The organism is Methylobacterium sp. EM32, from assembly GCF_040593685.1.
Classification (GTDB): Bacteria; Pseudomonadota; Alphaproteobacteria; order Rhizobiales; family Beijerinckiaceae; genus Methylobacterium.
Window position 1 is genome coordinate 1 of sequence record NZ_JBEXZS010000045.1, and the last position, 48,874, is coordinate 48,874.

The following is a 48,874-nucleotide window of genomic DNA, read 5'->3' on the forward strand; positions in this document are numbered from 1 at the left end:
CTACATCACCCCCCGCAACCCCTCCCGATACGTCGGATAGGCCAGGTCCACCCCCAGCTCCTCCCGGATCAGCCGGTTCCGCACCCGCTTGTTCTCGCCGTAGAAGCTGCGCGCCATCGGGCTCAGATCGGCCGTGTCGAAATCCACCGCCGGCGGCAGCGGCAGCCCGGCGAGCGCGGCCGCGAAAGCCGTCACGTCCTGGGGCGGCGCCGGCTCGTCGTCGGTGACGTTGTAGATCGCCCCCGGCCGCGGCCGGTCGAGGGAGGCGGCGAGCGTGGTCGCGATGTCGTCGACGTGGATGCGGTTGAACACCTGGCCCGGCTTGACGATGCGCTGCGCCTTGCCCTGGCGCAGCTTCTCGAAGGCGTTGCGGCCCGGCCCGTAGATGCCCGACAGCCGGAACACCTGCACCGCCTTGCCCGTTCGCGCACCGAGCGCCAGCCAGGATTCCTCCGCCGCCACCCGGTCGCGGGTGCGCTGGTGGGTGGGCGCCGGCGGCGTCGCCTCGTCGATCCAGCCGCCGCCCTGGTCGCCGTAGACCCCGATGGTCGAGAGGTAGCCGATCCACCGCGCCGGACCGGCGGCGATCGCGTCCGCGAAGGTCGACAGCACCGGGTCGGCGCCGGAATCCGGCGGGATCGACACCAGGATCGCGTCGGCGCGGCCGAGGTCGTCGGCGATGTGCGGGTCGGTCGCGTCGGGCGAGAACACCCGGAGCGTCACGCCGTCGATGGCGGCGGGCGCCTGGCGGGTCGCCGTGACGTCGGTGAAGCGGGCGCGCTCGCGGGACACGAAATGGCCGGCCGTGTAGCCGAGCCCGAAGACGAACAGGTTCATGCGGCTCAAAAGCCCTGTCTCACGGGGGATGCCGTCTTATGCAGGGCGCTGCCCTGCACCCGCCAGAGGGCTCGCCCTCTGGACGCCCGAGTTTTTCGCAAGATCCCATTCGGCCAGCACGTCGGGATCCTCCTCGTCGGGCGGTGGGGCGGGGGGCAGGCGCCCGAGGCGGGCGAGCGCCCACACCGCCATGCCGCGCACCAGGGGCGACGGATCGTCGAGCAGGCGCGCCGCCTCGCCGGCAAGCGCCTCGTCCCCCGAATTGCCGATGGCGATCAACACGTTGCGCAGGAAACGGTCACGCCCGGTGCGCTTGATCGGCGTGCGGGCGAAGCGCGTGCGGAACTGCGCTTCGTCGAGCCTTGCCAGCTCGGCGAGGGGAGGGGCTGCCAGGTCCTCGCGGGCGCGGAGCCGGGTCTCCCGGGTGGCGGTCGCGAACTTGTTCCACGGGCATACCGCCAGGCAATCGTCGCAGCCGAAGACCCGGTTGCTCATCGGCACCCGGAACTCCGGCGGGATCGGCCCCGCATGCTCGATCGTCAGGTAGGCGAGGCAGCGCCGTGCATCCAGCTGGTAGGGCGCCGGGAAGGCGTTCGTCGGGCAGGCGTCGAGGCAGCGCCGGCAGCGGCCGCAATGGTCGCCCTCAGCTGCGTCCACCGGCAGCTCCACATTCGTATAGATGGCGCCGAGCAGCAGCCAGTTGCCGAAATCCCGCGACAGCAGCACGCTGTGCTTGCCCTGCCAGCCGAGTCCGGCGGCGGCGGCGAGCGGCTTCTCCATCACCGGCGCGGTGTCGACGAAGACCTTGACCTGGCCTCCGGCCTTGGCCGCGAAGGCGCCGCCCAGCTCCTTCAGCTTGCCCTTGATGACGTCGTGGTAGTCGCGCCGCCGCGCGTAGACGGCGATCGACCCGCGGGACGGATCCTGGAGCGCCGCCAGCGGGTCGCCGTCCGGCCCGGCATTGACGCCGAGCATCGCGATGCTGCGCACCTCCGGCCAGAGGCGCGCCGGATCGGCCCGCTCCCCCGTCCGCTCCTCCATCCACGTCATCGTGCCGTGGTGCGAAGCGGCGAGCCAGGCGGCGAGGCGCTCGGGCAGGGCCGGCACCGCGTCGGGCCGGGTGATCGCCAGGGTGTCGAAGCCCAGCACCCGGGCGCGGGTCTCGAGGAAACGGCGGAGGGCTTCGGGTGTGAGCAGGGTTGGGCGCGTCAGAAATCCAGATCCGCGTAATGGTCGGCCGGCGCCATCCCGGCCACCCGGTCGGCGAGCAGGCTGCGGAAGGAGGGGCGCGACTTCACCCGCGCGTACCAGTTCCGCGCCATCTCGTCCTCGTCCCACGGCACGTCGCCGAGATAGTCGACGCAGGACAGGTGCGCCGCGGCAGCGAGGTCGGCATAGGTCAATTGGCTGCCCGCCAGCCAGTTCCGCCGCGAGATCAGGTAGCCGATGTATTTCAGGTGGTAGCGCACGTTGCTGCGCGCCGCCCGGATCGCGTTCATGTCCGGCGGACCGCCGCCGTGCTGCGAGGTCATGAAGCGCTTGTGGATCTTCTCGGTGACGAGGTAGCCGGTCACCTCCTGGTCGAACTTCTGCAGGAACCAGTCGAGGAGGCGGCGCACCTCGACCCGGGCGGCGGGGGATTCCGGCAGCAGCCGCGACCCGCCCAGCCCCAAGCCCCGGGTCTCGTCGAGGTACTCGGCGATGATGCCGCCGCCCGGCACGGCGAGCCCGCCCTCCTCGACCAGCACCGGGGTGGTGCCGGCCGGGTTCATCATCAAGAAGTCCTCCCGGCGCTCCCACGGGCGTTCTTCGACGAGCTGGGGCTCCATGCCCATCTCGGCCATGATGAGGCGCACGAAGCGGGAATGCGGGCAGAACGAGGAATGGTGGAGCGTCGCCATGCGGGGCCGTTTCGCGCTTCGTCTGTTGGCTGGCCTTGAAGGTCGGCTCGCGGTGGGTCGTGTCCGTCAGGATTGGCCCGGACGTGATTAACGTCCGGTCACCGGTTCATAGAAAACTTTCGGCATCCTTAACATGGGTGGTGCGGGCTGGTAACCGAGCCTCAACCCTAATGGTGCGAGGCTCCGCCGAGAGGCTGAGAGCTCCGGCATGCGCTTCACCACAGACTTGCCATAGAGGTGGCGCTGGACCGCCGGCGAGAGCGCGGCTTGAAGCCGGGCCCCGTTCCTTCATCCCCGCCGGACGCGGTCGCGACCGCCCGCGGCGCGACCACGAGAGCAGACGACATGACGACGGCGACATCGAGGGCGGGCGGGCCCGCTCGCGGCATGACTTCCCGGTTAGGCAGGGCTTGCGGACGGGGAGCGCGGTGATGGACGTCGCCAGCATCGGCAAGGCCGTCCTGCTCGCCCTCGTCGAGGGCGCGACCGAGTTCATCCCGGTCTCCTCGACCGGGCACCAGCTCCTCGTCGGCCACTTCATCGGCTTCGAATCGCCCAACAACACCTTCGAGGTGCTGATTCAGCTCGGCGCCATCCTGGCGATCGTCGGGGTCTATTTCCGCCAGCTCCTCGACCTGCTGCGGCGTGCGCCCAGCGATCCGAACGCCCGCCGCTTCATCCTGGCGATCCTGATCGCGTTCCTGCCCGCCGCGATCATCGGCGGCCTGTTCTCGAAGTACATCAAGTTCTACCTGTTCAATCCCTGGATCATCTGCTCCACGCTGGTCGCCGGCGGCCTCGTGCTCCTCGTCATCGACGAGACCGAGATCGAGCAGAAATACGACGACGTGCACCAGTTCTCGCTGCCGATGGCCTTGAAGATCGGCCTGTTCCAGTGCCTGGCGATGATCCCTGGCGTGTCGCGGTCGGGCGCCACCATCGTCGGCGCCATGCTGATGGGCTCGGGCAAGCGCGCCGCCACCGAGTTCTCGTTCTACCTCGCCATGCCGACCATGGCCGGCGCCTTCGCCAAGGACCTGCTCGACAACTACAAGAACCTGTCGAAGGACGATGTCGGGCTGATCGCCATCGGCTTCGTGGTGGCGTTCCTGTCGGCCCTGTTCGTGGTCCGCAAGCTCCTCAACTACGTCTCCCGGCACGGCTTCTCGCTGTTCGCCTGGTGGCGCATCATCGTGGGGGCTGCGGGCTTCGCCGGGTTGATCGTGTTCGGCTGACGAAAGGGGGGCGACGCCCCCGTGACGGCACTCGACCATGGGCGGGTCGCGCGGCTATGTCGTGGTCAGGAAACGACCCGCGCCACGAGGACCCGCCATGGACGATACGACGCTCGCCGCCGCGTTTCCGGCCGCCACGGAGGCGCAGTGGCGTGCCCTGGTGGACGGGGTGCTGAAGGGCGCCGATTTCGGCAAGCGGCTGGTGCGCCGCACGCCGGACGGCATCCCGGTCCAGCCGCTCTATCCGCCGGCCGACGCCGCCCCCCAGCCCGGCCGCACGGCGCCCGGGCGCTGGCGGGTGAGCCAGCGGGTCGACCATCCGGATCCCGCCGAGGCCAACGCGCTCGCGCTGACCGACCTCGACGGCGGCGCCGACGCCCTGACCCTGGTGATGGCCGGCAGCCCCGCCGCCCGCGGCTTCGGTCTCCCCGGGCCCCAGGCCCTGGAAGCGGCGCTCGACGGCGTGATGCTGCCGCTGATCGGCCTGCGGCTTGATGCCGGAGCCGTCGCGCCCGAGGCCGCCAGGGCGCTCCTCGCTCTCGCCACGGCCCGTGGCGAAGATCTTTCCGCCCTCGACATCGATCTGGGCCTCGATCCGGTCGCCGTGCAGGCCGCGACCGGGGCGGCGCCGTCCTGGCCGGGCCTCGCCGACCTCCTGCGCGAATTCGAGGCGCAGGGGTTTTCCGGCCGCGCCTTCCTGGCCGACGGCCGCCCCTTCCACGAGGCCGGCGCCGGCGAGGCGCTGGAACTCGCCTGCCTCCTCTCCGGAGCCCTCGCCACCCTGCGGGCGCTCGAGGCCGGCGGGCACGGCCTGGAGCGCGCCCGCGCCGCCCTGGCCTTCCTGCTCGTGGCCGATGCCGACGAGTTCCTGACCGTGGCGAAGACCCGGGCCCTGCGCCGCCTCTGGGCGCGGGTCGAGGAGGCCTGCGGCCTGACGCCGGCGCCGATCCGCCTGCACGCCGAGACCGCCTGGCGCAGCACCACCCGGCGCGACCCCTGGGTCAACATGCTGCGCGCCACCACCGCCGTGTTCTCGGCGGGCCTGGGCGGGGCCGACGCGATCACGGTGCTGCCCTTCACCGCGGCGATCGGGCTGCCCGACGCCTTCGCGCGCCGCTGCGCCCGCAACACCCAGCACGTCCTCCTCGACGAGGCCAATCTCTGGCGCGTCGCCGATCCGGCGGCCGGTGCGGGCGGGTTCGAGGCGCTGACCGACGCGCTCTGCGCCGAGGCCTGGGGGCTTTTCCAGGCGATCGAGCGGGAAGGGGGGATCGCCGAGAGCCTGCGCTCCGGCGCGCTCGCCGGCCGCCTCGCGGCGTTGCGGGACGCTCGCGACACGGATCTCGCCACCCGCCGCCAGCCGATCACCGGCACCAGCGAGTTCCCGGACCTGCACGAGGCGCCCGTAGCGGTGCTGAGTCCCGCTCCGGCCGCCGACGCCCTGCCGGAGGGCGCGCTGCCGTCCCGGCGCCTCGCCGAGCCCTACGAGGCCCTGCGCGACGCCTCCGACGAGATTCTCGCCCGCACCGGCCGGCGCCCGCGCGTGTTCCTGGCCAATCTCGGACCCTTGAGCGCCTTCAACACCCGCGCCACCTTCGCCCGCAACGCCTTCGAGGCCGGCGGCCTCGAGGCGGTGACGAACGAGGGTTTTTCCGATCACGCCGCCCTAGTCGAGGCCTTCCGGGCGTCGGGCACGACTCTCGCCTGCCTGTGCTCCTCGGACGCGGTCTATGCCGAGGAGGCTTTGCCCGCCGCCGAAGCCCTGAAAGCGGCCGGCGCCACCACGCTCTTCCTCGCCGGCAAGCCGGGCGAGCTCGAAGCCCCCTTGCGGGCAGCGGGCGTCGCCCACGACCTCTATGCCGGCTGCGACCTGGTGACACTGCTGGGGCGGGCGCAAGAGGCGGCGAAGGCCTGAAGCCGGACATTGCATCCCGGGCCGGTGCCGTCCGGCCCGGGACGCCCTATCTCGTGGGCACCGTGACCGAGATCCTGTTCTACCACATGCAGCGCCAGCCCCTGGAGACGGTGCTGCCGAGCCTCCTGGAGAAATCCCTGGAGCGGCAATGGCGCGTCGCCGTGCAGGCGACGAGCGAGGAGCGGCTCCAAGCCCTCGACGACCACCTCTGGGTGTTCTCGGAGGAGAGCTTCCTGCCCCACGGCACCGACCGCGACCCCGATTGCGCCACTCAGCCGGTGGTGCTGACCCTGCGCGACGCCAACCCGAACGGCGCCTCGATCCGCTTCCTGGTCGAGGGTGCGGCCCTGCCCGACGACGCGGGTGCCTACCAGCGCATCTGCATCCTGTTCGACGGCACCGACCAGGATGCCCTGCTTCACGCCCGCGAGCAGTGGCGCGGCGCCAAGGAGGCCGGCCACAGCGTCGCATACTGGCAGCAGGACGAGCGCGGCCGCTGGCAGAAGAAGGCGTGAGGCGGGATCGGCGCCTTCCGTGCTGTCGATATGACGCGCATTTCTCCTCTCCCGGGCGGACACAGATATCCGGGGAAAGGAAAGGGCGCGGGTTCCCGCCTCTCCCCGCGGGCGGGGAGAGGGCTGTGCTTCCGTTCAGGAAGCGCAGCGAGCTGCGAACCGCAGGTTCGCCGCGAGGGTGAGGGGGAAGTGCCGGAAGAGGCTCATCCGGAGACACCCCCTCACCCTCGCGCTTCGCGCTCCTTTCGTCCCCGCCGAGGGGGACGAAAGCCTCTCCCCGCCCGCGGGGAGAAGGGATCCCGCGCCTGATCTTTCTCGGGAGAGGGGGCGGAGATCGTTGGACGAACCAGGGCCCCGGCCCGCGAGGAGACGTCATGACCCACCTCACGACCCGCATCCTCGCGCTCGCGGCCGCCCTGCTGCTGGGACCCGCGCCGTTGCTGGCGCAGCCCGCCCGTCAGGAGAATCGCCAGGAGGCGCGCCAGCCGGAAGGCCGGCGGCTGCCGCCCGACGCGACGACCCAGCACAGCCTCACGCTCTCCGACGGCCGCGTTCTCAGCTTCACCGCGGTCGCCGGCAGCCTGCCGCTGGTCGACGAATCCGGAAAGCTCCAGGCCGAGATCGCCTTCACGGCCTTCACCCTGCCGGAGCGCGAGGCGGGCAGGCGGCCGGTCACTTTCGCGGTCAATGGCGGGCCGGGCGCGGCCTCGGCCTATCTCAACCTCGCGGCGGTCGGGCCCTGGCGCCTGCCGCTCGACGGCCCGAGCATCAGCCCCTCGATGCCGCCGACGGCGGTCCCGAACGACGAGACCTGGCTCGACTTCACCGACCTCGTCTTCATCGATCCCGTCGGCACCGGCTACAGCCGCGCCGCCGGCGACGACGGAAAGCGCTACTACGGCGTCGAGAGCGACGCGGCCGTGCTGTCGGCCGCCATCGCCCGCTGGCTGCGCACCAACGACCGGCTCGCCTCGCCAAAATTCTTCCTCGGTGAGAGCTATGGCGGCTTTCGCGGGCCGCTGATCGCCCGCAAGCTCCAGGACGATGTCGGCGTTGGCCTCTCGGGGCTGGTGCTGCTCTCGCCGGTGCTCGATTTCGGCTATCTCCAGCCGCCGCGGCACAACCCTCTCGGCGCGGTGACGCGGCTGCCCTCGCTCGCCGCCGCCGGCCTGGAACGGCGCGGCGAGACGCCCGATTCCGCCCGGATGCGGGAGGCCGAGGCCTACGCCACCGGCCCCTACCTCGCCGACCTCCTGCGCGGGCCCGCCGATTCCGCCGCCACCGAGCGGATGACCGAGCGCGTCGCGGCGCTCACCGGGCTCGATCCCGCGCTCGTGCGCCGCCAGGCCGGCCGGGTCGCCGGTTCGAGCTACCAGCGCGAGGCCGACCGCGACTTAGGGAGGGTGTCGAGCGCCTACGATACCGGCGTCACCGGCTGGGACCCGGATCCGAGCGCCGCGCAGAGCCGCTTCGCCGACCCGATCCTCACCGCCATGCAGGCGCCGCTCACCAGCGCCATCGTCGATCTCACCGCCCGCACCCTGAACTGGCGGGTGCCGAACCTGCGCTACGAGCTCCTCAGCAACGCGGTCAACGGCAGTTGGAACTGGGGTGGCGGCCGCTCGCCGCCGGAGGTGGTGAGCGAGCTGCGCCAGGCGCTCGCCCTCGACGGAGCGATGCGGGTGCTGGTCGCCCACGGCTACACCGACCTCGTCACGCCCTACTTCGCCTCGAAGCTGATCCTCGACCAGATCCCACCCTACGGCCGCGAGACGCGCCTCTCCCTCTCGGTCTATCCCGGCGGCCACATGTTCTATTTCCGCAAAGCCTCGCGGGCGGCCTTGCGCGGGGACGCGCTCCGCCTCTACGAGACGGCCCTGGCCGCGCGGCAGGGCGGCAACGACGGACGATGACGGGCGGGACACGATGCGGCGGACGGTGATCGGAATCGCCCTGACGGGACTCGCCGCGGTGGCATTGCCCCTGGCCGGCTGCAGCAGCACCGACCGGGCCGCCCCGCCGGTGAACCTCGCGACCCCGGTCAAGCCGCCTCCGCCGCCCGCCCCGGCCTGGGGCCCGGTCCTGGCGCCGGACGGCAGCTGCACCGGATCGGTCCCCGCGACCGCGACCGAGATCGCCCCCGGCATCGCCGAGTGCGAGCTGGTGCGGCTGAAGGGCAAGCCCCCGACCGACGTGCTCGTCGGCGAGAGCGGGCGGGGCCAGCGCGAGGTCCAGGTGCTCTACACCGAGCCCGGCGCGAAGGAGTTGTACTTCTTCGTCAACAACCGCCTCGACCGGATCGTGAAGTAGGGCAGGGGCCCCTCCATGATCCCGGACGGCCGCCCGCGCGACGGGTGCGCGGTGGCCGCATCATGCGCTAAATTCAACGACGACAGGCACTCCCCACCGGTCCGGGGACGTCCGCAGGCCGGCAAAAGGGACCACGAGCCTCATGCGTGAACCGAATGCGGTCGATTTCTGGCGCGGCATCGCCCTGATCACGATCTTCATCAACCACATCCCGGGCAACGTCTTCCAGAACTACACCTATTCCCAGTACGGGATCTCGGACGCGGCCGAGCTGTTCGTGTTCCTGGCCGGCTGGTCGATCGGCATCGCCACCCGCGGCCGCGACGGGGTGCCGGAGCCGGCCCTGCGCACGGTGCTGCGGCTGGTCTCGCGCATGGTCGAGGTGTACCGGGCGCAGCTCGTCATCACCGCCATCGCCCTGGCGATGCTGGCGGGCGCGGCCCTCTACCTCGACAACCCGCTGCTGGTGGAGTGGCACAATGCCGGGCCGATCTTCAGCGATCCGATCCAGGCCACCGTCGGCTGGGTGACGCTGCTGCACCAGCTCGGTTTCTTCAACATCCTGCCGCTCTACGTCGTGCTGCTCGGGCTGGCGCCGGCCTTCGTGCTGCTGTCGCGGGTGCATCTCGGCCTCGCGGTCGGGATCTCGGCCCTGCTCTACGCCGTGAGCCTGGTCTTCGAGATCAACATCCCGAGCTGGCCGGTGGAGGGGCACTGGTTCTTCAACCCGCTGTGCTGGCAGCTGCTGCTTGTGCTCGGCTTCGCGGCGCATGAGTGGCGGCGCAGCTCGGAGCGGTTCCTGGCCTGGCGCCGCAAGCTGATGCCGCTCGGAATCGTCATTGTGCTCGTCGGCGCGGTCCTGTCCTGGTTCAACCTGCGACCCGATCCCCTGGCGGTGCCGGAGCCGCGGCTGCTCTTCATCTTCGACAAGTCCTACTTGTCGCCGGCCCGGTTGGTGCATTTCCTCGGGGTGCTCCTCGCCTTCCAGGGCGTGTTCGCCCTGGTTCAGCCGCGGGCGCGCTGGCTCACCCGCCAGCTCGCCGGCCTCGGGCGCAATTCCCTTGCCGTGTTCTCGGTCGGCTCGGTCGCCAGCCTCGGTGCACAACTGATTCGTTTCTGGAGCGGGGGAGGTTTCGCGACGGACCTATTCGTCGTAGGATGTGGGCTGGCCTCACTCTCCTTCACGGCATGGTTCGTCGAATGGCGCTCTCGCTCTCCCCGTCCCTCCTCGGCGGCGTGAGCCTCGCCTTGGTCTCGTGCCTCGGCTTCGCCGTGCAGGCGCAGTCGACGACGCCCCAGCCCGCACAGGTCCAACCTGGACAGGCCCAGCCGGCCCATGCCGAGATCCCGGCGCTCCAGGCGACCGCGTCGGGGCTGGACGCGCCCGATCCGAGCCTCTCGCCCGAGTGCCGGGTGCCGGGCTCCAAGCTCTACACGCTGGCCAAGCTCAAGGCGGTGAAGAAGGCGCTGGTCGAGCACCGGGCGGTCCAGGTCCTGACCATCGGCTCCAATTCCGGCGGCATCGGCACCGCCGCCACCTACCCGGTGCGGCTGGAGGACGCGCTCACCCGCTCGCTCCCCGACATCGAGGTGACGGTGGAGAGCCGCGGCGTCTCGGGCGAGATCGCCTTCGGGGCGGCCGAGCGCCTGCGCAACCAGGTGGCGGAGATCGAGCCCGACCTCGTGGTCTGGCAGGTCGGCGGCAACGACGCGCTCGCCCGCGTCGACATCGAGGATTTCTCGCAATCGCTGGCCGAGACGGTCGCCTGGATCAAGTCGCACGGGATCGACGTCGTGCTGGTCGATCCGCAATATACCGCGAGCCTCGCCAAGGACGACTACTATCGTCAGTTCGTCCAGGCGATCCAGAAAGTCGCCGAGCGCGAGCAGGTGCCGCTGGTCCAGCGCTACGAAGCGATGCGCTACCTCGCCACGCGCGCGATCAGCGCGCTCAAGGGCGAGTCGCGGGGCGACACGGCGCAGTCCGGCGCCGGTTTCCGCCTGGCCGATCTCGGCTACCGCTGCATGGCCGAGCACGTCACCCGGGCGATCACTGTCTCGCTGCTCCAGCCGGACGTGGCGCCGGTGAAGGCGACGGCGCCGGTTCCGGCGAATTGAGGGCGCCCCGACGGGCTGCAGCACGTCGGTCGACTATCACCGTTACAACTCTCCACGTCATCTCGGGGCTCGCCACAGGCGAGAACCCGGGATCCATAACCGCCGATGTTCGAGAATGAGGCGGATCGCGTTCCGCTTTGTCCCAGGAGCGTCGGCGGTTATGGATCCCGGGTTCCGCTGCGCGGCCCCGGGATGACGATGGTGCGTGTCAAAGCCGCCGAGAACCTCCGGCGTACCGGGAAGGGACCATGCTGAAACCCTGGCTGATCGCCGCCGCCTCCTGCATCGCCTTCCTCACCACGATCCCCGCCCCCCGCGCCGCCGAACCCCTGCGCCTCGTCCTCGCCACCGCGACGCCCGGCGGCGGGTTCCCGGCCTATGGCGCGGCGCTGGCGGCGGCCCTCCGGGAGGTGGATCCGGACCTCACTCTGGAGTTGCGCGCCAGCAAGGGCTCGACCGAGAATCTGGTGCTCCTGCGTGACGGCAAGGTCGATCTCGGCCTCGTCCAGGGCGAGTACGCCTACGAAGCGCTCGAAGGGCAGGGTGCACCGGCGGTCACGGTGGTCGCGCCGGTCTACGCCGCACCCGGCCTGTTCGTGGTGCCGGCGGCGAGCCCGGTGACGCGCATCGACGACCTGCGCGGGCAACCTGTTGCCCTCGGCACGAAGAGCTCCGGCCTCACCGCCATGGGCCGAACCGTCCTGCGTGGCTCCGGGATCGACCCCGAGCACGACATCCGCCCGATCCTCCTGGATCACGCCGGCGACGGCCCGGCACTGGTGCGCGACGGACGGGCGGCGGCCCTGTTCGGCGGCGGCACCGGCTGGCCGGGCTTCCGGACCATGGCCGAGGCGCCGGGCGGCGCCCGCTTCCTCGGCCCCCCGGCGGCGGCGATCCCTGCGATCCTGGCGGCGAGCCCGTCCCTGCGGCGCATCACCGTCGCGCCCGGCACCTTCCCGGGCCAGAACGTGGCGATCGAGACGGTGGGATCGTGGAGCTTCGTTCTCGGCCGGCCCGGCCTCGACCCGGCCGCGGTGACCCGCCTCGTCGCGGCGATCGACAGGGCGAAGCCGGCCCTCGCGCGGCTCTTGCCGCACGAGCGGCCGAGCGACCCGCGCAACTTGAAGGAGGCCGTCCCGGCGGCCTGGCTGCATCCCGCGACGGCGGCCTTCCTGCGGGACAAGTAGGGTACGGAGACCGCACCAGCCGGTGTGATCCTGTGGACACAGCGATCGCAACATTATTACATTGCGTTTCTAGATGTTGCTCCCCGGCGGGCAGCCTGCCATGGATGGCGCCGCCAAGGTTCCCCGGGCGCGAGCCCGTGGGCGAAGAGGGAATCCGGTGAGTCCCGACGGGACGATGCCGGGGCTGCCCCCGCAACTGTGAGCGGAGAGGTTCCGCCGCCGACCGCCACTGGTGCGCCTGCACCGGGAAGGCCAGGCGGGATCTGTGATCCGCGAGCCAGGAGACCTGCCTTGAGCGCGCGCCGTCCGGCGCGGTCACGTCCCACGGGCGGTGCGGCCCGGAGGAGCGCTCGGGCCCTGCGCCGCGCGATCGCGCGAACGCAGCCTGCCGCTCGCCCGGATCCGCGTCGCGCGGCAACAGTCGAGTACGCTCCCGTGAAACGCCGTCCGCCGTCCCCCAGCGCTCCGTCCGCTCACCTGGCGCCCCACCGGCGTCGGTACGGCGCGACCCTGGCGACCGCGCTCGCCCTCGGCGCCGCGGTGCCTGAGGCCCGGGCCCAGGAGACCATCGCCCTCGACGAGGTCGTGGTGGAGGGCCCGCGCCCGCCCGTGCCGGGTCCGAGCCTGCCGGTGCTCCCGACGACCGCCGCCGGCACGATCGGCCTCATCGGCCCGACCCCGGGCTTTCGCGCCGACCGCGCCGTCAGCAGCACGAAGACCGACACGCCCCAGCGCGACGTGCCGCAGGTCGTCACCGTCGCTCCCCGCGAGGTCATCACCGATCTGGCGGCGACGCGGGCCGAGCAGGTCCTCGCCTACACGCCGGGCATCGTGCAGCAGAACAATTTCGGCGGCCTCTCGCCCCTCGGCTACGCGGTGCGCGGCGTCGCCACGGCCGAGATCTACAAGAACGGATTTCCCCTCGCCCGCGGATTCCCGCCCCAGCAGGATGCCCAGAACATCGAGCGGATCGAGGTGCTGAAGGGACCGGGCGGCGGCCTGTTCGGCCGCAGCGACCCGGGCGGCCTCGTCAACATCATCACCAAGCAGCCGACGCGGGAGCGCTTCGTCGAGATGGGCGGGCTCTGGGGCTCGTTCGAACAGGTCCGCGGCACGGTCGATGCCGGCGGCAGCCTCAACGAGGAGGGCACGCTCCTCTACCGCTTCAACCTCGCCGCCGGACGCCAGAACAGTTTTCGGGATTTCGTCGACGGCGACCGGCTCCTCGTCGCCCCGGTGGTGAGCTGGCAGGTCACGCCCGACACGCGGGTGACGGTCGAGACCGAATTCTTGCGCAACCGCGCGGTGTTCGACCGCGGCATCGTGGCGATCAACGGGCAGCTCGGCGCCTTGCCGATCTCCCGCTTCCTCGGCGAGCCGGGCCAGAGCATCCACCAATCCAGCGACATGATGCAGGTGCGGGTCGACCATCGCTTCGACGCCGACTGGCAGATGCGGCTCGCGACCTATTTCAACACCGGCGCGCTGACCGGCGAGGCGGTGGAGGTAAGGGGGATCGCCGCCGACAACCGCACGGTCCTGCGCGACCGCAACCTGCGCAATTACCGCTGGGACGTGGCGATCGGGCAGGCCGAGCTGGTCGGGCGCTTCGACACCGCCGGGATCGGCCATACCCTGCTCCTCGGCGTCGAGCGCGAAAGCACCGATGCCCGCTACCAGCAGGTCCGCTCGCGCTTCCGCCAGACGCCCTATTCCCTCGACATCTACGCCCCGGTCTACGGCCGGCCGCTGCCGCCCTTCGCCTTCCAGACCAACGGCTTCGAGCAGGTCACCAACACAGCCTTCTACGTCCAGGACCAGATCGCTTTCAGTCCGGAATGGAAGGCGCTCGTCGGGGCACGGTTCGACGTCTTCGAGCAGTCGTTCCGGGAGCGGACCACCGGGCTCCAGACCGACCAGACCTACTTTGCCGCCTCGCCCCGGGCCGGGCTCGTCTATCAGCCGCTACAGGCGCTCTCCTTCTACGCCAATGTCGGCACCAGCTTCCGGCCGAATACCGGGCCCGACGCCTTCGCGGCGGCGCGAAGCGGGCCCTTCGCGCCGGAGAGCGGCCTCGGCTACGAGGTCGGCACCAAGCTCGACCTGTTCGGGGGCGCCTTGAGCCTCACCGGCGCCGCCTTCCGGGTCGAGCGGCAGAACGTCCTGACTGCCGATCCCAACAATTCCGGCTTCTCGCTCGCGGCCGGCGGCGTCCGCAGCCAGGGCTTCGAGTTCACCGCGTCCGGCCAGATCACGCCGGAGATCAAGCTGCTCGCCGGCTACGTCTTCGCCGACGCGGTGATCACCAAGGACAACGTGCTGCCGGTCGGCGCGCCCTTGATCAACGTGCCGCGCCACTCCGGCAGCCTGCTCGCGGTCCACGAGGTGCAGGAGGGCCCGTGGAAGGGCTTCGGCCTCGGCGGCGGCGTACGCGCCGTCGGCGAGCGAGCCGGCGACGCCAATGCCAGTTTCCGGCTGCCGGGCTACATCGCAGTCGATGCCCTGGCCTATTACCGCTGGGAGAATGTCCGGTTCGGCCTGAACGTCGAGAACGTGTTCGACACCACGTATTACGAAAGCTCGCTCAGCGCGCTCCGGGTCTATCCGGGAGCGCCGCGCCGGTTCACCGGCACCCTGTCGGTGCGGTTCTGATGGTGGCGCTGCGCAAGGGCGATGCCGGCCGCGATGCCGCCGCCGCCCGCGCCCGGCGCTACCGCCGGGACCTCGCGCCGGTGCTCGCCGTGATCACTGCCGAGACCGGCGGAACGCCTGAGGGCATCGCCGCCTCGCTGACCCGGCGCGGGGTGCGCAAGCCCCGCGGCGGCCCGATCTGGACGCCGCCGGACGTGCGCCGGCTCCTCGCCCGCCTCGCCACCGAGACCGGATCATGACGGCAGCGTCCACGTCTACGCCCATGACCGCCCCACGCATCGGCGCGGTCGACGCCCTGCGCGGCCTCGTCATGCTGCTGATGCTGGTCGACCACGTCCGGGAGACGTTCTTCCTGCACGCCCAGGTCCGCGACCCGATGGACCTCGCGGTCACCGCCCCCGATCTGGTGATGACGCGGCTGACCTCGCATCTCTGCGCGCCGGTCTTCCTGCTGCTCACCGGCCTCTCCGCCTGCCTCTACGCGGGCAAGCACGGCACGGGCGCGGCCTCGCGCTTCCTTCTCACCCGCGGCCTTTTTCTGATCGGGCTCGAGGTCACGCTCGTGAACCTCGCCTGGACCGGCCGGCTCCTGCCGCCGGTCCTCTACCTGCAGGTGATCTGGGCCATCGGCCTCAGCATGGTCGCGCTCGCGGGCCTGCTGCGGCTGCCGCGCCCCGCCCTGGTGGCGGTCGCCCTCGTGATCATGCTCGGCCACAATCTCCTCGACGGGATCGTGCTGGCACCGGGCCAGGCCGGCTATGTGCCGTGGTCGATCCTGCACCAGCGCGGCCTCATCGACCTGCCCTGGGGGGTGGCCCGCACCTCCTACCCGGTGCTGCCCTGGATCGGCGTCGCGGCGGCGGGCTACGCCCTCGGGCCGTGGTTCATCCTCGATCCCGATGCCCGGCGCCGCCGGCTCCTCGCTCTTGGGGCGGCGGCGCTCGCCGGCTTCCTGGTACTGCGGGGGCTCGACGTCTACGGCGAGCCGGTGCCGTGGCAGGCCGGCCCGACGATCGGGGCGACGATCCTGTCCTTCCTCAATCTCACCAAGTATCCGCCGTCGGCCTGCTTCCTGCTGCTCACGCTGGGTCTCGGGCTCTGGCTCCTCGCCCTGTTCGAGGCGCCGCCGGCCGCGCGCCTCGCCTGGCTGCGGGTGTTCGGAGGCGCGCCGCTGTTCTTCTACGTCGTCCATCTCTGGTTGTTGCGCGGGCTCTCTCACCTCGCGCTGGCCCTCGGCCTCGTCGGTACGTCCGGCCGGGTCGAGGCCGGATCCCCGGTGCAGCTCTGGTTGATCGCGGCGCTCCTCAGCCTGCCGCTCTACGGGGCGTGCCGCTGGATGGTGGGGCTGAAGCGGCGGAGGCGGCATCCAGTGCTGAGCTATCTGTAATGGCTCAGCTTCAGCCCTCGAAGCTCATGAGCGGTTTTGATACCCACCTCGTGATTCCGGGGCCGCGCAGCGGAGCCCGGAATGATCCTGTGGGGTGGGAACGTCATGCGCCACATTGACCGTTCAGCCGTACGAGACCTCACTGCCGCACGAACACACTCACCGAAATGACGTGATCCATCGTCACCCGGGCGGCCGGCGCGTTGACCGTCTGGTTCGTGTAGCCGACTTCCAGGGTCGACGTCCCGGCGAGCGGTACTTCCAACCCGACGAAGGTGCGGATGCGGTCGAAGCCGGCCTTCGCGCCCCAATCGGTGTCGTTGAGGGCGACGAAAGCCTCGGTCCAGGCCACGGCCGCGACGCCGCGCGTCTCATCGGTCAATGGCACCGTCGCGCGCAGCATCTGGCGCAGGCGGAAGCCCGTGTCCCGCCCGTTGGTCTGGAATCGCTGCTCGAATCGGGTGCGGAACGAGAGCTTGACCCGCTCGACCGTCCCGATCTCCCAGCCGAGCTGCTGGAAGCTGCGATCCTCCGCGAAGGCGCGCTGTCCGAGCGGCGTGTTCTCCACCCGGGCGTAGCCCTGGTAGACGGTGACGGCGTCGTTGATCTTCCACCCGATGGCCGGCCGCAGGATGAGCTGGTCGAGGTTCGCGATGCCCTCGCCGAAGCGCGGCTGCACCTCGGCGAACACCGCGAACGATCCGATGCTGCCGAAGGCCGTGGCGTTGATCCAGAGCTGCCCGTCGTGATCGACCTGCGCCGCCGCCGGCAGGCTCGCGCCGGCGAGCCCGAGGACGGGCAAGAAGACGCGTAGGAGAGGGAGCAGGCGTCCGGCCGCGATCATGCCCATTCCATCGGATGCGCCCGCGCGAATCGGGACGGGGCTCTCCTGAAGGCAAACGAGTGGGCGCGACGCTTTATTGCCGGCAAACCGGCAAGGTTTCACTTCTGTTGCAAGCGGGCCACGAACACCCGCGAAGCGCGGCGTCGACAGTCTATCCATGATCCGCGCCGGGACGCGGCCGCGACCATCGGGCCGCGCAATGAGGATGTTTTTTCTGGCAGGCTATTCGGCTTACCGACCGCCGCAAAAAGCCGGAACCCTTTCCGCCGGGACGAAGTTGCTAGCCCCAGATGAACTGAGGAGATCACCGATGCGGACAGTCTTCACAGCCGGTGCGGCAGCGCTCATCCTGGCCGGATGCTCGGTCTCGGCGATGGCCGAGGAGACCACCGTGATCCACCGCGACCGGGCGCCCGGCATCGCGGTCGAGCATCGCGAGGGCGTCGTCGAGCGCCGCGAGATCACCACCGGCAGCGTCGATTGCGGCTCCAAGACCGTCCACAAGGAGGACGGCATGGGCAACTCAAAGACCGTGCACAAGGAAGGCTGCAACTGACCGTCGGGCCTTCGACCAAGCGCAGCGGGCTGTTTCGACGGTCCGTTGCGCCTGTTTCATTCACCCGCGCTGGCGCGCCTTGCGGGCTGCGTATCGGGCGTCGCGTGCAGCCTTCTTTTCGACCTGGAGCGCCGCATTCGTCCGTGCGGCCTCGGTGGCGCGCTCCGCCTCCTCGGCGGCCGCGATCTCGCGCCGGCGCGCCTCCGCGGCCTGCGCCTCGGCCTCACGCGCCACACGGGCGGCTTCCAGCGCGGTCCGCTCGGCCTCGCGCTCGGCCAGTCGGACGGTCCGTGCCGCGGTGATCGCCTGCCGCACGGCGCGCCGCGCCGCGAAGGCCGGGTCGTCCTCGGTGGGCCGGGCCTGGAACCGGGCGAGCGCACCGGTCCGGGCCGCCGCGGCCGAGCCCAGCCGGTCGCCAAGTGATGCTTCCTTGAACTTGGACGCTTCCTTAAACTTGCCCATCGCTCAGACCCGGCTCAGGGCGAGGGAGCGAACCGGGCGCGAGAACCGGTCGGCGAGGTGCCAATGGAGTTCCCGGATGGAATGGTAACGGTAGGTCCGGTCGATCAGGTGGCTGATATCGTGGCTCTGGTCGTCGACCTGCTGCCAAATCTGCTGCACCTGGAAGGTCGCGGGCTCGATCGCCGCGCTGGTAGACTGCGAACTGAACGTGAAATTCACTCAAATGATCCAATGAAGGTCAGGCCTGCGCCGCGGCGCAGGGTGGGAGATGCGGACGAAACCATCCGCATCCCGGTACCGGAGCGTTACGCGGCGCGCAGGTTGCCGGCCGATTGCTTGCCGCTGCGGCGGTCGGTCTCCATCTCGTAGGAAACCTTCTGTCCTTCCGAGAGGGTCTGCATGCCCGACCGCTCGACGGCGGAGATGTGCACGAACACGTCCTTGCCGCCGTCATCCGGTTGGATGAAGCCGAAACCCTTCTGGACGTTGAACCACTTCACGGTGCCGATCGTCATTGTCGCATCCATAATCTGCAAGCGCATGGTGGAGCTCGGCACGCCGTCGGCAGCGCCAAGACTCGGATCAATCGACGGATTTGGAGCGAGTGGCAGAGCATGCGCCAGCGACAACGCGGCGGAGAGGCTCGGTAATCAGGCCAACAATCGATTCTGCATATTTAATTCAGTTTGCGGCAGGGCGCAAGGCATTCGAAAAAATATTACGCATGCTCGGCGGAACGACTGGAAAATCGCGTGAAAGCGGCGGGAATTTTCGGAAAATCATCCTGTAGAACGCTGCTCTCATACACGACGGTGCACGTCTACCGACCGCCCGGACGGGGGCCGCGATCGGTGCGGGATCCGCTCCGCGACACCCGGCTCCGGATCGCTCAAGCGGTGGCCGTCCCCGGGGCGGGCCAGCCGATGCAGGCCTCGTGGGCGCGAAAGTTGCGCAGCCACCAGCCCCAATCCTCCGGCACCAGCGCGAACGGGTCGGGATGCGCCAGTTCCCGCGCCGCCCAGACCGGCCAGTGCGGGTTCGACAGGGCCGGCCGGCCGAGGAAGACGAGGTCGATCAGTTCGTCGCGGATCACCCGGTCGGCCACCGCCGGCAGGCCGAGATTCCAGCTCACCCCGACCGGGATCCCGACCTCGCGCCGGACCCGCGTGCCGCGCTCGACCATGAACGACATCCGGGCGAAGGGCGGATCGGTCATCGCGTCGGTGTTGAAGCCGATCGACAGGTCGGCGAGGTCGAGGCCGTGCGCCTTCATCCGGCCGACCGCCACCACCGCCTCGTCGAACTGCACGCCGTCCGGGTGGAGATCGTCGGAGCCGAGCCGCATGGTGAGCGGCAGGCGCTCCGGCCATACCGCCCGCACGGCGTCCAGCGCCTCGAGGTGGAATCGCAACCGGTTGTCGAGGCTGCCGCCGTACCGGTCCGTGCGCTGGTTGGCGAGCGGCGAGAAGAAGCTCGCGCCGAGATAGCCGTGGGCGAAGTGCATCTCCAGCCACTCGAACCCGGCTTCGACGGCCCGGCGCGCGGCCTCCGCGTAGGCCCGGTGAATGGCGCCGATCTCCTCGACCGTCAGTTCCTCGACCGGGTAGGTGTAGCGGCCGCCGTAGGAGATGGGGGAGGGGGCCTTGAGCTGCCAGCCCTGGGGATGGTCCGGCGGCAATTGCAGCTTGCCCTCCCAGGGCTTCTGCTCGCTGCCTTTCCGCCCGGTATGGCCGAGCTGGATCGCCGGCACGCCGCCCATCTCCCGAATGATGCGGGCGACGCGGGCGAGGCCCTCGACGTGCCGGTCGTCCCAGATGCCCGCGCAGGCACTGGTGGTGCGCCCTTCCGGGGTGATCGCGATCTGTTCGGGGAAGACGAGCCCGAACCCGCCGGCCGCCCGCGAGCCGTAGAGCATCACGTGGTAGTCGCCCATCGCCCCGTCGACCGACCGGTGCATGGTCATCGGCGACATCGCGATCCGGTTGCGGAGCGTGACGTCCTTCAGGGTGAAGGGGCTGAACAGGTCGGGCATGCGGCCTCGCGGGATGACGCGGACACCCGGATGGTCCTGCCGGGAGGCCGCTCGCGAGGGTATGGGGCCGGAAGCGGGGCCGGCAAGGAAGCCTGCGCGACGAGGGCGATCCGTCGCGGGAGGCGCGACGCCCTCTGAACCCTCCCCCCTCTGCGGGGGAGGGTGGCCCCTGCGTCAGCAGGGGTCGGGAGAGGGGACGCCGCCCCCGGAGAAGACTGAACCGTTCTGAAGTGCGCGAGCTGATCAGCGTGGCGCTGCCCCTCTCCCGCCCGGCTCCGCCGGGCACCCTCCCTCGCAGAGGGGGGAGGGTTCGCGCGGGGAGCCCGAGACCGGTTACTTGATCCCGAGCTTCGCCTTCAGCAGCGCGTTCACCGCCGCCGGGTTGGCCTTGCCGCCCGTCGCCTTCATCGTCTGGCCGACGAACCAGCCGAGCAGGGTCGGCTTCGCCTTGGCCTGCTCGACCTTGTCGGGGTTCGCCGCGATGATCTGATCGATCGCCGCCTCGATCGCGCCGGTATCGGTGACCTGGCGCAGGCCACGGCTTTCCACGACCTGGCGCGGGTCGCCGCCCTCGCTCCAGACGATCTCAAACACGTCCTTGGCGATCTTGCCCGAGATGGTGCCGTCGCCGATGAGGTCGACGATCGCGCCGAGCTGGTCCGCCGAGACCGGGCTGTCCTCGATACCCTTGCCTTCCTTGTTCAGGCGACCGAAGAGCTCGTTGATGACCCAGTTCGCCGCGATCTTGCCGTCGCGGCCCTTGGCCACCGCCTCGAAGTAGTCGGCGGAGGCGCGCTCGGCCACCAGCACCGTCGCGTCGTAGGGCGAGAGGCCGTAGGCGTCGATGAAGCGCGCCTTCTTGGCGTCGGGCAGCTCCGGCAGCCCGGCGGCGAGGCCATCGACGAAGGCCTGATCGAATTCGAGCGGCAGCAGGTCCGGATCGGGGAAGTAGCGGTAATCGTGCGCCTCTTCCTTCGAGCGCATCGAGCGGGTTTCGCCCTTGTTCGGATCGAACAGGCGGGTCTCCTGGTCGATCGTGCCGCCATCCTCGATGATGGCGATCTGGCGCCGCGCCTCGACCTCGATCGCCTGGCCGATGAAGCGGATCGAGTTGACGTTCTTGATCTCGCAGCGGGTGCCGAACGGCTCGCCGGGCTTGCGCACCGAGACGTTGACGTCCGCGCGCAGGTTCCCCTTCTCCATGTCGCCGTCGCAGGTGCCGAGGTAGCGCAGGATGGTGCGCAGCTTCGTCACGTAGGCCTTGGCCTCCTCCGAGGAGCGCAGGTCCGGCTTCGAGACGATCTCCATCAGCGCCACGCCCGACCGGTTGAGGTCGACGAAGCTCATCGTCGGGGACTGGTCGTGCAGCGACTTGCCGGCATCCTGCTCGAGGTGCAGGCGCTCGATCCCGACCCGGATGCTCTCGCCATCGGGGAGATCGACCAGCACCTCGCCCTCGCCGACGATCGGGCTCTTGTACTGGCTGATCTGGTAGCCCTGGGGCAGGTCCGGATAGAAGTAGTTCTTCCGGTCGAACACCGAGCGGTGATTGATCTGCGCCTTGAGACCGAGGCCCGTGCGCACCGCCTGCGCGACGCATTCGCGGTTGATCACCGGCAGCATGCCGGGCATCGCGGCGTCGACCAGCGAGACGTTGTCGTTCGGCTCGGCCCCGAAGGCGGTCGGCGCGCCGGAAAACAGCTTCGAGCGGCTGGTGACCTGGGCATGGATCTCCATGCCGATCACCACCTCCCAGTCGCCCAGCGCGCCCTTGATCAGCTTCTTGGGGTTCACGGGAGCGTTCATGAGGGTCTCGGATTCTCGCACGATTGGCCCCTCTCCCGCGGGAGAGGGGACGGTTTCATGCCTAGTAGGAAGGGTGGCGCCGGCCGGTCAAGCGCGTCAAGCGCGCGGCGCGATCGCCCGCCGGGCACTGTAGCCGATGATCGCGTAGATCAGCGCCGCCGCGGTGCGCACCGGAAAGAAGGTCGGCAGCTCCCGCCCGATCGGCGCCGGCCACGGCACGCCGATCCCGGTCAGCACCCACGACACCAGCACCGAGCCGACCAGCGCGATCATCGCGACGAGCACGACCTTGCCGAACTGGTCCGCCTTCCAGCCGAGATAGAGCGCGAGGCCGATCAGGACCGGATCGAACGCCGCCAGGATCCAGACGGATGGCGGGTAATAGGGGACGGTCGGGTGGTTCACGCCCACCACGCCTGCGGCAGGGCGATGCGGCCCGCCGCCTCTTCGAGCACCTGGCCTGCGGCGAACAGGGTCTCCTCATCGAAGGGCCGGCCGATGAGCTGGAGGCCGAGGGGCAGGCCCTGCGCGTCGAGCCCCGCCGGCACCGCGAGGCCGGGCAGACCCGCCATGTTCACCGTCACGGTGAACACGTCGAGGAGGTACATCTCGACCGGATCGGCCTTCGCCTTCTCGCCGAAGCCGAAGGCGGCGGAAGGGGTGGTCGGGGTGAGGATCGCGTCGACGCCCGAGGCGTAGACTTCCTCGAAGTCGCGCTTGATCAGCGTGCGGATCTTCTGGGCCCGGACGTAATAGGCGTCGTAATAGCCGGCCGAGAGCACGTAGGTGCCGATCATGATGCGGCGCTTGACCTCGCGGCCGAAGCCGGCGGCGCGGGTCTGCTCGTACATCCCGACGATGTCCTTGCCCGGTACTCGCAAGCCGTAGCGGACGCCGTCGTAGCGGGCGAGGTTCGAGGAGGCCTCGGCCGGGGCAACGATGTAGTAGGCCGGCAGGGCATACTTGGTGTGCGGCAGCGAGACCTCGACGACCTTGGCGCCGGCCTCGCGCAGCCACGCGGCGCCCTGCTGCCACAGCCGCTCGATCTCGGCCGGCATGCCGTCGACCCGGTACTCCTTCGGGATACCGATGGTCAGGCCCTTGACGCCGCGGTTCACCGCCGCCTCGAAGTCGGGCACGGGCAAGTCGACCGAGGTCGTGTCCTTGTCGTCGTGACCCGACATCGAGGTCAGCAGGATCGCGGCGTCGCGCACCGTGCGGGTGATCGGCCCGGCCTGGTCGAGGGACGAGGCGAAGGCGACGGTGCCCCAGCGTGAGCAGCGGCCGTAAGTGGGCTTGATGCCGACCGTGCCGGTGAAGGCCGCCGGCTGGCGGATCGAGCCGCCGGTATCGGTGGCGGTGGCGCCCAGGCACAGGCGGGCCGCGACCGCGGCGGCCGAGCCGCCCGACGAGCCGCCGGGGACGAGCTTGGTATCGGAATCCTTGCGGCGCCACGGCGAGATCACCGGGCCGTAGGCGCTGGTCTCGTTCGACGAGCCCATGGCGAACTCGTCGAGATTGAGCTTGCCGAGCATCACCGCGCCGTCGCGCCACAGGTTGTGGCTGACGGTGGATTCGTAGTGCGGCTGGAACCCTTCGAGGATCTTCGAGCCCGCGGTGGTGACGACCCCGTGGGTGCAGAACAGGTCCTTGATGCCGAGGGGCAAGCCCTCGAGAGGCCGGGCCTCGCCGGCGGCGAGCTTCTGGTCGGCGACCTCCGCCATCGCGAGCGCCCGGTCGGGCGTCTCAAGCAGGTAGGCGTTGAGGAGGCGGGCCTTCTCCATCGCGTCGAGATGGGCCTGCGCCAGCTCCCGGGCGGAGAACTCCTTCGCCCGCAGGCCGTCGCGGGCCTGCGCCAGGGTGAGGTCGGTCAGCTCTGCCGGCTTGGTGCTCACGATCGTCCGTCCTGTCGCGGCCCGTCGGCCGCCATGGATGCGCTTACCTGGGTGCGCTTTGGGGTCGGTTCTCGGGTCGAGGTTACTCGACGACCTTCGGCACCACGAAATAGTTGTCCTCGGTCAGAGGCGCGTTGAACACGATCTCGCGGGCGTGCCCGCCATCGGTGATCACATCCTCGCGGCTCTTCATCGCCATCGGCGTCACCGAGGTCATCGGCTCGACGCCCGAGACGTCGACTGCGTCGAGCTGCTCGACGAAGGACAGGATGGCGTTCAGCTCGTCCTGGAGCGGCGCCACCTCGTCGTCGGTGACTGCGATCCGCGCCAGATGCGCGATGCGCCGGACCGTCTTGGCGTCGACCGACATGGGCACTCCGTTCCGACAAGCGGGAGACCGGGCGCGACACGGCCCGGCGGCCGGGTCACGGCCGCGGGGCGCTATAGCACCGGCTTTCGCGCTGCCGCAACGGGCGGAGGGTCAGGCCGCCGGGATCCGCAGCGGCAGCGCCGCGATGGCGTTGGTGCGGGCGTTCGGCACCTCGATCAGCACCGCCCGCGGCTTGAAGTGCCGGCGCGCCTCCGAGCCGCCGAGGTAGAGCACTGCGGCGGCGGTCACCAGCATCAGCTTGTGCTTGCGCTCCATCCGCCGGCGTGCCGGCACGGGAGCGGGGGCCGCGTCCGGGCGGCAAGCGGCATGGCGGCTTGCGCGGCCGATGGCGAGGATCGCGTCCGCCGGCACGCGCCGGCGGGGCGCGGCATCGGTCGGGACGCTCCCGTCGCGGTCGAGCGCCGCCGCGCCCGGGATCGGCTGCGCCGGATCGCCGGTGGGGCTCTGCTCCCGCCGGCCGGGAGCGATCGCGAAGGGAAGGATGTCGGCAGCCACGGACGACCTCGGTGAAGGGGGACGACAGGTTAACGTCTGGTTAATCCCACCGGCCCCACCCCGCCATGTCAACCTTTCGTTAACCTTAACGCTGCCAGGCGCGCCGCGACGGCCGCCCCGGGGGAGGGCGGCCGCCCTCGTTCTACTGCATCGTGACGGCGGTGCCCTTGTGCGGCACGATCACCTGCACGCCGCTGCCGTCCATGGCGGCGACGAAGCGGTCGGCGCTCGGATCGACGATCGGGAAGGAGCCGTAGTGGCAGGGGATCACGGCCTTGGGCTTGAAGAAGCGCGTGACGGCGAGGGCGGCGGTCTCCGCCCCCATGGTGAAGCGGTCGCCGACCGGCACCATCAGCACGTCGGGGCGGTAGATCTCCTGGATCAGCGCCATGTCGCCGAAGATGTCGGTGTCGCCCATGTGGTAGACCGTCGGCTCGCCCTCGGCGCGCACGATCACGCCGTTGGGCAGCCCGAGCGGCACCGTCACCCCGGCCTCGCTCATGCCGGCCGAGTGGTCGGCCCGCACCAGGCTGACCCGGAACCCCCCGACATCGACGGTGCCGCCGGTGTTCATCGGTTCGAATTGCGTCACGCCCTTCGAGGACAACCACATGCACAGGTCGTAGTTGGTGACGACCTTGGCACCGGTCTCGGCGGCGATCTCGACCGTGTCGCCGACATGGTCGCCGTGGCCGTGGGTGATCAGGATGTGGGTCGCGCCCTCGGTCGCCGCCTTGCGGTCGCCCTCGAAGGCCGGGTTGCCGCTGAAGAACGGATCGATCAACACGTGAGCGGAGCCGAAATCGAGGCGGAAGGTGGAATGGCCGAACCAGGTGATGCGCATCGGATGATCTCCGGGCGAGGATGTCTTCGGAGTGGGACTTGGCGGCCATCCGCCCGGACGTTGCGGCGGGGCGGGGCCGGCACCGCCTACCTAACGCGCGGAGGCCGGCCGTGAACCGGGAAGCGATCGAAGCCTTCGCGGCCGAGTCGCGCGGGGGTGCCCGCCTGCTCGGGCTCGACCTCGGCACCAAGACCATCGGGCTCGCCCTCTCGGACGTGCAGCGCCGGATCGCGTCGCCGCTGGAGACGATCAAGCGGGTCAAGTTCACGCCCGACGCGGCGGCCCTGGCGGGGATCGCGACGAAGCACGGGGTCGGCGGGCTGGTGGTGGGGCTGCCCCTCAACATGGACGGCAGCGAGGGCCCGCGGGTGCAATCGACCCGGGCCTTCGTGCGCAACCTGAAGCCGATCCTGCCCCTGCCGGTCCTGTTCTGGGACGAGCGCCTGTCGACGGCGGCCGTCACCCGCACCCTGCTGGAGGCGGACGCCTCGCGAGCGCGCCGCGGCGAACTCGTCGACAAGCTGGCCGCCGCCTACATCCTGCAGGGCTGCCTGGACGTGCTGGACGGGCTGCGGGAGGAGGGAGAGGACGATTTTTCGGAAGGGTAGGCGCGACGCCCCCTGAACCCTCCCCCCTCTGCGGGGGAGGGTGCCCGGCGGAGCCGGGCGGGAGAGGGGAACCACGTTTCCGGACGAGACTGAACCGTTCTGCCAGGCGCTACCTGGATCAGCGTCGCGCTCTACTCGCCCGCCACGCTCTTCGCCGCCGGCTTCTTCGCCGGAGCCTTCTTGGCCGCCGGCTTGGCGGCGGCACTCTTGGCCGGGGTTTTGCGCGCCGCGGGCTTCGGCTTCGCCTCGGCGGCCTCATCGCCAGAGACCTCCGCCTCGCCCTTGGCCGCGGCCTTCGTCTTGCCGGCGGCGGTCTTGCCGGCCGCCGTCTTGGCTGGCGCCTTGCGCGCCGTCTTCTTCTTCGTCCCACCCCCGGCCTCGCGCCGGGCCGCGATCAGCCGCAGGGCCTCGTCGAGCGTCACCGCCTCGGCATCCGCCCCCTTCGGCAGGGTGGCGTTGATCTCGCCGTCGGTGACGTAGGCGCCGTAGCGGCCGGCCTTGACGGTGACGGGCTTGCCGCTGTCGGGCGCAGTGCCGATCAGCCGGCCGGGATCCTGAACTGGTCGCCCGCCGCCCTGCTCCTTCTGGACGATCAGGTCGATGGCCCGGTTGGCGCCGACCTCCAGCACGTCGTCGTCCTTGCCGAGATTGGCGTAGGTCTTGCCGTGCTGCACGTAGGGGCCGTAACGGCCGATATTGGCCAGGATCGGCTCGCCGGTCTCCGGGTGGCGCGCCACCTCGCGCGGCAGCGAGAGGAGCTTCAGCGCTTTCTCGAGATCGACCGCCGAGGGTGACAGGCCGCGGGGCAGGGAGGAACGCTTCGGCTTCTCCGCGCCCTTCTCGGGCGAGGCCTCGCCGAGCTGCACGAACGGGCCGAAGCGGCCATCGCGCAACGTCACCGGCAGGCCGGTCTCGGGATCGTCGCCGAGCACCCGCACGCCGGGCTGGCCGCCTTCGCCGGAGCCCTCGCCGTCGCCGTCGAGCCCCGTCGCGTTGAGCTGGCGGGTGTACTTGCACTCGGGATAGTTCGAGCAGCCGACGAAAGCGCCGAACTTGCCGAGCTTGAGCGAGAGCTGGCCGCCGCCGCAGTTCGGGCAGGCGCGCGGGTTCGAGCCGTCGGCCTTGGCCGGGAAGATGTGCTCGGCGAGCAGCCCGTTGAGCGCCTCCAGCACCTCCGTCGTGCGCAGCTCCTTGGTCCCGGCGATCGCTGCGGAGAAGTCGCGCCAGAAGTCGCGCAGCACCGCCCGCCAGTCGATCTCGGCGTTCGAGACCCGGTCGAGCTGCGTCTCGAGGTCGGCAGTGAAATCGTACTCGACGTAGCGGCGGAAGAAGCTCTCGAGGAAGCCGGTGACGATCCGGCCCTTGTCCTCCGGCACCAAGCGCTTCTTGTCGATCTTGACGTATTCGCGGTCGCGCAGGACCTGCAGCACGGCGGCGTAGGTCGAGGGCCGGCCGATGCCGAGCTCCTCCATCCGCTTGACCAGGCTCGCCTCGGAGTAGCGCGGCGGCGGCTCGGTGAAGTGCTGGGTCGCGGCGATGCGCTCGCGGGTCAGCGCGTCGTCCTTGCGCATCGGCGGCAGACGGCGCGATTCCTCGTCCTCCTCGTCGTCCTTGCCCTCCTGGTAGAGGGTTAGGAAGCCGTCGAACTTCACCACCTGGCCGGTGGCGCGCAGCTCGATGCGGCGCGGCCCGACCTGAGCCACGATCTCGACCGTGGTGCGCTCGAGTTCCGCCGATTCCATCTGGCTCGCCACGGTGCGGGTCCAGATCAGCTCGTAGAGCCTGGCCTGCTCCGGATCGAGGAAGCGGGCGACCTCCTTCGGCAGCCGGCTGAGATCGGTCGGGCGCACCGCCTCGTGGGCTTCCTGCGCGTTCTTGGCCTTGACGCTGTACTTGCGCGGGGCGCCGGGCACGTAGGCGTCGCCGTACTCGGCGCCGATCACCTCGCGCGCCTGGGCGACCGCCTCGGGCGCCATGTCGACGCCGTCGGTCCGCATGTAGGTAATCAGGCCGACGGTCTCGCCGCCGATCTCGACGCCCTCGTAGAGGCGCTGGGCCACCCGCATCGTCTGGGCCGGGGCGAGGCCGATCTTGCGCGAGGCCTCCTGCTGCAGGGTCGAGGTGGTGAAGGGCGGCTGGGGATGACGCTTGGCGGGCTTGGCCTCGACCGAGGCGACCGTGAAGGTCGCGAGCTCCAGGTCGCGCCGGAAGGCCTCCGCCTCCTCGGCGGTGCCGACGTCGAGGCGCTGGATCCGCTTGCCGTCGGCGCCGACGAGGCGGGCCTCGAACACCGCGCCGCTCGCGGTCTTCAGCGTCGCGACGATCGACCAGTATTCCCGCGGCTTGAAGGTCTCGATCTCGCGCTCGCGGTCGCAGACGAGGCGGAGCGCCACCGACTGCACGCGCCCCGCCGAGCGGGCCCCCGGCAGCTTGCGCCACAGGACCGGCGAGAGGTTGAAGCCGACGAGGTAATCGAGCGCCCGGCGCGCCAGGTAGGCGTCGACGAGGGCCTGGTCGATCGCCCGCGGCTGGGCCATCGCGGTCGCGACCGCGTCCTTGGTGATGGCGTTGAAGGTGACGCGCTCGACGGCGACGTCCTTCAGCACTTTCTTCGCCTGCAGCGCCTCCAGCACGTGCCAGGAGATCGCCTCGCCCTCGCGGTCCGGGTCGGTCGCCAGGATCAGCGTGTCGGCGCCCTTCACGGCTTTCGCGATCTCGGCGACGCGTTTCGCCCCGCGATCCTCCAGCTCCCACAGCATATGGAAGTCCTGCTCGGGATCGACCGAGCCGTCTTTCGCCGGAAGATCCCGGATATGCCCGAACGAGGCCAGCACCTCGTAGTCGCTGCCGAGGTATTTATTGATCGTCTTGGCTTTGGCGGGCGACTCGACGACGACGACTTTCATGGACGGGCTGCCTCTTCGAAGAGCACACCGCGGCAGATCGGGCTTCAACTTGTGCGGGGCGGCCGGCGCGGAGTTTGGCGTGGCGAAGCGGACAAGTGGGTGATGACGCGGCGGTTGTCAAATACCCCCGATGATCCGGATGCGTTCCGCGAAGGCCGTCCTTGCGGCCCGGGCCCGCGGCTCCTATAGCGCTCGTCTCAGGATGAGCACCCAGGCACCCCCCGGCTTCCCGCACCGCCACCTCCTCGGCATCGAGGGCCTCTCGCCCCTCGAGATCGCGGCGCTCCTCGACCGTGCCGACGAGGCCGTCGAGATCAGCCGCCAGGTCGAGAAGAAGCGCACGACCCTGCGCGGCCGCACCCAGATCAACCTGTTCTTCGAGCCTTCGACCCGGACCCAGTCCTCGTTCGAGCTGGCCGGCAAGCGCCTCGGCGCCGACGTGATGAACATGTCGGTCGCCTCCTCGTCGGTGAAGAAGGGCGAGACCCTGATCGACACCGCCGCGACCCTCAACGCGATGCGCCCCGACATCATCGTGGTGCGTCACCACCAGGCCGGTGCGGTGCACCTGCTGGCCCGCAAGGTCGATTGCTCGGTGGTCAATGCCGGCGACGGCGCCCACGAGCACCCGACCCAGGCGCTCCTCGACGCGCTGACCATCCGGCGCAACAAGGGCCGGATCGAGGGGCTCACCGTCGCGATCTGCGGTGACGTCCTGCATTCGCGGGTGGCGCGCTCGAACATCATCCTGCTGATGGCGCTCGGCGCCCGGGTGCGGGTGATCGGCCCCTCGACCCTGCTGCCGCCGGGCCTGGCCCGCTTCGGCGTCGAGGTCTTCACCGACATGCGCCAGGGCTTGAGGGACGCCGACATCGTCATGATGCTGCGGCTCCAGCGCGAGCGGATGAACGGCTCCTTCGTGCCGTCGGTGAAGGAGTATTTCCGCTATTTCGGCCTCGACGGCGACAAGCTGCGCCACGCCAAGCCCGACGCACTGGTGATGCATCCCGGCCCGATGAACCGCGGCGTCGAGATCTCGTCCGAGGTCGCCGACGGGGCGCAGTCGCTGATCCGGGAGCAGGTCGAGATGGGAGTCGCGGTGCGGATGGCGGTGCTGGAAGCGCTGGCCATGCATCTGCCGAACGCGTGATATTTGGGAGGGGCGCCACGGCGAACCCTCCCCCCTCTGCGGGGGAGGGTGGCGAGCGGAGCGAGCCGGGAGAGGGGCGGCGCGACGCTGATCCAGCGGACGCCCGTCACAACGGTTCAGTCCTTTCCGGAAGCGTGGTTCCCCTCTCCCGCCCCGCATCCGCGGGGCACCCTCCCCCGCAGAGGGGGGAGGGATCAGGGGCGCCGAGCTTGAGGAGGGGTGGATGGAGCAGGAGAAGCGAAATCCCGTCTCCGGACGTCTCAGGGACTTCGCCAAGGATCAACGCTCCCTCGCGACGCGTGCCGAGGCCCTGTTCTGGAGCCAAGTCCGCGCGGACCGCCTCTCCGGGCACAAGTTCAAGCGGCAGGTTCCCATCACTCCCTACATCGTCGATTTCCTCTGCCCTTCGGCCCGCCTGATCGTCGAGCTCGACGGCGAACCGCACGAGACGGCCGAGCGCCGCGAGCGCGACGCCCGCCGGGATGCCTGGCTGCACGCCCAGTCCTTCGCGATCATGCGGTTCACGAACGAAGCCTTCCTCGGCAACCCGCAGCGCGCGCTCGACACCGTGCTCGCCGCGATCGAGCAACGCTCCGCCATGCCTCCGCCGAACCCCGAGCGGTCCATCCGATGACCACACTCCTCCTCACCAACGCCCACCTGATCGACCCCGCCACCGGCCGCGAGGGCCCGGGCGCGGTGCTCGTCCGCGACGACCGCATCGCCGACGTGCACTGGGGCACGCCCGCCTCCGTGCCCGAGGGCGCCGAGGTGATCGAGTGCGGGGGCCAGGTGCTCACCGCCGGCCTCGTCGATCTGCGCGCCTTCGTCGGCGAGCCGGGGGCCGAGCACCGGGAGACCCTGGCGAGCGCCAGCGCGGCCGCCGCCGCCGGCGGCGTGACCACGCTCGTGTGCATGCCCGACACCAACCCGCCGATCGACGATCCCGCCATCGTCGACTTCGTGCTGCGCCGGGCGCGGGACACCGCCAGCACCCACGTGCTGCCGGCCGCCGCCATCACCAAGGGGCTCGCCGGCCAGGTGATGACCGAGTTCGGCCTGCTCACCGAGGCCGGCGCCGTCGCCTTCACCGACGGGCTCAAGGCCGTCACCAACGCCCAGGTGATGCGCCGCGCGCTCACCTACGCCCGCGACTTCGGCGTGCTCCTGATGCAGCACGTCGAGGAGCCGACGCTGGTCGGCGACGGGGTGATGAACGAGGGCGAGATGGCCTCGCGGCTCGGGCTCCACGGCATCCCGCGGGAAGCCGAGACCATCCTGCTCGAGCGCGACATCCGCCTCGTGCGCCTCACCGGCGGGCGCTACCACGCGGCGATGATCTCCTGCGCCGATTCGGTCGAGATCGTGCGGCGGGCGAAGGAGGCCGGCCTGCCGGTGACCTGCGGCGTCTCGGTCAACAACCTGGTGCTGAACGAGAACGACATCGGCCACTACCGCACCTTCTGCAAGCTCTCGCCCCCCTTGCGCACGGAGGCCGACCGCCAGGCGGTGGTGGCGGCGCTCAACGAAGGGGTGATCGACGTGATCGTCTCCGACCACAACCCGCAGGACGTCGAGACCAAGCGCCTGCCCTTCGCCGAGGCCGCCGACGGGGCCCTCGGGATCGAGACCCTGCTCGCCGCCGCTTTGCGTCTGGTGCATGCCGGCGACATCGCCCTGCCGCGGCTGCTCGCCGCCCTCTCGGCAGCGCCGTCGCGTGTGCTCGGCCGCGAGACCGGGCACCTCAGGCCCGGCGCCCCGGCCGACCTCGTGCTGATCGACCCCGACGCGCCCTACATCCTCGACAAGCGCCAGCTGAGGTCGCGCTCGAAGAACTCGCCCTTCGACGAGGCCCGGCTCCAGGGGCATGCCGCCCTCACGATGGTCGCCGGCCGCATCGTCCACCGCCTCGAGGAGACGCGCTGATGGCGCCGGACTGGACGCAGATCGCCCTCTGGCTCGGCATCGGCTACCTGTTCGGGGCGATCCCCTTCGGGCTGATCCTCACGCGCTTCGCCGGCCTCGGCGACGTGCGGGCGATCGGATCGGGCAATATCGGCGCCACCAACGTGCTGCGCACCGGGCGCAAGGGCCTCGCCGCCGCGACTTTGCTCGGCGACGCGCTCAAGGGCACGGTCGCGGTGCTGATCGCATCCCGGTTCGGCGGGCCGGAGGCGGCGCTCGCCGCCGGCCTCGGCGCCTTCCTCGGCCACCTCTTCCCGGTCTGGCTCGGCTTCAAGGGCGGCAAGGGCGTCGCCACCTTCATCGGCGTGCTGCTCGGGCTGTTCCCCCTCGGGGTCCTGGTCTTCGCGGCGGTCTGGCTCGGCCTCGCCTTCCTGCTGCGCTACTCCTCGGCTTCGGCGCTCGCCGCCTCGGCCGCGACTCCCGCCGCCCTGTGGGCGTTCGGTCAGGGTCGCCTCGCCGTGCTGTTCTGCGTGCTCGCCCTGCTGCTATGGTGGAAGCACGCGCCCAATATCCGCCGCCTCGCTGCGGGGACCGAGGGGCGCATCGGGCAGAAGGGCTGAAGGTCTGACATTGGCCCTCACCCAGAGGGAGAGGGTCGTGACCTTAAGCGACGCGCAGCGCCTCGACTGGCTCCGGCTGATCCGATCGGAGGGCGTCGGCCCGCGCACCTTCCGGGGATTGGTGAACAAGTTCGGCGGCGCCGGCCCGGCGCTGAAAGCCCTGCCGGGCCTCGCCAAGGCCCGGGGCAAGCCGATCCGGGTGACCACCAAGGCCGAGGCCGAGCGCGAGATCGCGGCGGCTGCCCGCCTCGGCGCCCGGTTCGTGGCGATGGGCGAGCCCGATTATCCCCTGCCGCTCCAGGCCACCGCCGATGCGCCGCCGCTGATTGCCTTACGCGGTGACGCCGCCTGCCTGAAGCGGCCGGCGGTCGCCATCGTCGGCTCGCGCAACGCCTCCGCCGCCGGCCTCACCTTCACCGAGCGGCTGTCGCACGCGCTCGGCGCCGAGGGGCTGGTGATCGTCTCAGGGCTCGCCCGCGGCGTCGATGCCCGCGCCCACAAGGCGGCGCTCGCGAGCGGTACCGTCGCGGTGCTCGCCGGCGGGCACGACAGGATCTACCCGTCGGAGCACGAGGAGCTGGTCGCGCGCATCCTCGACCACGGCGGCGCGGTCGTCGCCGAGATGCCGATCGGCTGGGAGCCCCGCGGCCGCGACTTCCCGCGCCGCAACCGCATCATCTCCGGCCTCGCCCTCGGCACGGTGGTGGTCGAGGCGGCGCGGCGCTCCGGCTCGCTCATCACCGCCCGCTTCGCCCTGGAGCAGGGCCGCGAGGTCTTCGCCGTCCCGGGTTCGCCCCTCGATCCCCGGGCCGAGGGCACCAACGACCTGATCCGCGACGGCGCCACGCTCTGCGCCGCCCCCGAGCACGTGATGGCGGTGCTGGCGCCCCTGATCGGGGGGCCTGCGCCCGACACCGGGGCCGAGGACGCGGCGGACCGGCCGGAACCCGCGCTCTACTGGGACGAGATCGACTTCGCCGCCGAGGAGCCCGTCACCGCCATGGCGGCCGAGCCGGCGCAAAGCCCCCTCGACGAGGCGCCCGCGCGACCCGGGCCGCGGGAGGAGCGTGCCATCCTGCTCGAACTCCTCGGGCCGTCGCCGGTGCCGGTCGATGCGCTCGCGCGGCAGGCCGGGATGCCGGCGCGGGTGGTCCAGGGCTTGTTGATGGAACTGGAACTCGACGGGAAGATCTGGCGGCATCCGGGTGGGGCGGTGTCGCTGCGGTGATGCGCGCTCTATAGAGACGGACAGGCGGCGGAATCCAGACCATCGCCCGTCGATCTGCTCGACGAGGCTCTCACACACAGGGTCATTCCGGGGCCGCGCAGCGGAGCCCGGAATCCAGACACTCAGGTCATTCAGAACGACGCGGTGAGCATCCCGCTTGATCCTGAACCATCCGTGGTTCTGGATTCCGGGCTCCGCTGCGCGGCCCCGGAATGACCCTGCGGGTATGAGAATCGGAGCGGTCCAAGTGGATGTTCCGGCCGGTAACTCACACCACCTCACCCCGGTGCATCGCCTCCACCCGCTCCGTGAACCGCCCGTCTGGCCTGTGCAGCACGAGCGCCGGCGCCAGGACGAACGGCGCGCGGCTGCCGCGCACGCCCGCCACCAGCACCCGGATCGCCGAAGCCTCCGCCCGCGGCTGGACCGGCGTGACCCGGATCGAGCCGAACCGGCCCGCCATGGCGTCGAGGCAGGCAGGCAGGGCGTCGGCCCGGTGGATCAGCACCAGCCAACCGCCGGGGCGCAACAGGTCGGCGCAGGTGCGCAGCCATGCCTCCAATCCGCCGGGCTCGGCGAAACCATGCGCCGCGGCCCGGACCGCAACCGGTGAGGCGCGGTACCGGCCGGGCTCGAAGAAGGGTGGGTTGGTGACGAGCCGATCGACCGAATCGGGCAGGAGGCCGGCGGCGCGCCGCTCGCGTCCCGGTGCCGTCACGTCGGCTTCGATCACCCGGACACGGGCGGACACGCCGTTCTCCTCCGCGTTGATACGGGCGAGGCTCGCGGCCTCCGGGTCGCGCTCGACCAGCATCACCCGCGTCTCCGGGCAGGCGCGCGCGACCGCGAGCCCGACCGCGCCGGTGCCTGCACCCAGGTCGCACAAAGTCTCGCCGGCTCGCGCGCCGGCGCTCGCTGCGAGCAGCACCGCGTCGGTCCCGGCCCGGTGCGCGCCCCGCGGCGGCTGGCGCAGGGTGAGCCGTCCGCCGAGCCAAGCTTCAGCGGGGGGAGGGGCTTCGGCCGCGCCGCTCACGGATGACGCAGTTCATGCGCGAGCCCCGCATCGGTGAGGATACGCCGGGCCTGCCGCGCATGGTCCTCCGGCACCAGGAGCCGGCGCGGGAAGGCACCGATCATCCCCTCCATCACGCTGATGTGGTTGTCGGCCACCAGCACCGGGATCTCGGCGCCGGTGAGGAGGGATTCCGCGAAGCCGATCAGGACGAGGTCGTTGGTGCGGATCAGCTCGATCATGGTGCGGCACAGGGTCCCTGTTCGGATCGCGGCGGCCATACCACACAAGCGCGCCGGTTGCGCCGCATCCCCAGGCCGCTGGCCCGGCAACCAGGCCTTGCGGCAGCTTGCGTGTTGCCGCCGGGGGCGCTCGCGTGCCAAAGGGGGCGGGAGTTGATCGAGGTGCCCTGTCTTTCGGGGCCGCCTCCGAGGAGATCGCGCGGGCGTGGGCGTCGTACTTCCCCTTCAGGACAGACCCTCCGATCCGGAGGCCAGCCTCGACGCCCTGGTGGGCCTCGTGGCGGGCGGGATGGAGCGCGTCAACGCGATGATCCTGTCGCGCACCGGCTCCGACGTGACGATGATCCCGGAGGTCGCCAACCACCTGATCTCCTCGGGCGGCAAGCGCCTGCGCCCGATCCTGACCCTCGCGACCGCGTCTTTGGCGGGGTACGACCGGGCCGCCGACGGCGACGTCAAGCTCGCCGCCAGCGTCGAGTTCATGCACACCGCGACGCTGCTCCACGACGACGTCGTCGACGAGAGCGACATGCGCCGCGGCAAGGTCGCGGCCCGCATCAAGTGGGGCAACGAGGCCAGCGTCCTCGTCGGCGACTTCCTGCTCGGCCAGGCCTTCAAGATGATGGTCGAGGTCGGCTCCCTGCGCGCCCTCGACATCCTCTCGTCGGCCGCCTCGGTGATCGCCGAGGGCGAGGTGATGCAGCTCACCGCCGCCCGCTCGACCGAGACCAGCGAGGACGAATACCTCGCGGTGATCCGGGCGAAGACCGCCGAGCTGTTCGCCGCCGCCTGCGAGGTCGGCCCGGTCATCGCCGAGCGGCCGACGGCCGAGATCGCCGCCTGCCGCAGCTACGGCATGAATCTCGGCATCGCCTTCCAGCTCGTCGACGACGCCCTCGATTACGGCGGCACCAGCGCCGATCTCGGCAAGAATGTCGGCGACGATTTTCGCGAGGGCAAGATCACCCTGCCGGTGGTGCTGTCGTTCCGCCGCGGCAGCGACGAGGAGCGGACCTTCTGGCGCCGCACGCTGGAGCGCCAGGAGATCGAGGAGCCCCGCGACCTCGACGCGGCGATCGCGATCATGCGCCGGCACTCCGCCCTCGAGGACACGATCGAGCGCGCCCGCCACTACGGCGACAGGGCGAAGGACGCGCTGGCGCTGTTCCCGGCCTCGCCGATGAAGCAGGCGCTGCTGGAAGCGGTGGATTTCTGCATCGCCCGGGCGCGCTGAGGCGCCCGTCTTAGGGCCGACTGATCCCCAGCCTCGATCGACTTGGCCCCATGTTGACATGTCTCCGCGTCATCCCGGGCTCGCCGACAGGCGAGAACCCGGGATCCATAACCGCTGAGGCCGAAGAAAGAGGCGGATCGCGTTCCGTTTCATCCTGAAGCGTCAGCGTTTATGGATCCCGGGTTCCGCTGCGCGGCCCCGGGATGACGCGGAGGATATCAGGTTCGGCGGGTCGAACACGCTATCGGCTGACAGGAGAGATCGCGGCCGACCTCGCCGCTGCTCAGCGCAGCAACGTCGCCCGCACCCACCAGCCTGCTCGCGCCGCCGCGATCGCCCGCGCTGCCCGCGCCGCCTCGGAGCGGTGGCCGAACAGCCCGAACACCGTCGCGCCTGAGCCCGACATCCGGGCGAGCCGGCAGCCGGCCTGGTCGCGCAGGGCCGCCAGCGTGTCGCCGATCACTGGCGCCACCGTGAGGGCCGGAGCCTCGAGGTCGTTGCGGGCCGGCAGGATGCGGGCGAAGAGCGCGTCGAGACCATCGACCTTGTCGATCGCCGGATGAGCTTCGGCGGCGCGGGGATGCGCTTCGCCAACCTTCAGCCCGAGGGCGCGGAAGACCGGCGCGGTCTCGACCGGGACACCGGGATTGATCAGCACCGCCGGCACCGGGGCCAGGGCGAGGGCCGGGCCGACCGTCTCGCCGGCGCCGCGCATCATCCGGGCGCGGGGATCGAGGCAGACCGGCACGTCGGCGCCGGTGCGGCGCGCCGCCGCCATCAAGGCCGGATGGTCGGCATCGAGGCCGTTGAGGCGGCCCAGCAGCCGCAGGGCTGCGGCGGCATCCGACGAGCCGCCGCCGATCCCCGCCGCCACCGGCAGGCGCTTCACGAGGTGGAACCGACCGGCCTTCAATCCGGGAATCTCGGCGGCGAGGTGGCGGGCCGCCCGCATCACCAGATTGTCGTCGGTCGGCCCGGCGGGACCCGCGGTCGGGCCGCTGACGACGAGATCGAGCGCCGGTCCCGGCACCAGGGTCAGGAGGTCGCCGGCATTGGACCCCGCGAACACCACCAGGCTCTCCAGGGCGTGGTAGCCGTCGCCGGGGCGCCGGCCGAGGACGTGCAGGGTCAGGTTGATCTTGGCGGGCGCACGGGTCGTGAGGGGGAGCACGGCGACGTCTCTCGAACGGGCAAGGTCATTGAACGGCGAAGGGGCGCGGCGCCTGTCCGGCGCCACGCCCGCGATGTCGTCTCGATGATGGGGAGGAGGGGTGTTCAGCCCCCGCTCTTCGTCTCGGTGCCCATCGCCGGCGGCTCGGTCGGGGCGGGGGCGCCCTTCGGCATCTCGGGCTGGGGCGCCGGGGCGGGCTGGCTCTCGGCGGTGGCGGCGGGCTTCTCCAGCTCCGGCAGCCCGTCCTTGAGCTTGGCCTCGATCTTCGCCAGGTCCTCCGGCTCGGGGTTCAGGTCCTTGGCGTGCTGCCACTGGAACTTGCCCTCGAGACGCCGGCCGCTGCGCCAGTAGGCGTCGCCGAGGTGGTCGTTGATGGTGGGATCGCCCGGTTTCAGCTCGATCGCCTTCTCGAGCTCGCGCACCGCGTCGTCCCAGCGGCCGAGGCGGAAGTAAGCCCAGCCGAGGCTGTCGATGATCATGCCGTCGCGCGGCTGGAGGTCGACCGCCTGCTTCAGCATGCGGAACGCCTCGTCGATGTTCATGTTCTGGTCGACCCAGGAATAGGCGAGGTAGTTCAGCACCTGGGCGCGGCCGTTGGGCTGCGTCGCCGGCACCAGGTCGAGCGCCTTCTTCAGGTCGGCCTCGGCCTTCGGCCACTCCTTGGCGCGCTCGTAGGACGTGCCGCGGAAGTAGTACAGGGTCCAGTAGTTGCGCGCCGGCTGGTCACCGATCAGGTCGATCGCCTTGGTGTAGGTCTGGGCCGATTCGGCGTATTTCTTGCGCGAGCGCTGGACGTTGCCGAGCGCCGAGATCACGTCGATGTCGTTGGGATAGGTCTTGGCGACCTGGTCGAGATGGGCGATCGCCTCCTCGCCCTTGCCCATCTGCTCGAGGTTGAGGCCGATCTGGATGTCGGCGTTGAGCTTGAGCGGCGAGGACGCCGGCATGCGGGCGAAGACCTCGTTCGCCCGGTCGGGCGCCTTCATCCGCTCCAGCGTGTCGGCGAGCGTCAGCAGCGCCAGCGAGTGCTCGGGCGCGAGGTAGAGCGCGAGGCGCAGGTAGACGACCGCCGGCAGCTCGTCGCCCTGTGAGGTCCCGGCCGAGCCGAGCCCGTAGAGCACCTCCGCCGCGCCTTCCTGGGCCGAGCCGATGAGCGGCGTCAACGGCTTGCCGGCCTTCAGCTTGTCGAGGGCGTCGCGCACGATCGGGTGACGCGGCAGGACGTTGTCGAATTCCTGGTAGGCCGCCACCGCGAGGTCGGGCCGGCCGGACTCGGCCTCGAAGCGCCCATAGGCGTCGACGATGCGCAGGGTGTTGCGGTCGGCATCGTAGGCCGATTTCAGCCGGCGCTCGGCCTCGACCTTGTCGCCGACGAGCGCCGCGATCAGCCCGGCATGGTAGTCGCGGAAAACGTTGTAGTAGCGCTCGCCCTTGAGCTTGTTGATGGTCTCGAGCGCCTTCTTGCCCTCGCCGGCGCCGGCATAGGACCATGCGGTCAGAAGCGTCGAGGTCAGGTCGGCCGCCGCGCCCTTGCCGCCGCGCTGCAGGTTCTGGCGCGCCGCGGCGAATTGCTTGGCCTTGATCTTCTGCACGCCGAGCGCGAGCTGGGCGAGGCCGTTGGCGCCGTCCCGCGCGGTCAGGCGCTCGGCGGCGCGGAACGCCTCCGGCAGGGAGCCGTCGGCCAGCAGGGCCACGAAGGAGCGTTCGAGCAGCTCGGCATTGCGGGGATCGCCCTTCACCGCCTCGCGGTAGAAGGTGGCGGCGGCCGCCGTGTCGCGGGAGGCGCCGGCGATGTAGGCCGCGAGGAAGTTGCCTTCCAGCGAATCCGCCGGCTCGTAGGCCTGCGGGGCCGCGATCTCCCGCGCCGGCAGCCGGGCCGCGAGGGCCGGCGCCGTCGAGGCGGCGAGAAGCAGGGCCAGCGCGGCGCGCGCAACTCCGCGGCGGGGGGCGGGGATTCGGGTCTTGAGCACCAAACTCGTGGCTCCGTGATCGCGCCGGCCGCGGCGCCGGCACGCGAAATCGGCGCGACATTGGACCCTGCGCGGGGCAGCGGCAAGACCAAACGGCGGCGGCGATGTGTCGGGGGCCGCCGCCGCGGCCGGCAGGGCGGGCCGCCCGCGCCGGGCCACCGATGCTCCTGTCGCCGCTGAAAATTCAGGTTGTAAGACCTATTTTAAACAATCGCCGCGATAGATATGCCAGATTGCTCAAGTCGACCGTCAGAGCCGCCCGACATGTCGCTGCGTAGACAAATTTTCCTCATCCTTGGGTTGATCGGCTGCCTGCTGGTCTGGCTCGCCGGCTATCAGGTCGCCGACGCCTGGAACCGGGCCGACATCATGCGGCGGGCGGCGGAGGCCAACCGGGTGACTGACGGGCTCGCCGCCGCCGCCGCGTCGCTGGCGGCCGAGCGGGGCCTGACCAACGGCTGGCTCGCCCAGCCGCCGGCGGCCGGAGAGCTCGCGACCCTGGCACGATTGCGCGAGGAGGGGGACCGCCAGCTCGCCCTCTCCCTTGAGAATCTGCGGCAGGACGAAGCGGTCTCGAAGGCGGCGATGGCCCTCGGCGAGGCGCGCCGCGACCTCACGGCCCTGCGCCGGCGGGTCGACCGCGTCCTCGCCGGCACGCCCGATCCCGACCTGGCGGCGGCCTGGTTCCCGGCCGCGACCGGCGTGATCGCCCGCGAGCAGGCCCTGTTCGACGCGGTGCGGGCCGGCCTCACGGGCTCGGTTCCGGGGACGCTGCATCACGGGCTCGATATCAAGCGGGCCCTGTGGGATGCGGGCGAGTTCGCGGGCCGCGAGCGCGGCCGGCTCAACGCCGCGATCGCCGGGCGGCAGGCGCTCGCCGTCGAGCAGGTCCGCGCGCTTTCCGGGCTCGCCGGGCGGGTCGAGGCCGCTCTGGCCCAGGCCCGCGCCTCCGCGCCGGCCCTCTCGCCGGAATTCCGGACCGCGCTGGCGTCGGCCTCGCGCCGGGCCGAGGCGTTCGAGGCGACCCGCGCGGCGGTGATCCGGGCCGGCGCGGCGCGCGAGCCCTATCCCGTCACCGCGGAGGAGTGGTTCCGGCAGGCGAGCGACGTCATCGCCGGCATCGCCGAGGCCCGGGCGGCGGCCACTGCGTCGCTCGGCGCGATCTTGTCGGCGGAGAGCCGGGCCGCCGAGACCTGGCTCCTCGCCGCGCTGGCGATCCTCGCCGGCGCCTGCGCGGCGGTCGGCGGCGGTGCGCTGATGCTGGTGCGCGGCGTGACCGGGCCGCTCGCCCGGATGATCGAGGCGATGCGCCGCCTCACCGCCGGCGATCTCGCCGTCGCGATGCCGGCAGCCTCGTCCCGCAGCGAGATCGGCGCGATGGCGGCGGCGATGGTGGGCCTGCGCAACGGCCTCGCGCGCGCCGCCGCCCTGGAGCAGGAGGCCGCCGCCGCCCGCGAAGGGGCCGAGGCGCAGCGTCGCGCGGCGCTCCGCGAACTCGCCGACCGGTTCGAGAGCTCGGTCGGCGGCGTGCTGGCGGCGGTGACCGCCGCCTCGTCCGAGATGGAGGCCACGGCGCGGGGCATGAGCGACATCGCCGGCCGCACCGCCGACCAGAGCACCAGCGTCGCCGCCGCCGCCGAGGAGGCCTCCTCGAACGTCGCCACCGTCGCGGCGGCGGCGGGCCAGCTCGGCGCCTCGGTGCACGAGATCGGCGGCCGCGCCGGCACCTCCGCCGAGATGGCCCGGGCCGCCGCCGACGCCGCAGGCCAGACCGCCCGCCTCGTCCACGAGCTGCGCCAGGGCGCCGCGAAGATCGGCGACGTGCTCGGCCTGATCTCGTCGATCGCCGACCAGACCAACCTGCTGGCGCTCAACGCCACGATCGAGGCGGCGCGGGCCGGCGCGGCGGGGCGGGGCTTCGCGGTGGTGGCCGCCGAGGTGAAGGCGCTCGCCGGCCAGACCGGCCGCGCCACCGCGGAGATCGCCGACCAGATCACCCGCATCCAGGGCTCGACCGAGCAGGCCGTCGCGGCGATCGGCGGCATCGCCGGACAGATCGGCGAGATCAGCTCGGCCTCGACCGCCATCGCGGCGGCGGTGGAGGAGCAGGGCGCGGCGACCCGGGAGATCGTCCGCACCATCTCGGAAGCCGCCAAGGGCACTGGCGAGGTGACGGGCAGCGTCGTGCGGGTCGCGGGCGCGGCCGACGAGACGGGGGCCGCGGCGAGCCAGGTCCTGTCCGCGGCGAGCGAGCTGTCGCGCCAGTCGGAGCACCTGCGCGGGGAGGTGGGGCGGTTCCTGACGACGGTCAGGGCGGCGTGAGGCGCGCACCTGTCGTAGTCTGCTGCACACCTAGCGACACCCTCCGCGTCATCCCGGGGCCGCGTAGCGGAACCCGGGATCCATAACTGCTGACATCGAAAGACGAAGCGGGCCGGGCCACTTCCTGCATCGTCGCGGTTATGGATCCCGGGTTCTCGCCTTTGGCGAGCCCCGGGATGACATCGTGGATGGATGGACCTGAAAACGGGCCCTGTTCTTACATATTCACGTAGTTCGGACCGCCCGGACCTTCCGGCGTGACCCAGTTGATGTTCTGGTTCGGGTCTTTGATGTCGCAGGTCTTGCAGTGGACGCAGTTCTGCGCGTTGATCTGGTAGCGCGGCTCGCTACCCTCCTCGATCCACTCGTAGACGCCGGCCGGGCAGTAGCGGCCGGACGGCCCGCCGAACACGTCGTGCTCGGAGGATTTCTGCAGGCCCATATCCTTGACCTGAAGGTGGACCGGCTGGTCCTCCTCGTGGTTGGTGTTCGAGAGGTAGACCGACGAGAGACGGTCGAAGGTCAGCACCCCGTCGGGCCGGGGATACTTGATCGGCTTCACGTCCTTGAGCGGCTTGGTGCAGGCATAGTCCGGCTTGCCGTGACGGAGCGTGCCGAACAGCGACAGGCCGGCGAGCTCGTTGAGCCACATGTCGAGGCCGCCGAGGCCCACGCCGACGAGCGTCCCGTATTTCGACCAGAGCGGCTTGACGTTGCGCACCCGCTTCAGGTCGTAGCCGATCGGGCTCGAACGCCAGCCCTCCTCGTAGGAGGTCAGCTCGTCCTGGGCCCGCCCGGCGGCGAGAGCCTCGTGGATCGCACCCGCGGCCTGCATACCCGAGAGCACCGCGTTGTGCGAGCCCTTGATGCGGGGCACGTTGACGAAGCCGGCGGAGTCGCCGACGAGGCAGCCGCCCGGGAAGACGAGCTTCGGCACCGATTGCCAGCCGCCCTCCATGATCGCCCGCGCGCCGTAGCCGATGCGCTTGGCGCCCTCGAATACGTCGCGGATCATCGGGTGGGTCTTGAAGCGCTGGAACTCCTCGAACGGCGACAGGGTCGGGTTCTCGTAGTTCAGGTGCGTCACGAAGCCGACCGAGACCAGGTGGTCGTCGAAATGGTACAGCCACGAGCCGCCGCCGGCCTTGTTCGGCAGAGGCCAGCCCATCGAGTGCTGCACCAGCCCCGGCCGGAACTTTTCGGGCTTGACCTGCCACAGCTCCTTCACGCCGAGCCCGTATTTCTGGTGGTCGGAATGCTGGTTGAGGCGGTAGCGGTCGATCAGCTTCTTGGTGAGCGAGCCGCGGGCGCCCTCGCCGAACACCGTGTACTTGGCGCGCAGCTCCATACCGCGGGTGAAGTCGTCCCGCGCCTCGCCCGACCGGGCGATGCCGAGATCGCCGGTGGCGACGCCGACCACGGCGCCGGCCTCGTCATAGAGGATCTCGGCGGCCGGGAAGCCCGGATAGATCTCGACCCCGAGCTCCTCCGCCTTGCGGCCGAGATACTTCGTCACGTTGGAGAGCGAGCCGACGAAGTTGCCGTGGTTGCTCATCAGCTTCGGGAAGGCGACGTTCGGCATGGTGATGCCGCCGGCCGGCCCGAGGAACATGAACTCGTCCTTCACCACCTCGGTCTTGAGGGGGCGGTCCGGATCCTCGCGCCAACCGGGCACCAGGGAATCGAGGCCGCTCGGGTCGATGACCGCGCCCGACAGGATATGCGCCCCGACCTCGCCGCCCTTCTCGACCACCACCACCGACACCTCGGTGCCGGCCTCGGCGGCGAGCTGCTTGAGCTGGATGGCGGCAGCCAGCCCGGCCGGGCCCGCTCCGACGATCACCACGTCGAAGTCCATCGCCTCGCGTTCCGGCAGCTCCATCCTCGTCCTCCCTCTGGTCTCGCGATAGTTCACATATAAACGATCTTGGCCCGCCTCAAGCGGTCCGAGGTGCCGGACCGTGCGACGGCGTGTCCCCGGGCGCAAGCGGCGGCGCCCAGTGCCCTCGCGCGAGAATGCCTGTGCGCGTCCTGTCGCGCCGGTTGTCCACAGCCGCGCGGCACGCCACATCGTACATATGACTCCCGACGCTCCCGACAGCCGCGACCTTCTCTCCTTCCTCGACTTTCACGTCGCGGCGGGCGTCGACGCTGCGCTGGACGAGACGCCGCACGACCGCTTCGCCGAGCCGGAGGCTCCGCGCCGGGCGGCGCGGGAGGCGGCCGAGCCCGAGGCGCCGCGCCGCGTCCCGCCGCCGGAGCGGCCGCCGCTCGAGGAGCCGGCCCTGGCCGCGCCGATACGCCAGCCGGAAGCCCCCCGCGCCGAGACGCCCAGCACCTATGGCCGGTCCGCCGCCGCGGCCCCCGGCGAGGCGGCGGGCGACGCGCGAGAACTCGCCGCCACCGCCGCGAGCCTGGAGGAGCTGGAGGGCCTGCTCGCCCGGTTCGAGAGCTGCGCCCTGCGCTTCACCGCCAAGAATCTCGTCTTCGCCGACGGCAACCCGCAGGCCCGGGTGATGTTCGTCGGCGAGGCGCCCGGCGCCGACGAAGACCGGATCGGCAAGCCGTTCATGGGCCGCTCGGGCCAGCTCCTCGACCGGATGATGGCGGCGATCGGGCTCGACCGCACCAACGCCTATGTGGGCAACGTCGTGCCCTGGCGCCCGCCGGGCAACCGCAACCCGACCCCGCAGGAACTCGCAACCTGCAAGCCGTTCATCGAGCGGCAGATCGCGCTGGCCGATCCCGACATCCTGGTCTGCCTCGGCGGCGTCGCCACGCAGGCGCTCGCCGGCACCAAGGACGGCATTCTGAAGTCGCGCGGGCGCTGGTTCCCCTACCGCACGGGCAAGCGCGAGATCCGGCTGCTCGCCACGCTCCACCCGGCCTACCTGCTGCGCCAGCCGCTGCAGAAGCGCCTCGCCTGGCGCGACTTCCGGGCCCTGCGAGTCGCCCTCGACGAGGGGGAGCGGTGACGTCCGGAAGCGGAACCGTGTCGGCTCCCGTCGATTACTCTTGAGCCTCGGGCCTGCGCCGCGTAGCCGTCGCGGCCAAGGTTCACGGGCCAACGGGTAGCTGACCATGCGCTGGGAAGATTTTCGCACCTCCGACAACGTCGAGGACCGCCGCGGCGAGGGCGGTGGCGGCGGCGGCTTCGGCTTTCCGGGCGGCGGTGCGGGCGGCCTCGGCATCGGCACCATCGTGATCCTGTGCATCATCGGCTGGGTCACCGGCATCAACCCGGCGATCCTGATCGGCGGCGCCGAGACCGTGACGCGTCAGCGCGCCCCGCAGGAACAAGGCCAGCCGCAGCAGGGCCAGCCCGACCGGCGCACCGGCGCCCCCTCCGACCAGACCGGCAAGTTCGCCGCCGCCATCCTCGGCAACACCGAGGACGTGTGGAGCCAGGTGCTGCCGAACCAGACCGGGCGGCAATATACCCCGACCACGATGGTGCTCTATACCGGCGGCACCCGCAGCGGCTGCGGCCAGGCCCGGGCGGCGATGGGGCCGTTCTACTGCCCGCTCGACAAGAAGGTCTATCTCGACACCTCCTTCTTCAAGGAGATGGAGCAGAAGTTCCGGGTCAAGGGCGACTTCGCCTACGCCTACGTCATCGCCCACGAGGTCGGCCACCACGTCCAGGACGTGCTCGGCATCCTGCCCAAGGTCCAGCGCAAGCAGCAGCAGGTCGGCGAGCGCGAGTCGAACGCCCTCTCGGTCCGCGTCGAGCTGATGGCCGATTGCCTCGCGGGCGTCTGGGCCAAGAACTCCGACGACCGCTTCAAGGCGCTGGAGCCCGGCGACATCGAGGAGGCGATGCAGGCCGCGAGCGCCATCGGCGACGACCGGCTGCAGAAGCAGAGCCAGGGCTACGTTGTGCCGGATTCCTTCACCCACGGCTCCTCGGCGCAGCGCATGCGCTGGTTCCAGACCGGCTACCGCAGCGGCCAGACCCAGTCCTGCGACACCTTCCGGGCCTCGCAGCTCTGATGGCCGGGGTCGACCAGGCCCGCGCCTTCGTGCCGCTCGGGATCGCGGTGCTCACGGTGTCGGATACCCGCACGCTCGCCGACGACCGCTCGGGCGACACGCTGGTCGGGCGCCTGGAGGCGGCGGGCCACCGCCTCGCCGCGCGGGCGATCGTGCCGGACGAGGTCGAGGCGATCCGCGCCCAGGTGCGCGAATGGGCGGCGGATCCGGCGGTCGACGTCGTCATCACCACCGGCGGCACGGGCTTCACCGGGCGCGACGTGACCCCGGAGGCGCTGGAGCCCCTGTTCGAGAAGCGGATGGACGGGTTCTCGGCCGTGTTCCACCGCATCTCCTACGACAAGATCGGTACCTCGACCCTGCAATCGCGGGCGACCGCCGGGGTGGTGAACGCCACCTACGTGTTCGTGCTGCCGGGCTCGCCTGGGGCCTGCCGCGACGCCTGGGACGGCATCCTGGCGGCGCAGCTCGATTACCGGCACCGGCCGTGCAACTTCGTCGAGATCATGCCGCGGCTCGACGAGCACCTGAAGCGGGGTGCAACTACCCGCGCAGCAGCGACGCCCGCAGGGGCCTGACCGGCAGGCGAGCCTTGAGCGGCAGGCCCGCCCGCAGGGCCTGCACGCGCACGAGGTCGCCGGCCCTGATCTGCCGGGTGCCGGTCAGCGCCTCGCGCCGCCCGGCGATCCGTTCGAACAGGGCGGCGTGCGGGCGGCGCAGGCGGCCGACCGCGTCGGCTTGCGTGGTGGCGCCGAACCGGTCGAGCACCCGGATCCAGCCCTCCGCCGGCACGTCGCCGGATTCCAGGCACAGCATCCAGGGCCGGCGCGCAAGCGGCGCCGCCGCCACCCACGGGCTACGCCCCCGCGCCACCAGGGCCGCCCCGGTGCTCTCGGCCATGGTGCCGACCTCCGGATCGTCCGGATGCGCGGCCGCGATCACCGCATCGCCCACCACGCCCGCCGCGACGCCGGCCACGAGCGCGGCCAGGGTGTCGGCGAGGGCATCGATGCGCTCCGGATCAATCGCGCCGGGAAGATGGATGACGGCCGTGAACATGATCGCGCCATAGCGGATGGCGGGCGTCACGTCCTGCCTTGATCGTTGGCACTTGCATGTGTTCCTGTTTTGTTCGAAGCTCGACCGTGGTTAAGGTGGAGGCCGGCATGGAATCGGGCTGCGGGCGGGAGCTGCGCCGTCTCGCCGGGTCGACCCCGGCACGGGAGAGCCGCCGCGGGCGCGGCGCCACCGCCAACCCGACCGGCCGGTTCGAACCGGCCGCGCGCGAGGCCTTCGCGGATGGCTGGGAGATCGAGGAGGAACTGCCGCCCCTGCGCACCGAGGTGACGCTGGAACGGGCGCGCACCATCATCACCCGCAACGATTCGCCCGATATCGGCTTCGACCGCTCGATCAACCCGTATCGCGGCTGCGAGCACGGCTGCGTCTACTGCTTCGCCCGGCCGAACCACGCCTATGCGGGACTCTCGCCGGGGCTCGACTTCGAGACCAAGCTCTTCGCCAAGCCCGACGCGGCCGCGCTCCTGGAGCGGGAGCTCTCGGCCCGGGGCTACACAGCCCGCACCATCGCGCTCGGCACCGCCACCGACCCCTACCAGCCGATCGAGCGGCGCTACCGCCTGACCCGCGGCATCCTCGAGGTGCTGGCGCGCTTCCGCCACCCGGTCGGGATCGTCACCAAGTCCGATCTGGTGCTGCGCGACCTCGACATCCTGGCGCCGATGGCGGCGCAAGGCTTGGTGAAGGTCGCCCTCTCGGTCACCACCCTAGACCCCGACCTCGCCCGACGGATGGAGCCCCGCGCCCCGCGGCCGGAGAAGCGCCTGGCGGCGATCCGGGCGCTGGCGGAGGCGGGCGTTCCGGTGATGGCGCTGGTGGCGCCCCTGATCCCGGGCCTCAACGACCACGAGATCGAGGCCGTGCTCGCCCGGGGCCGGGAGGCGGGGGCGGCTGAGGCCGGCGGCGTGCTCCTGCGCCTGCCGCACGAACTCGCCGACCTGATGCGCGACTGGTTCGCCGAGCATTATCCCGACCGGGCGGGGCGGACCTTCGCGCTCCTGAGCGAGGCGCGGGGCGGCAAGGTCTACGACGCGACCTATGGGCGGCGCTTCACCGGCACGGGACCCTACGCCGATTTGCTGGATCAGCGGATGCGGGTGGCGATGACCCGGCTCGGCTATCCGGCGGACAGGGTGCGGTTGCGGACGGATCTGTTCCGGGTGCCGGTGGGGGTGGGCGGGCAGTACAACTTGTTCTGAGGAGCTGCCTGATCGGTTCCTGCGGAGGCGACAACCCATCGTATCGTTCCGGGCTCCGCTACGCGGTCCCGAAGCGGCCTACAGAGGATGAAACACGAAGGGGCCAATCAGGCATTGTCGCAAATTTTGCCCTGAACAGCAAATTATATATCGCTGCATTTTTGCATCATCTATAAATTCGATCTTGACCATGCCCCCTTCTGAGATGTTCATCGATTGAAAACCGACTGGCATCGAGGCGATTTCTTTGAGGCTCGTTTTTCTCGCACCTCAGGATGAGATCACGTGCCGGAAACATAGATTTCCGCGGTACCGTCCTCGTCAGTCAGACAGGCTATGAACGATGCCTTCACAGATCCCTCGCGATTGCGTAAATCGGACGTTGGGGAATGCGAGGGCGGCCGCGATGCAGCACACCGACAGCGTGCGTATTCTTGAAGAACAACTTCGGCGTGCCATGATGACGAGCGATGTACCGTCTCTCTCGGACCTGATTGACGACGACCTAGTATTGATACGTTCGACTCGACGCTTCATCCGATCGACGATATCGTCGTTGCAACCGTCAAGGCGCGGCTCGAAGCGACCTTCGACGATCACCCGGTTGCAGGTATTTTTGCCTATACGCGAGTTTGGCGGAAGGGCAACAAGGGATGGCGCATCGTGGCAGGTCATTGTTCCAGGATCGGGAACCAATAGCGCTGCCTTGGCGGATGCCCAGCATTCCGCAGAAGCTCGTTGCATGACGATGTCGAAACATCGAAGCCGTCTCGCAAAGCGATGACTGTGGCGAGTTTCGACGACGAGGCCATGATGCGCGTCTCTCCGCCCACCCTCGACACCCCCCGCCTC

The 48,874-nt window shown here is 70.7% G+C and carries 47 protein-coding genes and 1 riboswitch; of the genes, 25 read left to right on the forward strand and 22 right to left on the reverse strand.

Going from position 1 to position 48,874, the window contains the following annotated elements:
* The 3 genes from ABZT49_RS06710 to ABZT49_RS06720 are packed head-to-tail and all read right to left on the reverse strand — an operon-like array spanning window position 1 to window position 2,738.
* A complete protein-coding gene (locus ABZT49_RS06710; protein ID WP_355284679.1) occupies window positions 1-837 on the reverse strand; it encodes an SDR family oxidoreductase in 837 nt (278 codons plus the stop codon).
* Window positions 838-873: 36 nt separating this feature from the next.
* The gene (gene queG, locus ABZT49_RS06715) at window positions 874-1,986 is read right to left on the reverse strand and encodes a tRNA epoxyqueuosine(34) reductase QueG (protein WP_355284682.1); all 1,113 of its coding nucleotides are present in this window, start codon (window positions 1,984-1,986) and stop codon (window positions 874-876) included.
* A gap of 59 nt (window positions 1,987-2,045) precedes the next feature.
* Window positions 2,046-2,738 (reverse strand): glutathione S-transferase family protein, encoded by a 693-nt coding sequence (locus ABZT49_RS06720; protein WP_355284685.1) that lies wholly within the window; start codon window positions 2,736-2,738, stop codon window positions 2,046-2,048.
* Window positions 2,739-3,169: 431 nt separating this feature from the next.
* On the opposite strand from ABZT49_RS06720, the gene ABZT49_RS06725 reads away from it, so the two are divergent.
* The 11 genes from ABZT49_RS06725 to ABZT49_RS06775 all read left to right on the forward strand — a co-directional run bounded on the left by ABZT49_RS06725 (window position 3,170) and on the right by ABZT49_RS06775 (window position 16,057).
* Window positions 3,170-3,973, forward strand: a complete 804-nt coding sequence (locus ABZT49_RS06725) for an undecaprenyl-diphosphate phosphatase (RefSeq protein ID WP_109973964.1) — start codon at window positions 3,170-3,172, stop codon at window positions 3,971-3,973.
* Window positions 3,974-4,070: 97 nt separating this feature from the next.
* Complete coding sequence (locus ABZT49_RS06730; RefSeq protein ID WP_355284689.1) at window positions 4,071-5,888, forward strand: methylmalonyl-CoA mutase family protein; 1,818 nt, start codon at window positions 4,071-4,073, stop codon at window positions 5,886-5,888.
* A 62-nt stretch (window positions 5,889-5,950) separates the two neighbouring features.
* The gene (locus ABZT49_RS06735) at window positions 5,951-6,403 is read left to right on the forward strand and encodes a DNA polymerase III subunit chi (RefSeq protein WP_355284782.1); all 453 of its coding nucleotides are present in this window, start codon (window positions 5,951-5,953) and stop codon (window positions 6,401-6,403) included.
* Between the two features lie 374 nt (window positions 6,404-6,777).
* Entirely contained in the window at window positions 6,778-8,316 is a 1,539-nt protein-coding gene (locus ABZT49_RS06740) for a S10 family serine carboxypeptidase-like protein (RefSeq protein WP_355284692.1), read from the forward strand.
* A gap of 13 nt (window positions 8,317-8,329) precedes the next feature.
* Window positions 8,330-8,713, forward strand: a complete 384-nt coding sequence (locus ABZT49_RS06745) for a hypothetical protein (protein ID WP_355284695.1) — start codon at window positions 8,330-8,332, stop codon at window positions 8,711-8,713.
* A gap of 142 nt (window positions 8,714-8,855) precedes the next feature.
* Entirely contained in the window at window positions 8,856-9,953 is a 1,098-nt protein-coding gene (locus tag ABZT49_RS06750) for an OpgC domain-containing protein (RefSeq protein WP_355284697.1), read from the forward strand.
* Window positions 9,914-10,831, forward strand: a complete 918-nt coding sequence (locus tag ABZT49_RS06755; RefSeq protein ID WP_355284700.1) for a GDSL-type esterase/lipase family protein — start codon at window positions 9,914-9,916, stop codon at window positions 10,829-10,831. The genes ABZT49_RS06750 and ABZT49_RS06755 overlap by 40 nt, the downstream gene beginning before the upstream one ends.
* 248 nt (window positions 10,832-11,079) lie before the next feature.
* Window positions 11,080-12,018, forward strand: a complete 939-nt coding sequence (locus tag ABZT49_RS06760; protein WP_355284702.1) for a TAXI family TRAP transporter solute-binding subunit — start codon at window positions 11,080-11,082, stop codon at window positions 12,016-12,018.
* 99 nt (window positions 12,019-12,117) lie between these two features.
* A riboswitch (cobalamin riboswitch) is annotated at window positions 12,118-12,327 on the forward strand.
* A gap of 201 nt (window positions 12,328-12,528) precedes the next feature.
* The gene (locus ABZT49_RS06765; RefSeq protein WP_355284785.1) at window positions 12,529-14,670 is read left to right on the forward strand and encodes a TonB-dependent siderophore receptor; all 2,142 of its coding nucleotides are present in this window, start codon (window positions 12,529-12,531) and stop codon (window positions 14,668-14,670) included.
* Entirely contained in the window at window positions 14,670-14,909 is a 240-nt protein-coding gene (locus tag ABZT49_RS06770) for a hypothetical protein (RefSeq protein WP_355284705.1), read from the forward strand. Before ABZT49_RS06765 ends, ABZT49_RS06770 begins: the two co-directional genes overlap by 1 nt.
* 23 nt (window positions 14,910-14,932) lie before the next feature.
* Window positions 14,933-16,057 (forward strand): heparan-alpha-glucosaminide N-acetyltransferase domain-containing protein, encoded by a 1,125-nt coding sequence (locus ABZT49_RS06775; RefSeq protein WP_355284707.1) that lies wholly within the window; start codon window positions 14,933-14,935, stop codon window positions 16,055-16,057.
* A 139-nt stretch (window positions 16,058-16,196) separates the two neighbouring features.
* Here the strand turns inward: ABZT49_RS06775 and ABZT49_RS06780 are convergent, their stop codons facing one another.
* A complete protein-coding gene (locus tag ABZT49_RS06780; protein WP_355284709.1) occupies window positions 16,197-17,060 on the reverse strand; it encodes a DUF2490 domain-containing protein in 864 nt (287 codons plus the stop codon).
* 151 nt (window positions 17,061-17,211) lie between these two features.
* Between ABZT49_RS06780 and ABZT49_RS06785 the strand changes: the two genes are divergently transcribed.
* On the forward strand, window positions 17,212-17,457 hold the full coding sequence (locus ABZT49_RS06785) for a hypothetical protein (protein ID WP_355284712.1): 246 nt from the start codon (window positions 17,212-17,214) through the stop codon (window positions 17,455-17,457).
* A gap of 60 nt (window positions 17,458-17,517) precedes the next feature.
* Here ABZT49_RS06785 and ABZT49_RS06790 read toward each other — a convergent pair whose 3' ends face one another.
* From ABZT49_RS06790 to ABZT49_RS06835, 10 genes are all read right to left on the reverse strand, one after another.
* Entirely contained in the window at window positions 17,518-17,919 is a 402-nt protein-coding gene (locus ABZT49_RS06790) for a DUF6481 family protein (protein ID WP_355284715.1), read from the reverse strand.
* Window positions 17,920-17,922: 3 nt separating this feature from the next.
* Window positions 17,923-18,138 carry a hypothetical protein gene (locus tag ABZT49_RS06795; protein ID WP_355284718.1) on the reverse strand — a complete coding sequence of 72 codons (216 nt, stop codon included), beginning with the start codon at window positions 18,136-18,138 and terminating at the stop codon, window positions 17,923-17,925.
* 86 nt (window positions 18,139-18,224) lie between these two features.
* Window positions 18,225-18,434, reverse strand: a complete 210-nt coding sequence (locus ABZT49_RS06800; RefSeq protein WP_093568437.1) for a cold-shock protein — start codon at window positions 18,432-18,434, stop codon at window positions 18,225-18,227.
* Window positions 18,435-18,808: 374 nt separating this feature from the next.
* Complete coding sequence (locus ABZT49_RS06805; protein ID WP_355284722.1) at window positions 18,809-19,951, reverse strand: NADH:flavin oxidoreductase/NADH oxidase; 1,143 nt, start codon at window positions 19,949-19,951, stop codon at window positions 18,809-18,811.
* Window positions 19,952-20,284: 333 nt separating this feature from the next.
* On the reverse strand, window positions 20,285-21,757 hold the full coding sequence (gene gatB, locus ABZT49_RS06810) for an Asp-tRNA(Asn)/Glu-tRNA(Gln) amidotransferase subunit GatB (RefSeq protein WP_355284725.1): 1,473 nt from the start codon (window positions 21,755-21,757) through the stop codon (window positions 20,285-20,287).
* A 96-nt stretch (window positions 21,758-21,853) separates the two neighbouring features.
* A complete protein-coding gene (locus tag ABZT49_RS06815; RefSeq protein ID WP_407943453.1) occupies window positions 21,854-22,168 on the reverse strand; it encodes a hypothetical protein in 315 nt (104 codons plus the stop codon).
* A complete protein-coding gene (gene gatA / locus ABZT49_RS06820) occupies window positions 22,159-23,652 on the reverse strand; it encodes an Asp-tRNA(Asn)/Glu-tRNA(Gln) amidotransferase subunit GatA (protein ID WP_355284730.1) in 1,494 nt (497 codons plus the stop codon). The genes ABZT49_RS06815 and gatA overlap by 10 nt, the downstream gene beginning before the upstream one ends.
* Before the next feature lie 82 nt (window positions 23,653-23,734).
* Window positions 23,735-24,022: an Asp-tRNA(Asn)/Glu-tRNA(Gln) amidotransferase subunit GatC gene (gene gatC / locus ABZT49_RS06825; protein WP_093568433.1), complete on the reverse strand. Its 288-nt coding sequence runs from the start codon at window positions 24,020-24,022 to the stop codon at window positions 23,735-23,737.
* A gap of 111 nt (window positions 24,023-24,133) precedes the next feature.
* Window positions 24,134-24,538 carry a hypothetical protein gene (locus tag ABZT49_RS06830; protein WP_355284733.1) on the reverse strand — a complete coding sequence of 135 codons (405 nt, stop codon included), beginning with the start codon at window positions 24,536-24,538 and terminating at the stop codon, window positions 24,134-24,136.
* Between the two features lie 142 nt (window positions 24,539-24,680).
* Complete coding sequence (locus ABZT49_RS06835) at window positions 24,681-25,382, reverse strand: metal-dependent hydrolase (RefSeq protein WP_355284735.1); 702 nt, start codon at window positions 25,380-25,382, stop codon at window positions 24,681-24,683.
* 110 nt (window positions 25,383-25,492) lie between these two features.
* Here ABZT49_RS06835 and ruvX point away from each other — a divergent pair, with 110 nt between their 5' ends.
* A complete protein-coding gene (ruvX, locus tag ABZT49_RS06840) occupies window positions 25,493-25,990 on the forward strand; it encodes a Holliday junction resolvase RuvX (RefSeq protein WP_355284738.1) in 498 nt (165 codons plus the stop codon).
* A 131-nt stretch (window positions 25,991-26,121) separates the two neighbouring features.
* Here ruvX and topA read toward each other — a convergent pair whose 3' ends face one another.
* A complete protein-coding gene (gene topA, locus ABZT49_RS06845) occupies window positions 26,122-28,896 on the reverse strand; it encodes a type I DNA topoisomerase (RefSeq protein WP_355284740.1) in 2,775 nt (924 codons plus the stop codon).
* Window positions 28,897-29,098: 202 nt separating this feature from the next.
* Here topA and ABZT49_RS06850 point away from each other — a divergent pair, with 202 nt between their 5' ends.
* From ABZT49_RS06850 to dprA, 5 genes are all read left to right on the forward strand, one after another.
* Window positions 29,099-30,046, forward strand: a complete 948-nt coding sequence (locus ABZT49_RS06850; RefSeq protein ID WP_355284742.1) for an aspartate carbamoyltransferase catalytic subunit — start codon at window positions 29,099-29,101, stop codon at window positions 30,044-30,046.
* A gap of 223 nt (window positions 30,047-30,269) precedes the next feature.
* Entirely contained in the window at window positions 30,270-30,680 is a 411-nt protein-coding gene (locus ABZT49_RS06855) for a DUF559 domain-containing protein (RefSeq protein WP_355284745.1), read from the forward strand.
* On the forward strand, window positions 30,677-31,972 hold the full coding sequence (locus ABZT49_RS06860) for a dihydroorotase (protein WP_355284748.1): 1,296 nt from the start codon (window positions 30,677-30,679) through the stop codon (window positions 31,970-31,972). Before ABZT49_RS06855 ends, ABZT49_RS06860 begins: the two co-directional genes overlap by 4 nt.
* Window positions 31,972-32,571, forward strand: a complete 600-nt coding sequence (gene plsY / locus ABZT49_RS06865) for a glycerol-3-phosphate 1-O-acyltransferase PlsY (RefSeq protein ID WP_355284751.1) — start codon at window positions 31,972-31,974, stop codon at window positions 32,569-32,571. Before ABZT49_RS06860 ends, plsY begins: the two co-directional genes overlap by 1 nt.
* Window positions 32,572-32,608: 37 nt before the next feature.
* Complete coding sequence (gene dprA, locus ABZT49_RS06870; RefSeq protein WP_355284754.1) at window positions 32,609-33,799, forward strand: DNA-processing protein DprA; 1,191 nt, start codon at window positions 32,609-32,611, stop codon at window positions 33,797-33,799.
* Between the two features lie 268 nt (window positions 33,800-34,067).
* Here dprA and ABZT49_RS06875 read toward each other — a convergent pair whose 3' ends face one another.
* Both ABZT49_RS06875 and ABZT49_RS06880 read right to left on the reverse strand, forming a co-directional pair.
* Window positions 34,068-34,832 (reverse strand): methyltransferase, encoded by a 765-nt coding sequence (locus ABZT49_RS06875; protein WP_355284757.1) that lies wholly within the window; start codon window positions 34,830-34,832, stop codon window positions 34,068-34,070.
* Complete coding sequence (locus ABZT49_RS06880) at window positions 34,829-35,053, reverse strand: DUF2007 domain-containing protein (RefSeq protein WP_109975457.1); 225 nt, start codon at window positions 35,051-35,053, stop codon at window positions 34,829-34,831. Before ABZT49_RS06880 ends, ABZT49_RS06875 begins: the two co-directional genes overlap by 4 nt.
* A gap of 205 nt (window positions 35,054-35,258) precedes the next feature.
* Between ABZT49_RS06880 and ABZT49_RS06885 the strand changes: the two genes are divergently transcribed.
* Window positions 35,259-36,287 (forward strand): polyprenyl synthetase family protein, encoded by a 1,029-nt coding sequence (locus tag ABZT49_RS06885; RefSeq protein WP_355284760.1) that lies wholly within the window; start codon window positions 35,259-35,261, stop codon window positions 36,285-36,287.
* A 283-nt stretch (window positions 36,288-36,570) separates the two neighbouring features.
* On the opposite strand, the gene ABZT49_RS06890 is transcribed toward ABZT49_RS06885, so the two are convergent.
* Window positions 36,571-37,458 carry a 4-(cytidine 5'-diphospho)-2-C-methyl-D-erythritol kinase gene (locus tag ABZT49_RS06890; RefSeq protein ID WP_355284763.1) on the reverse strand — a complete coding sequence of 296 codons (888 nt, stop codon included), beginning with the start codon at window positions 37,456-37,458 and terminating at the stop codon, window positions 36,571-36,573.
* Between the two features lie 104 nt (window positions 37,459-37,562).
* Window positions 37,563-39,428: a tetratricopeptide repeat protein gene (locus ABZT49_RS06895; RefSeq protein ID WP_355284766.1), complete on the reverse strand. Its 1,866-nt coding sequence runs from the start codon at window positions 39,426-39,428 to the stop codon at window positions 37,563-37,565.
* A 264-nt stretch (window positions 39,429-39,692) separates the two neighbouring features.
* On the opposite strand from ABZT49_RS06895, the gene ABZT49_RS06900 reads away from it, so the two are divergent.
* Complete coding sequence (locus ABZT49_RS06900; protein ID WP_355284768.1) at window positions 39,693-41,750, forward strand: methyl-accepting chemotaxis protein; 2,058 nt, start codon at window positions 39,693-39,695, stop codon at window positions 41,748-41,750.
* 217 nt (window positions 41,751-41,967) lie between these two features.
* On the opposite strand, the gene ABZT49_RS06905 is transcribed toward ABZT49_RS06900, so the two are convergent.
* Window positions 41,968-43,632: an electron transfer flavoprotein-ubiquinone oxidoreductase gene (locus ABZT49_RS06905; RefSeq protein WP_355284771.1), complete on the reverse strand. Its 1,665-nt coding sequence runs from the start codon at window positions 43,630-43,632 to the stop codon at window positions 41,968-41,970.
* A gap of 196 nt (window positions 43,633-43,828) precedes the next feature.
* Here ABZT49_RS06905 and ABZT49_RS06910 point away from each other — a divergent pair, with 196 nt between their 5' ends.
* The 3 genes from ABZT49_RS06910 (at window position 43,829) to moaB (ending at window position 46,321) form a co-directional block, all read left to right on the forward strand.
* Entirely contained in the window at window positions 43,829-44,725 is an 897-nt protein-coding gene (locus ABZT49_RS06910) for a uracil-DNA glycosylase (RefSeq protein ID WP_355284773.1), read from the forward strand.
* 106 nt (window positions 44,726-44,831) lie between these two features.
* Complete coding sequence (locus ABZT49_RS06915) at window positions 44,832-45,743, forward strand: neutral zinc metallopeptidase (protein WP_093566701.1); 912 nt, start codon at window positions 44,832-44,834, stop codon at window positions 45,741-45,743.
* A complete protein-coding gene (gene moaB / locus ABZT49_RS06920; protein WP_355284776.1) occupies window positions 45,743-46,321 on the forward strand; it encodes a molybdenum cofactor biosynthesis protein B in 579 nt (192 codons plus the stop codon). Before ABZT49_RS06915 ends, moaB begins: the two co-directional genes overlap by 1 nt.
* Here moaB and ABZT49_RS06925 read toward each other — a convergent pair.
* Window positions 46,287-46,802 carry a hypothetical protein gene (locus ABZT49_RS06925; RefSeq protein WP_407943454.1) on the reverse strand — a complete coding sequence of 172 codons (516 nt, stop codon included), beginning with the start codon at window positions 46,800-46,802 and terminating at the stop codon, window positions 46,287-46,289. The two genes, moaB and ABZT49_RS06925, sit on opposite strands and share 35 nt — an antisense overlap.
* A 107-nt stretch (window positions 46,803-46,909) precedes the next feature.
* On the opposite strand from ABZT49_RS06925, the gene ABZT49_RS06930 reads away from it, so the two are divergent.
* Both ABZT49_RS06930 and ABZT49_RS06935 read left to right on the forward strand, forming a co-directional pair.
* On the forward strand, window positions 46,910-48,022 hold the full coding sequence (locus ABZT49_RS06930) for a PA0069 family radical SAM protein (RefSeq protein ID WP_355284788.1): 1,113 nt from the start codon (window positions 46,910-46,912) through the stop codon (window positions 48,020-48,022).
* Between the two features lie 549 nt (window positions 48,023-48,571).
* A complete protein-coding gene (locus ABZT49_RS06935; RefSeq protein WP_355284790.1) occupies window positions 48,572-48,721 on the forward strand; it encodes a hypothetical protein in 150 nt (49 codons plus the stop codon).
* On the opposite strand, the gene ABZT49_RS06940 is transcribed toward ABZT49_RS06935, so the two are convergent.
* A partial coding sequence (locus ABZT49_RS06940; RefSeq protein WP_355284780.1) for a hypothetical protein occupies window positions 48,694-48,874 on the reverse strand: 181 nt, incomplete at its 5' end. The two genes, ABZT49_RS06935 and ABZT49_RS06940, sit on opposite strands and share 28 nt — an antisense overlap.

What these genes read in the sequence shown, in the direction of transcription:
- ABZT49_RS06710 (WP_355284679.1), bottom strand. Translation starts at nt 837, where the DNA reads ATGAACCTGTTCGTCTTCGGGCTCGGCTACACGGCCGGCCATTTCGTG.
- ABZT49_RS06720 (WP_355284685.1), bottom strand. Translation starts at nt 2,738, where the DNA reads ATGGCGACGCTCCACCATTCCTCGTTCTGCCCGCATTCCCGCTTCGTG.
- ABZT49_RS06725 (WP_109973964.1), top strand. Translation starts at nt 3,170, where the DNA reads ATGGACGTCGCCAGCATCGGCAAGGCCGTCCTGCTCGCCCTCGTCGAG.
- ABZT49_RS06730 (WP_355284689.1), top strand. Translation starts at nt 4,071, where the DNA reads ATGGACGATACGACGCTCGCCGCCGCGTTTCCGGCCGCCACGGAGGCG.
- ABZT49_RS06740 (WP_355284692.1), top strand. Translation starts at nt 6,778, where the DNA reads ATGACCCACCTCACGACCCGCATCCTCGCGCTCGCGGCCGCCCTGCTG.
- ABZT49_RS06745 (WP_355284695.1), top strand. Translation starts at nt 8,330, where the DNA reads ATGCGGCGGACGGTGATCGGAATCGCCCTGACGGGACTCGCCGCGGTG.
- ABZT49_RS06750 (WP_355284697.1), top strand. Translation starts at nt 8,856, where the DNA reads ATGCGTGAACCGAATGCGGTCGATTTCTGGCGCGGCATCGCCCTGATC.
- ABZT49_RS06755 (WP_355284700.1), top strand. Translation starts at nt 9,914, where the DNA reads ATGGCGCTCTCGCTCTCCCCGTCCCTCCTCGGCGGCGTGAGCCTCGCC.
- ABZT49_RS06760 (WP_355284702.1), top strand. Translation starts at nt 11,080, where the DNA reads ATGCTGAAACCCTGGCTGATCGCCGCCGCCTCCTGCATCGCCTTCCTC.
- ABZT49_RS06770 (WP_355284705.1), top strand. Translation starts at nt 14,670, where the DNA reads ATGGTGGCGCTGCGCAAGGGCGATGCCGGCCGCGATGCCGCCGCCGCC.
- ABZT49_RS06775 (WP_355284707.1), top strand. Translation starts at nt 14,933, where the DNA reads ATGACCGCCCCACGCATCGGCGCGGTCGACGCCCTGCGCGGCCTCGTC.
- ABZT49_RS06780 (WP_355284709.1), bottom strand. Translation starts at nt 17,060, where the DNA reads ATGGATAGACTGTCGACGCCGCGCTTCGCGGGTGTTCGTGGCCCGCTT.
- ABZT49_RS06785 (WP_355284712.1), top strand. Translation starts at nt 17,212, where the DNA reads ATGCGGACAGTCTTCACAGCCGGTGCGGCAGCGCTCATCCTGGCCGGA.
- ABZT49_RS06790 (WP_355284715.1), bottom strand. Translation starts at nt 17,919, where the DNA reads ATGGGCAAGTTTAAGGAAGCGTCCAAGTTCAAGGAAGCATCACTTGGC.
- ABZT49_RS06800 (WP_093568437.1), bottom strand. Translation starts at nt 18,434, where the DNA reads ATGACGATCGGCACCGTGAAGTGGTTCAACGTCCAGAAGGGTTTCGGC.
- ABZT49_RS06805 (WP_355284722.1), bottom strand. Translation starts at nt 19,951, where the DNA reads ATGCCCGACCTGTTCAGCCCCTTCACCCTGAAGGACGTCACGCTCCGC.
- gatB (WP_355284725.1), bottom strand. Translation starts at nt 21,757, where the DNA reads ATGAACGCTCCCGTGAACCCCAAGAAGCTGATCAAGGGCGCGCTGGGC.
- gatC (WP_093568433.1), bottom strand. Translation starts at nt 24,022, where the DNA reads ATGTCGGTCGACGCCAAGACGGTCCGGCGCATCGCGCATCTGGCGCGG.
- ABZT49_RS06835 (WP_355284735.1), bottom strand. Translation starts at nt 25,382, where the DNA reads ATGCGCATCACCTGGTTCGGCCATTCCACCTTCCGCCTCGATTTCGGC.
- topA (WP_355284740.1), bottom strand. Translation starts at nt 28,896, where the DNA reads ATGAAAGTCGTCGTCGTCGAGTCGCCCGCCAAAGCCAAGACGATCAAT.
- ABZT49_RS06850 (WP_355284742.1), top strand. Translation starts at nt 29,099, where the DNA reads ATGAGCACCCAGGCACCCCCCGGCTTCCCGCACCGCCACCTCCTCGGC.
- ABZT49_RS06855 (WP_355284745.1), top strand. Translation starts at nt 30,270, where the DNA reads ATGGAGCAGGAGAAGCGAAATCCCGTCTCCGGACGTCTCAGGGACTTC.
- ABZT49_RS06860 (WP_355284748.1), top strand. Translation starts at nt 30,677, where the DNA reads ATGACCACACTCCTCCTCACCAACGCCCACCTGATCGACCCCGCCACC.
- plsY (WP_355284751.1), top strand. Translation starts at nt 31,972, where the DNA reads ATGGCGCCGGACTGGACGCAGATCGCCCTCTGGCTCGGCATCGGCTAC.
- ABZT49_RS06880 (WP_109975457.1), bottom strand. Translation starts at nt 35,053, where the DNA reads ATGATCGAGCTGATCCGCACCAACGACCTCGTCCTGATCGGCTTCGCG.
- ABZT49_RS06900 (WP_355284768.1), top strand. Translation starts at nt 39,693, where the DNA reads ATGTCGCTGCGTAGACAAATTTTCCTCATCCTTGGGTTGATCGGCTGC.
- ABZT49_RS06905 (WP_355284771.1), bottom strand. Translation starts at nt 43,632, where the DNA reads ATGGAGCTGCCGGAACGCGAGGCGATGGACTTCGACGTGGTGATCGTC.
- ABZT49_RS06910 (WP_355284773.1), top strand. Translation starts at nt 43,829, where the DNA reads ATGACTCCCGACGCTCCCGACAGCCGCGACCTTCTCTCCTTCCTCGAC.
- ABZT49_RS06915 (WP_093566701.1), top strand. Translation starts at nt 44,832, where the DNA reads ATGCGCTGGGAAGATTTTCGCACCTCCGACAACGTCGAGGACCGCCGC.
- moaB (WP_355284776.1), top strand. Translation starts at nt 45,743, where the DNA reads ATGGCCGGGGTCGACCAGGCCCGCGCCTTCGTGCCGCTCGGGATCGCG.
- ABZT49_RS06925 (WP_407943454.1), bottom strand. Translation starts at nt 46,802, where the DNA reads ATGTTCACGGCCGTCATCCATCTTCCCGGCGCGATTGATCCGGAGCGC.
- ABZT49_RS06930 (WP_355284788.1), top strand. Translation starts at nt 46,910, where the DNA reads ATGGAATCGGGCTGCGGGCGGGAGCTGCGCCGTCTCGCCGGGTCGACC.